The 55437-nt window shown below is 71.3% G+C and carries 58 protein-coding genes and 3 pseudogenes; 35 read left to right on the forward strand and 26 right to left on the reverse strand.

Annotated features, from left to right (window positions below):
- Nucleotides 1-270: pseudogene (locus OP18_RS59125) on the reverse strand (hypothetical protein); the annotation flags it as partial.
- On the opposite strand from OP18_RS59125, the pseudogene OP18_RS60710 reads away from it, so the two are divergent.
- Nucleotides 178-711 (forward strand): annotated as a pseudogene (locus OP18_RS60710) (IS6 family transposase); the annotation flags it as partial. The pseudogenes OP18_RS59125 and OP18_RS60710 overlap by 93 nt on opposite strands.
- A gap of 48 nt (nt 712-759) precedes the next feature.
- Here the strand turns inward: OP18_RS60710 and OP18_RS20785 are convergent.
- Nucleotides 760-1365: a helix-turn-helix domain-containing protein gene (locus tag OP18_RS20785; protein WP_033360656.1), complete on the reverse strand. Its 606-nt coding sequence runs from the start codon at nt 1363-1365 to the stop codon at nt 760-762.
- 77 nt (nt 1366-1442) lie between these two features.
- Between OP18_RS20785 and OP18_RS20790 the strand changes: the two genes are divergently transcribed.
- The 3 genes from OP18_RS20790 (at nt 1443) to OP18_RS20800 (ending at nt 3258) form a co-directional block, all read left to right on the forward strand.
- Entirely contained in the window at nt 1443-2381 is a 939-nt protein-coding gene (locus OP18_RS20790) for an NAD(P)/FAD-dependent oxidoreductase (RefSeq protein WP_033360657.1), read from the forward strand.
- Complete coding sequence (locus tag OP18_RS20795; protein ID WP_033360658.1) at nt 2378-2635, forward strand: putative antibiotic biosynthesis monooxygenase; 258 nt, start codon at nt 2378-2380, stop codon at nt 2633-2635. Before OP18_RS20790 ends, OP18_RS20795 begins: the two co-directional genes overlap by 4 nt.
- Nucleotides 2636-2823: 188 nt before the next feature.
- Entirely contained in the window at nt 2824-3258 is a 435-nt protein-coding gene (locus OP18_RS20800) for a LytR/AlgR family response regulator transcription factor (protein WP_052387047.1), read from the forward strand.
- 85 nt (nt 3259-3343) lie between these two features.
- On the opposite strand, the gene OP18_RS20805 is transcribed toward OP18_RS20800, so the two are convergent.
- Nucleotides 3344-4318 carry a glycoside hydrolase family 113 protein gene (locus OP18_RS20805; protein WP_052387048.1) on the reverse strand — a complete coding sequence of 325 codons (975 nt, stop codon included), beginning with the start codon at nt 4316-4318 and terminating at the stop codon, nt 3344-3346.
- A gap of 67 nt (nt 4319-4385) precedes the next feature.
- Here OP18_RS20805 and OP18_RS20810 point away from each other — a divergent pair, with 67 nt between their 5' ends.
- Nucleotides 4386-5027: a TetR/AcrR family transcriptional regulator gene (locus OP18_RS20810; RefSeq protein WP_033360660.1), complete on the forward strand. Its 642-nt coding sequence runs from the start codon at nt 4386-4388 to the stop codon at nt 5025-5027.
- Between the two features lie 35 nt (nt 5028-5062).
- Here the strand turns inward: OP18_RS20810 and OP18_RS20815 are convergent, their stop codons facing one another.
- From OP18_RS20815 to OP18_RS20830, 4 genes are all read right to left on the reverse strand, one after another.
- Nucleotides 5063-5662, reverse strand: coding sequence for a maleylpyruvate isomerase family mycothiol-dependent enzyme (locus OP18_RS20815; RefSeq protein WP_245635473.1), 600 nt, complete (start codon nt 5660-5662; stop codon nt 5063-5065).
- Between the two features lie 31 nt (nt 5663-5693).
- Complete coding sequence (locus tag OP18_RS20820; protein WP_052387049.1) at nt 5694-6182, reverse strand: MarR family winged helix-turn-helix transcriptional regulator; 489 nt, start codon at nt 6180-6182, stop codon at nt 5694-5696.
- A gap of 13 nt (nt 6183-6195) precedes the next feature.
- Nucleotides 6196-6561 carry a hypothetical protein gene (locus tag OP18_RS52785; RefSeq protein WP_052387050.1) on the reverse strand — a complete coding sequence of 122 codons (366 nt, stop codon included), beginning with the start codon at nt 6559-6561 and terminating at the stop codon, nt 6196-6198.
- Between the two features lie 398 nt (nt 6562-6959).
- Entirely contained in the window at nt 6960-7322 is a 363-nt protein-coding gene (locus OP18_RS20830) for a VOC family protein (RefSeq protein ID WP_211273616.1), read from the reverse strand.
- A gap of 220 nt (nt 7323-7542) precedes the next feature.
- On the opposite strand from OP18_RS20830, the gene OP18_RS20835 reads away from it, so the two are divergent.
- Nucleotides 7543-8151 carry a TetR/AcrR family transcriptional regulator gene (locus OP18_RS20835; protein ID WP_211273617.1) on the forward strand — a complete coding sequence of 203 codons (609 nt, stop codon included), beginning with the start codon at nt 7543-7545 and terminating at the stop codon, nt 8149-8151.
- 219 nt (nt 8152-8370) lie between these two features.
- Here OP18_RS20835 and OP18_RS20840 read toward each other — a convergent pair whose 3' ends face one another.
- Entirely contained in the window at nt 8371-8958 is a 588-nt protein-coding gene (locus OP18_RS20840) for a hypothetical protein (RefSeq protein WP_156089662.1), read from the reverse strand.
- 188 nt (nt 8959-9146) lie between these two features.
- Nucleotides 9147-9716, reverse strand: coding sequence for a hypothetical protein (locus tag OP18_RS57350; RefSeq protein WP_156089663.1), 570 nt, complete (start codon nt 9714-9716; stop codon nt 9147-9149).
- Between the two features lie 395 nt (nt 9717-10111).
- On the opposite strand from OP18_RS57350, the gene OP18_RS20845 reads away from it, so the two are divergent.
- The 5 genes from OP18_RS20845 (at nt 10112) to OP18_RS52795 (ending at nt 14297) form a co-directional block, all read left to right on the forward strand.
- Entirely contained in the window at nt 10112-10861 is a 750-nt protein-coding gene (locus tag OP18_RS20845) for a hypothetical protein (protein WP_156089664.1), read from the forward strand.
- A 270-nt stretch (nt 10862-11131) separates the two neighbouring features.
- Nucleotides 11132-11695 (forward strand): hypothetical protein, encoded by a 564-nt coding sequence (locus tag OP18_RS52790; protein WP_052387051.1) that lies wholly within the window; start codon nt 11132-11134, stop codon nt 11693-11695.
- A gap of 289 nt (nt 11696-11984) precedes the next feature.
- A complete protein-coding gene (locus tag OP18_RS57355; RefSeq protein WP_156089665.1) occupies nt 11985-12341 on the forward strand; it encodes a hypothetical protein in 357 nt (118 codons plus the stop codon).
- Between the two features lie 635 nt (nt 12342-12976).
- Entirely contained in the window at nt 12977-13309 is a 333-nt protein-coding gene (locus tag OP18_RS20855) for a hypothetical protein (protein ID WP_033360664.1), read from the forward strand.
- Between the two features lie 115 nt (nt 13310-13424).
- Nucleotides 13425-14297, forward strand: a complete 873-nt coding sequence (locus tag OP18_RS52795) for a hypothetical protein (RefSeq protein ID WP_156089666.1) — start codon at nt 13425-13427, stop codon at nt 14295-14297.
- 244 nt (nt 14298-14541) lie between these two features.
- Here OP18_RS52795 and OP18_RS20865 read toward each other — a convergent pair whose 3' ends face one another.
- Entirely contained in the window at nt 14542-15396 is an 855-nt protein-coding gene (locus OP18_RS20865; protein ID WP_033360665.1) for an SDR family oxidoreductase, read from the reverse strand.
- A gap of 127 nt (nt 15397-15523) precedes the next feature.
- Here OP18_RS20865 and OP18_RS20870 point away from each other — a divergent pair, with 127 nt between their 5' ends.
- Together OP18_RS20870 and OP18_RS20875 are read left to right on the forward strand one after the other, a co-directional pair.
- Nucleotides 15524-15925 carry a winged helix-turn-helix transcriptional regulator gene (locus OP18_RS20870; protein WP_052387066.1) on the forward strand — a complete coding sequence of 134 codons (402 nt, stop codon included), beginning with the start codon at nt 15524-15526 and terminating at the stop codon, nt 15923-15925.
- A gap of 485 nt (nt 15926-16410) precedes the next feature.
- Nucleotides 16411-17865 (forward strand): sensor histidine kinase, encoded by a 1455-nt coding sequence (locus tag OP18_RS20875; RefSeq protein WP_033360666.1) that lies wholly within the window; start codon nt 16411-16413, stop codon nt 17863-17865.
- Between the two features lie 499 nt (nt 17866-18364).
- Here the strand turns inward: OP18_RS20875 and OP18_RS20880 are convergent, their stop codons facing one another.
- The 4 genes from OP18_RS20880 to OP18_RS60715 all read right to left on the reverse strand — a co-directional run bounded on the left by OP18_RS20880 (nt 18365) and on the right by OP18_RS60715 (nt 21512).
- The gene (locus tag OP18_RS20880) at nt 18365-18949 is read right to left on the reverse strand and encodes an NIPSNAP family protein (RefSeq protein WP_033360667.1); all 585 of its coding nucleotides are present in this window, start codon (nt 18947-18949) and stop codon (nt 18365-18367) included.
- Nucleotides 18946-19353 carry an Rrf2 family transcriptional regulator gene (locus tag OP18_RS20885; RefSeq protein ID WP_245635474.1) on the reverse strand — a complete coding sequence of 136 codons (408 nt, stop codon included), beginning with the start codon at nt 19351-19353 and terminating at the stop codon, nt 18946-18948. Before OP18_RS20885 ends, OP18_RS20880 begins: the two co-directional genes overlap by 4 nt.
- 155 nt (nt 19354-19508) lie before the next feature.
- Nucleotides 19509-19814, reverse strand: a complete 306-nt coding sequence (locus tag OP18_RS20890) for a hypothetical protein (protein WP_033360669.1) — start codon at nt 19812-19814, stop codon at nt 19509-19511.
- 24 nt (nt 19815-19838) lie between these two features.
- Nucleotides 19839-21512: an SDR family NAD(P)-dependent oxidoreductase gene (locus OP18_RS60715; RefSeq protein ID WP_245635475.1), complete on the reverse strand. Its 1674-nt coding sequence runs from the start codon at nt 21510-21512 to the stop codon at nt 19839-19841.
- Between the two features lie 143 nt (nt 21513-21655).
- Here OP18_RS60715 and OP18_RS20905 point away from each other — a divergent pair, with 143 nt between their 5' ends.
- Nucleotides 21656-22480: a helix-turn-helix transcriptional regulator gene (locus tag OP18_RS20905; RefSeq protein ID WP_033360670.1), complete on the forward strand. Its 825-nt coding sequence runs from the start codon at nt 21656-21658 to the stop codon at nt 22478-22480.
- Between the two features lie 54 nt (nt 22481-22534).
- Here the strand turns inward: OP18_RS20905 and OP18_RS20910 are convergent, their stop codons facing one another.
- Entirely contained in the window at nt 22535-23452 is a 918-nt protein-coding gene (locus OP18_RS20910) for an AraC family transcriptional regulator (protein ID WP_033360671.1), read from the reverse strand.
- 83 nt (nt 23453-23535) lie between these two features.
- On the opposite strand from OP18_RS20910, the gene OP18_RS20915 reads away from it, so the two are divergent.
- The 4 genes from OP18_RS20915 to OP18_RS20930 all read left to right on the forward strand — a co-directional run bounded on the left by OP18_RS20915 (nt 23536) and on the right by OP18_RS20930 (nt 27367).
- Nucleotides 23536-24504: an SDR family NAD(P)-dependent oxidoreductase gene (locus OP18_RS20915; protein WP_033360672.1), complete on the forward strand. Its 969-nt coding sequence runs from the start codon at nt 23536-23538 to the stop codon at nt 24502-24504.
- Nucleotides 24505-24639: 135 nt separating this feature from the next.
- The gene (locus OP18_RS20920) at nt 24640-25128 is read left to right on the forward strand and encodes a nuclear transport factor 2 family protein (protein ID WP_033360673.1); all 489 of its coding nucleotides are present in this window, start codon (nt 24640-24642) and stop codon (nt 25126-25128) included.
- 97 nt (nt 25129-25225) lie between these two features.
- Nucleotides 25226-26170, forward strand: coding sequence for a GlxA family transcriptional regulator (locus OP18_RS20925; RefSeq protein WP_245635476.1), 945 nt, complete (start codon nt 25226-25228; stop codon nt 26168-26170).
- A gap of 165 nt (nt 26171-26335) precedes the next feature.
- Complete coding sequence (locus OP18_RS20930) at nt 26336-27367, forward strand: zinc-dependent alcohol dehydrogenase family protein (protein WP_211273618.1); 1032 nt, start codon at nt 26336-26338, stop codon at nt 27365-27367.
- Between the two features lie 167 nt (nt 27368-27534).
- Here OP18_RS20930 and OP18_RS20935 read toward each other — a convergent pair whose 3' ends face one another.
- On the reverse strand, nt 27535-27909 hold the full coding sequence (locus OP18_RS20935; RefSeq protein WP_279327185.1) for a TetR-like C-terminal domain-containing protein: 375 nt from the start codon (nt 27907-27909) through the stop codon (nt 27535-27537).
- On the opposite strand from OP18_RS20935, the gene OP18_RS58665 reads away from it, so the two are divergent.
- The 6 genes from OP18_RS58665 to OP18_RS20960 all read left to right on the forward strand — a co-directional run bounded on the left by OP18_RS58665 (nt 27869) and on the right by OP18_RS20960 (nt 32131).
- Complete coding sequence (locus OP18_RS58665) at nt 27869-28120, forward strand: hypothetical protein (RefSeq protein ID WP_162189814.1); 252 nt, start codon at nt 27869-27871, stop codon at nt 28118-28120. The genes OP18_RS20935 and OP18_RS58665 overlap by 41 nt on opposite strands.
- Nucleotides 28121-28250: 130 nt before the next feature.
- Nucleotides 28251-28418 carry a hypothetical protein gene (locus OP18_RS57360; protein WP_156089667.1) on the forward strand — a complete coding sequence of 56 codons (168 nt, stop codon included), beginning with the start codon at nt 28251-28253 and terminating at the stop codon, nt 28416-28418.
- A gap of 167 nt (nt 28419-28585) precedes the next feature.
- Nucleotides 28586-28939 carry a hypothetical protein gene (locus OP18_RS20945; RefSeq protein ID WP_033360675.1) on the forward strand — a complete coding sequence of 118 codons (354 nt, stop codon included), beginning with the start codon at nt 28586-28588 and terminating at the stop codon, nt 28937-28939.
- Nucleotides 28940-29279: 340 nt separating this feature from the next.
- A complete protein-coding gene (locus OP18_RS20950; RefSeq protein WP_033360676.1) occupies nt 29280-29825 on the forward strand; it encodes a hypothetical protein in 546 nt (181 codons plus the stop codon).
- 342 nt (nt 29826-30167) lie between these two features.
- A complete protein-coding gene (locus OP18_RS20955; protein WP_211273620.1) occupies nt 30168-30725 on the forward strand; it encodes an SMI1/KNR4 family protein in 558 nt (185 codons plus the stop codon).
- 338 nt (nt 30726-31063) lie between these two features.
- A complete protein-coding gene (locus OP18_RS20960) occupies nt 31064-32131 on the forward strand; it encodes a cellulose binding domain-containing protein (protein ID WP_033360677.1) in 1068 nt (355 codons plus the stop codon).
- Nucleotides 32132-32461: 330 nt separating this feature from the next.
- On the opposite strand, the gene OP18_RS20965 is transcribed toward OP18_RS20960, so the two are convergent.
- The gene (locus OP18_RS20965; protein ID WP_052387053.1) at nt 32462-32860 is read right to left on the reverse strand and encodes a nuclear transport factor 2 family protein; all 399 of its coding nucleotides are present in this window, start codon (nt 32858-32860) and stop codon (nt 32462-32464) included.
- An 89-nt stretch (nt 32861-32949) separates the two neighbouring features.
- Here OP18_RS20965 and OP18_RS20970 point away from each other — a divergent pair, with 89 nt between their 5' ends.
- Nucleotides 32950-33390: a MarR family winged helix-turn-helix transcriptional regulator gene (locus tag OP18_RS20970; protein WP_033360678.1), complete on the forward strand. Its 441-nt coding sequence runs from the start codon at nt 32950-32952 to the stop codon at nt 33388-33390.
- A gap of 105 nt (nt 33391-33495) precedes the next feature.
- Here OP18_RS20970 and OP18_RS20975 read toward each other — a convergent pair whose 3' ends face one another.
- The 4 genes from OP18_RS20975 to OP18_RS20990 form a co-directional block, all read right to left on the reverse strand.
- On the reverse strand, nt 33496-34851 hold the full coding sequence (locus OP18_RS20975) for a ferredoxin reductase family protein (protein ID WP_033360679.1): 1356 nt from the start codon (nt 34849-34851) through the stop codon (nt 33496-33498).
- Nucleotides 34852-35006: 155 nt separating this feature from the next.
- Complete coding sequence (locus OP18_RS52800) at nt 35007-36566, reverse strand: dienelactone hydrolase family protein (RefSeq protein WP_156089668.1); 1560 nt, start codon at nt 36564-36566, stop codon at nt 35007-35009.
- A 145-nt stretch (nt 36567-36711) separates the two neighbouring features.
- Nucleotides 36712-37023 carry a Dabb family protein gene (locus tag OP18_RS20985; RefSeq protein ID WP_033360680.1) on the reverse strand — a complete coding sequence of 104 codons (312 nt, stop codon included), beginning with the start codon at nt 37021-37023 and terminating at the stop codon, nt 36712-36714.
- Nucleotides 37024-37162: 139 nt separating this feature from the next.
- Entirely contained in the window at nt 37163-37465 is a 303-nt protein-coding gene (locus OP18_RS20990; RefSeq protein ID WP_156089669.1) for a hypothetical protein, read from the reverse strand.
- A gap of 47 nt (nt 37466-37512) precedes the next feature.
- Between OP18_RS20990 and OP18_RS20995 the strand changes: the two genes are divergently transcribed.
- From OP18_RS20995 to OP18_RS21030, 8 genes are all read left to right on the forward strand, one after another.
- Complete coding sequence (locus OP18_RS20995) at nt 37513-38271, forward strand: ABC transporter ATP-binding protein (RefSeq protein WP_052387055.1); 759 nt, start codon at nt 37513-37515, stop codon at nt 38269-38271.
- Nucleotides 38268-40760, forward strand: a complete 2493-nt coding sequence (locus OP18_RS21000) for an ABC transporter permease (RefSeq protein WP_033360682.1) — start codon at nt 38268-38270, stop codon at nt 40758-40760. Before OP18_RS20995 ends, OP18_RS21000 begins: the two co-directional genes overlap by 4 nt.
- 19 nt (nt 40761-40779) lie before the next feature.
- The gene (locus tag OP18_RS21005; RefSeq protein ID WP_245635477.1) at nt 40780-42036 is read left to right on the forward strand and encodes a sensor histidine kinase; all 1257 of its coding nucleotides are present in this window, start codon (nt 40780-40782) and stop codon (nt 42034-42036) included.
- On the forward strand, nt 42024-42668 hold the full coding sequence (locus tag OP18_RS21010) for a response regulator transcription factor (protein WP_033360684.1): 645 nt from the start codon (nt 42024-42026) through the stop codon (nt 42666-42668). The genes OP18_RS21005 and OP18_RS21010 overlap by 13 nt, the downstream gene beginning before the upstream one ends.
- Nucleotides 42669-43418: 750 nt before the next feature.
- Nucleotides 43419-43994, forward strand: coding sequence for a TetR/AcrR family transcriptional regulator (locus OP18_RS21015; protein WP_245635478.1), 576 nt, complete (start codon nt 43419-43421; stop codon nt 43992-43994).
- Between the two features lie 125 nt (nt 43995-44119).
- Nucleotides 44120-44770 (forward strand): FMN-dependent NADH-azoreductase, encoded by a 651-nt coding sequence (locus tag OP18_RS21020; protein WP_052387056.1) that lies wholly within the window; start codon nt 44120-44122, stop codon nt 44768-44770.
- On the forward strand, nt 44767-45087 hold the full coding sequence (locus tag OP18_RS21025; RefSeq protein WP_033360687.1) for a DMT family transporter: 321 nt from the start codon (nt 44767-44769) through the stop codon (nt 45085-45087). Before OP18_RS21020 ends, OP18_RS21025 begins: the two co-directional genes overlap by 4 nt.
- Nucleotides 45088-45163: 76 nt before the next feature.
- Complete coding sequence (locus OP18_RS21030) at nt 45164-45691, forward strand: DUF3995 domain-containing protein (RefSeq protein ID WP_052387057.1); 528 nt, start codon at nt 45164-45166, stop codon at nt 45689-45691.
- Here the strand turns inward: OP18_RS21030 and OP18_RS21035 are convergent.
- The 4 genes from OP18_RS21035 to OP18_RS21050 form a co-directional block, all read right to left on the reverse strand.
- Nucleotides 45679-46002: a DUF190 domain-containing protein gene (locus OP18_RS21035; protein ID WP_033360688.1), complete on the reverse strand. Its 324-nt coding sequence runs from the start codon at nt 46000-46002 to the stop codon at nt 45679-45681. The two genes, OP18_RS21030 and OP18_RS21035, sit on opposite strands and share 13 nt — an antisense overlap.
- On the reverse strand, nt 45999-48566 hold the full coding sequence (locus OP18_RS21040; RefSeq protein WP_245635479.1) for a DUF2309 domain-containing protein: 2568 nt from the start codon (nt 48564-48566) through the stop codon (nt 45999-46001). Before OP18_RS21040 ends, OP18_RS21035 begins: the two co-directional genes overlap by 4 nt.
- Complete coding sequence (locus OP18_RS21045; protein ID WP_052387059.1) at nt 48563-50125, reverse strand: proton-conducting transporter transmembrane domain-containing protein; 1563 nt, start codon at nt 50123-50125, stop codon at nt 48563-48565. The genes OP18_RS21040 and OP18_RS21045 overlap by 4 nt, the downstream gene beginning before the upstream one ends.
- A gap of 115 nt (nt 50126-50240) precedes the next feature.
- On the reverse strand, nt 50241-50735 hold the full coding sequence (locus OP18_RS21050) for a hypothetical protein (RefSeq protein WP_156089671.1): 495 nt from the start codon (nt 50733-50735) through the stop codon (nt 50241-50243).
- Nucleotides 50736-51840: 1105 nt separating this feature from the next.
- Between OP18_RS21050 and OP18_RS60720 the strand changes: the two genes are divergently transcribed.
- Complete coding sequence (locus OP18_RS60720; RefSeq protein WP_033360690.1) at nt 51841-52110, forward strand: hypothetical protein; 270 nt, start codon at nt 51841-51843, stop codon at nt 52108-52110.
- Nucleotides 52111-52355: 245 nt separating this feature from the next.
- Here OP18_RS60720 and OP18_RS62585 read toward each other — a convergent pair.
- Nucleotides 52356-52544 (reverse strand): annotated as a pseudogene (locus tag OP18_RS62585) (hypothetical protein); the annotation flags it as partial.
- Nucleotides 52545-52561: 17 nt separating this feature from the next.
- Here OP18_RS62585 and OP18_RS21060 point away from each other — a divergent pair.
- Nucleotides 52562-54925, forward strand: a complete 2364-nt coding sequence (locus OP18_RS21060; protein ID WP_156089672.1) for an Hsp70 family protein — start codon at nt 52562-52564, stop codon at nt 54923-54925.
- Nucleotides 54926-55437: the final 512 nt, after the last annotated feature.

Raw genomic sequence — 55437 nt, forward strand, 5'->3', positions numbered from 1 at the left:
GCCGGCGAGGTCGTCCGATGCCGCGAGGATCTGTTCCAGGATGCGGTGCACGGCGGTCAGCGGGTTGTCGGCCTGGACGGTGCCGAACGCTTCGGTCATGTACTGCAGTCTCCAAGCCGCCAGCTGATCTCGCCGCACCGGTCGGCGTTCGCCGGGTTCCGGTTCCCGCCGGATGTCATCGTGGTCGCGGTCCGGCTGTACCTGCGCTACAACCTGGCCTACCGCAGCGTCGAGGAACTCCTCGTCGAGCGGGGTGTCGAGGTCGACCACGTCACGGTCTTCCGATGGGCCCAGCGGTTCACGTCGCTGTTGGCCGACACGGCACGGTTCTGCCGGCGTGCGCCTGGCGACAGGTGGTTCACCGACGAGACCTTCGTCAAGGTCAACGGTATCTGGCGGTACATGTACAGCGCCGTCGACCAACACGGGGAGGTTATCGACGTGCTCGTCTCCGCCCACCACGACGCCGCGGCAGCGCGCCGGTGCTTCCGCCGGGCGATGGCGACGTTGAAGGTGCGACCCACCGAGGTCGTCACCGACGCGGCGCCGGTGTATCCGGCGATGCTCGACGAGGTGGTCCCGTCAGCGTGGCACCACGTCGAACGTCATGCCAACAACAGGGTTGAAGCCGACCACAGTCAGCTCAAGCACCGGCTCAGACCTATGCGCGGGCTGCGCACCGACCAAACTGCGCAGACGATCATCGCCGGACGCGTGGGCAACAGCGCCTCACGGCCGTGGTCTTGCCGGCCCGGCGGGTCAGTCGGCGTGTGGGTCACGGTGCGGCTCCGGTCGCTCCGCGTCGGCTCGCACCAGCATCCGCTCGCCGGGGCGGCCGAAGATGCTCAGCACCTCCGCCGGCCCGTCGCCGGTGCTGCCGAACCAGTGCGGCACCCGGGTGTCGAACTCGGCCGCCTCGCCGACATCGAGGATCAGGTCACGATCGCCCAGCACGAGGCGCATCCGGCCGGACAGCACGTAGAGCCATTCGAAGCCGTCGTGCGTGCGCGGGCTGGGCGTGGACTGCGCCGCCGGGATGAGGATCTTCCACGCCTGGACCCCGCCCGGCCGGGTCAGCGGTAGGACCGTGCGCCCGTTGACCTGCCGGGGCTTGATCCGGATGCGCGGGTCGCCGACCTCGGGCGCGCCGACCAGGTCGTCCAGCGGTACCCGGTACACCTGGGCCAGCGGCAGCAGCAGCTCCAGGCTCGGGCGGCGCTGCCCGTTCTCCAGGCGTGACAGGGTGCTCTTCGACATGCCGGCATGCTCGGCCGCCACGGTCAGCGTCAGGCCGCGCTGCTCGCGGATCCGGCGCAGCCGCACCCCGACGAGGTCGAGGGTCTCCGCGATCGAGGACGGCACCATGCCCTCATTCCAGCGCCGTTTCCCGGAAATGGCAACAAGCGTTGTAGGCAGGTCGCCGGGCGGGCGACAGTACCCACATGAACGGATTCGACGTGATCATCATCGGCGGTGGCGCCGCCGGCCTGTCCGCAGCCCTCGTCCTGGCCCGGGCGCGGCGACGGGTCGCCGTCGTCGACGCCGGCGCGCCGCGCAACGCCCCCGCGGCCCACATGCACGGCTTCCTGGGATCCGACGGCCGCCCGCCGGGCGAGCTGCTGGCCGCCGGCCGCCGGGAGGTCGAGGGGTACGGCGGCGAGCTGATCGCCGGGACGGTCACCGGACTGTCCGGCGACGTCCCGTCGTTCGACGTGCGCCTCGCCGACGGTCGGCGCCTGCGCGCCCGCCGCGTCCTGGTCACCACCGGCCTGCGCGACGAGATCCCCGACGTCGCCGGCGCCCGCGAGCGGTGGGGCCGCGACCTGCTGCACTGCCCGTACTGCCACGGCTACGAGGTCCGCGACCGCCGGCTCGGCGTCCTCGGCGGCAGTCCCGAGGCGGTCACGCACGCGCACCTCATCCGCCAGTGGTCGGCCCACCTCACGTTCTTCACCGGCGGTGCCGCGCTGGACCAGTTGGAGCGTGCGCGGTTCCGGGCCCGTGGCATCGCTGTCGTCGAACAACCGGTCACGCAGCTCGTCGTCGAGGAGGACCGGCTGACCGGCGTACGCCTGGCATCCGGCGACCTCGTGCCGTTGGACGCGGTGTTCGTCCGGCCCCGGTTCGTCGCCAACGACACCCTGCTCACCGCCGCGGGCTGCGCCGTCACCGCCGACGGGTGGGTCGCCGTGGACGCCGGCGGCCGGACCAGCGTCGCCGGCCTCTGGGCCGCCGGCAACGCCGTCAACCCGCGCGCCACCGTCATCACCGCGGCCGGTGAAGGCTCCGCCGCCGCCATCGCCATGAACAACGACCTGACCGCCGAGGACACCCGCCACGCGGTCGACCGCCTCCACGCACCCAAAGGAGTCCTGGCATGACCAACCTCCCACCGGCGAACCCGGCCCCCGCGGGGCCGCCGACCAAACACCAGCTGGCCCTCATGATCTGGGTCGCCGTCTTCCCGACCCTCACCGTCCTCAACCTCGCCCTCGGACCCTGGCTGAGCGACCTCGGTCCGGTCACCCGCACGTTCGTCCTGGCCACGATCGCGGTCCCGATCGTCATCTACGGCCTGATGCCCCGCCTGCACCGCATCCGCGCCCGCCTCCTCACCCGCCGCGCGGCGAGCTGACGCCCTGCCGCAGCCCGACGGCGGTCGCGATCAGCAGCGTCCGCCGACCTGCTGCGGGCCGGATTCGCCGCATGCTTCGGGACTTTCGCCGGAATTCCCGGGACTTTCGGCGCTGGAGCCGAGGTGTGACACCGGGCGACGGTAGAGATACCACTGATGCCGGCAATGAGCCTTTGGAGATGAGTCCAATGCGCGCCGCCAGGCAGACTTCGCCCGACGCACGTCCTGAGCATGCGGCGCTGCGGTGCCTGATCGTCGACGACAACGCCCCGTTCCTCAGCTCCGCTCGAGACCTGCTCCAGCACGAGGGCGTCGAGGTCCTGGGTGTGGCGTCGAACTCCGCCGACGCTCTGCGGCGAACCGAGCAGTTGCACCCTGCGTTCGTCCTGGTGGACCTGTTCCTCGGTGGGGAGTGCGGCTTCGATCTGGCTGAGCGGCTCAGCAACGTCAGCGATGCCCCGGCGGTCATCCTGATCTCCAGCCACAGCGGGGAGGACTTCGAGGAGCTCATCGCCGCCAGTCCCGCGGTCGGCTTCCTCGGCAAAGCGTCGCTGTCGTCCAGTGCTATCCAGGCCCTGATGCGCCACGGCCGTCAACGGACGCTCGTCGGCGCCGAGGTGTAAGCCAGCCGCCTTCCGCGGCCGTTGCGGCACCGCCGGGACGAGGAGCGCCCCGGCGGCGAGGTCCGATACGGGCGCCGTCGCAGGACTAGACGTTCGCTGAGGCGAGCATCGTGTATGCCTCCTTTGGCCGCCACCGGCCGTCGCGGTCAACGGCGACCACGCCGTATCCGGCGGTGTCCAGGTTGCGCTGGGCGACCTCGTCCCACGGGTAGCTGTAGTTCGCCCAGGTGAACACGAACGCGCCGGTGACCGGCTCCTCGCGGTACATGTCCAGCAGCTCACGCAGTTCGGTGGCCTGCGCCCGCTCGTCGCGGACGATCCCGTCGGCCAGGCGTGGCGGGCTGGTGTCGCGGTTCACGGCAGCCCAGCCCATGCCTCCGCGGTCGGCGGCGCCCCGGTAGGTGCAGCAGCCGAACTCGGTGATGACCAGCGGCTTGCCGTGTGCCGCGTAGGCGCGCAGCGTGTCGCGGTAGCGCGCGTGGTTCTTGCGGTCCCGGTAGAGGTTGACGCCGACGATGTCGAAGGGTGTCCAGTCGACCCGTTCCCAGGAGCCGCTGGCGTAGGTGACGAGACCGCCGAAGCGCTCGCGTGCCAGCGCCACCGCCGTGCCGAGGTATGCGTTGAGCCGCTGGTGCGGATCGCCGGTGCGCAGCATGCCGAGGATCATCCGCACCGGGCGGGAGGCGACGCGGATCCGATCGGCGGTCGTCTCGCCCGGCAGGAAGCCGTGCTGGAACAGCGTCGCCTCCAGCCCGATGACGAGGACGGTGTCGCCGCCGGCGCGCAGCTGCTCGGCCAGCTCCGCACCGCGGGCGACATGGTCGAGTGCCTGCGCCTGCCGCAGGTCGCCCCGCAACGGCGAAAGGTAGACGGTCAGGCCCAGCTCGTGGGCGATCCGGGTGGCCGTCCGCAGCCGGTCGTGGTCCTGCCCGCTGATCCGCACGGCGTCGCAGTGCAGCTCGCCGGCGATCGCGGCCAGTTCGCCGCGGACGGTCGCCTCGTCGAAGTCCGGCCGGGACATCCGGCCCGCCAGCATCTCGGCGCCGACGTCGTAGTTCATGCCCCGAACTCGCACGCTACCCCTCCCCGAAAACGATACGCTGTACCATTGCTATACACTGTATCGCATGAGTCTGGTGTGGGAGCGGCCGGTGCCCGACCGCCGCCGCAGCGTTTCGCTGGACCGCGAGCGGATCGTCGCGGCCGCCACAGCGCTCGCGGACGCCGAAGGGCTGGAAGCGGTCACCCTGCGCCGGGTCGCCGCCGGGCTCGACGTGCTGCCCATGCGGCTCTACACGTACCTGGAAACCAAGGACGACCTGCTCGACCTGATGGCCGACTGGGCGTACCAGCAGATCGAGCTACCCGGACCACGCACGGGCTGGCGGCCGGCGCTACGAGCGGTGGCACAAGGCCTGCGCACCGTCGCCGCCGAGCATCCCTGGCTCGTCACGCTGCTGGCCAACCGGCCGCCCTACGGGCCCAACGGCCTGCGGCTGGTCGAGCGCGTCTGGTCGGCCCTCTACGATCGGGCGGCCGACCCGGCGACGGCCGCCGCGGCCTGCACCGCCTTCATCGGCTACGTCACCGGCGCGCTGGCCCAGGAGGCCGGCCAGCCGCACCATCCCGGCGTCGAGCGGTACCTGGCCACCGCCGTCACCGACGGGCCGTTCCCCACCCTGGCCCGCGCCTTCGCCGAGCTCGCCCCGGCCGACACCGTCGCCGCCGGACTGGAGGTCGTCCTGGACGGTATCGCCGCCCGCCTGTGACATCTCCGGCGACTCGCCGCGTGACCGGTGGTGGCTCAGTGGATGCGGAGGCGGCTCTCGAGGGTGCGGAGTCCCGCTCCTCGCAGGTCGGCCACGGCGGCGGTCCGTCCGGCGGCGGCCATGGCGAGGGCTTCGACGGGACCGCGGATCTCCGGGCCGTGGCCGGCCGACCAGTCCGTGTCGGTGGCTGTGAGGGTGAGCCCGGCGAGCCGGCCGGCCGGGATGAGCGCGGGGGCGACCGCGGGGGAGGTGAAGTAGTCCAGCAGCGTGCGCCAGTCCTCGGCCGGCACGTCGGCGGTCAGTCCCAGTGGCCTGGCGACGTCCCGCAGGTGGACGCAGGTCTCCGCGAAGGGTCCCATCGGGCCGACCCTGAACGGGCTCACCTGGTCCGGGGCGTGCTGGCGCAGCAGGGTGAGCAGTTGCGGCGGAGGCGTGCGGGCCAGCCGGCGGGTGAGGTGGTCGACGGTGGCGTCGGTGTCGCCGCGGTGCCGCAGGGCGGTGAGGAAGAACCGCGCGAACGTGACGACCATGGGCTGGATGAGGTGCGCCGCCACGTGCCGCACGGTCCATCCGGTGCACAGCGTCGGCGCGTCCCATCGGGCGCCGTCCAGCGCTTGCAGGACATCGGCGATCATCAGCCGATTGCGGCTCGTCCGAGCGTAGATGTCACGGTCGCTGGTCATCGATGTCTCCTGCCTCGTCGTGCAGATGCCGTGCTCGTTGGCGTACGTCATGGTTCAGCGACCGCAGCACCTTCACGGCCGCGGCGACGTCCTGGTCGGTGCAGTCCTGAGCCATCTGGGACAGGTGCCGCCGCTCGTCCTCGGCGATGCGGCGGATCACGTCGGCCCCGCTGTTCGTGAGCGCGATCAGCACAGAACGGCGATGCCCCGGGTTGACGCGGCTCTCGACATACCCGCGGTCGAGCAGGTCGTTGACGTGCCGCTGCACGCCCTGCCGGGCGAGGTCCAGCCGTGCGCCGAGGGAAGGGACCGTGGTCGGGCCGTGATCGGCGAGCGTCTCGAGGACGGCGCGCATCCCTACCGTCAGGTTCAGCGGTTTCAGCGACGCCTCGACCGCCCGGGCGGAGTTGAGCACGAGCGGCCGGATCTGCGCAAGGACCTCGTACAGCCGGGCACCCCGATCCTGCAACATGACAACAATGATGTCATATGAACCTAGGGTGGAACGATCGCGATGTGGCCCGCCAGGTAGCCGGGGAGGTGACGGGCCGGCGCGCCCGGCTGAGCATGATCGCGCAGCTGCCGCACAGCACGACCTCGGACGCGTCGAGCATGCCGTCGATCAGCGCGGCCGAGGTCGTGGGATGACCCGCGGCGGCCAGGTCCACCACGGTGAGGAACCAGACGGTCGTGACGACTGCGGCGATCAGCGACAGCATGGGCACGACGGCGGTATGGGCCGGAAGGAACTGCGGCAGGAGCCCGACGATGAAGACCGCCGCCTCGGGATTGAGCGCGTTGCGCAGCGGACCGTCACGAAACGACCCCGCAGACCTGACCCTGCGGTGCACCCGGAGTCGATCGGATCGTGACCCGCGCGAGCGCCCTGCCGAACGCGGTGCGTTGACACCGAAGGCGTTGAGCAGGCGACCTCGCTCGCTTCCGGCCCCGGCGCCCGCTAGGCCCGGCCATGCGGTCGGACTGCGCGGCGCGGCACCGAGCAAGGGCACCCGCCGGCATGGCTGGTATGACTCTCCGTATGCGGTGCGCGGGCAGGGGCAACGACCGCTGCTCACTGATCTGCCGATTTCAGTGCATCCGAGCTGTGTTCACCAGTGGCCATCATGTTGGCGCGTTCGTGGTCATCGTGGTGGCGCTCCGGGTCGCCGAGACGATCGGCGCCTCCGACGCAGCCAGCCGCACGCTCCACCTGGACCCGTACGCTGCGGTCCGCGGCGGACTGCGGTAGTCAGCCGGCGATCAGGCAGAACGGATGACCGGCTGGGTCCAGTAGCACCCGCCACCGGTTGCCGCCCGGCTGATGGTCGGGCCTGACCGCCCCGAGTTCCAGCGCCAGCTTCTCCGCGGCGTCGAGGTCCTCCACTTGGAGGTCCAGGTGGAACTGTTGTGGCACCTCCTGATCTGGCCACTGCGGGGACCGGTATCCGTGGACTCTCTGGAAGCCCAGGTCGCGGCCTGAGCCAGCGGTCAGGGCGACGAACTCGTCGGCGTCGTAGCTGAGTTCCATGCCTGTCAGCTCTTGGTAGAACCGGGCCAGAGCCCGGGGATCGGCGCAGTCCATGGTCACGCCTCGCACCGTGGCGATCGGCATCCTCCACTCCTTCTCGTCCAGGTTCGCGGGCCACGAAGTGGCCGCAGGTAGTGATCCAACCGCGCTGTCGTGGCCCGGCTCCGCTCAACACCGGTCACACGGGCGGCCACAGGGGACCAATCGTGGTGACCATGGCCGATATGGGAGTCCCCTCGTGGTCAGCTAAGCTGAGGCTGCCTCGAAATATATCGAGGGTGCCTCGACTGAGCAAGGAGGTACGGTGAGCGCCGCGAACATGCCCCAACGCCGGATGCGTGCCGACGCCCGCCGCAACTACGAACGGGTGCTCGCGGAGGCGGAGGTCGCCTTCCGGGAACGGGGTACGGAGGCATCGCTGGAGGAGGTCGCGCGCCGAGCCGGAGTGTCGATCGGCACGCTGTACGGGCACTTTCCGACCCGGCAGGCGCTGCTCGAAGCGATGCTGCACGAGAGCATCGACCGGCTCGTTGCCACTGCCGAGGAGTTGCTCACGCACCCGTCGCCCGGCGAGGCCCTCGCCCGGTGGGCCGGCGCGACCGCGGCGCACATGTCCGCCTATCGAGGGCTGGCCAGCTCACTGCTGAGCTCCCTGAAGGACGAGAGTTCTCCGCTGCACCGGGCGTGCCAGCAGATGACCGCCGCCGGCGAGCGGCTGCTCGATCGAGCGCGCTCGGCGGGTCTCGTGCGGGCCGAGGCCAGCGCCGCGGACATGTTCGCGCTCGTCAACGCGGCTGCCTGGGTCCGCGAGCAGGTCCCTGCCGAGCAGGGCGACCGTCTGCTGGCGTTCATGATTGACGGACTGCGCCCGGTAACCGCCGAGACTCGCCGTCCCGCCGATCCTGGCCCCTGAGGTCACGGGGCCGGGGAGTGCCGAGGGCGGGTGCCGGCTCGCCCCCGCTTGAGCGCCGAGGTCTTCTGCGTTCACCGCCTCAAGTCTTGCAACACGTCAAGACGGATGCACGGATCTGCCGCGACTCGCTCTTGATCAGGCGCACACAGCAAATGAGCGGGTGCCGCCGCCGATCTGAACCGCTGGCCGGCGTCGCTTGCGCTGCGATCCTTGATGGCTTCACGCAAGCGACAGTGCAATCGCCAGAGCGGCGAGTTCGCTGAGAACGGCGGTGCCGATCAACGCCACGGCCAGATCGCCAGTGCTGACCGCTCTTGCCGAGGCTCGCTGTCTGCGCCGGCGTGCCGTCATGCGTTCGCCAACCACCATGGCCACGAAGACGCTACCCACGGTAACCAGCATGGCGCACAGGGCGGCAAATGCGCCGACGGCGAACGCGCGCATCTGTCGATCACCGTCGAGAAGTTGGTCGTACTGCCAGTCGCTGTCAGCCGGATAGAAGATCAACCCGAGGATGACAGCGACCGCAGTGCCACTCTGGATGACTCGCCGCGCAAGTCGGCCCGTCGGTGGCCGCGTCAGCAACAGCACGCACAGCGTGGGCAATGATCCCCAGGTCGCCCAACCGAACGCCGCCATGGAAGCCGGACGACACGAGAGTTCGCAGACGCTGGCGATGACCAATGATCGGAACAGCGGCCGAAGGACTGCGATGCCGATCACTGTGAAGGCGAACAGGAATCCCAGGACCGCGAACCAGCGCCAGGTCCATCTCCGACGCTGACGGCTTGATCGCACTCGCGTCATGACGGCTATTGTGCGCCCAGCGGTAACGGGACGGTGTCCGCTCATGGCCGTTGGTGCGCGGCGACCAGCCCGTGCGGGTCACAGCGGGTGACCCGCACGGCGAGGCGAAGGCTTCCTGTTCTACCGAAAAGAGTGTGTTCGAATTAGGCCGCCGGACATGCCGAGCCTACGCCTGAAATGCGCCCCAACTAATTCCAGTCTTCCCATCTATAGTACCAGTCCGAATCGATTCGATGATTTACTACTTCGCCTGGGATGTCCTCGGGAAGCACGTAACCAGGATTGTAGATGAGCGCATCTCGTCGGAACTGGTCGGCGGTGTTGATCGCCAGTTCGGCTGTGCGCAGGGCGCCATCGGGTCCGTACTCGATTTTAATCCAATGAACATCGTACGGGAGGCCTTTCAACTTGCTTCGCAGCTCGGCAAAACGCGTTTCCGATGCATTGTCGAACAGTTTGTAGCTGCCGCACCCGGCCGTCGATGTCGAGCACGCCTTCGCTAGTGTGCAGGTACTGGTGAGTTCAGTTGCCCTCTGCTCCTGGTTGTCCGAATATGCCCGGCACCAGTCCTGGATCCTCAGGAAGGTGACGTGCTCGTGAGTCAGCGCCTCCAGAACCGGCAGAGACTTTCCGGCATTTTCGTAGGGAATGGTTGAATCCTGCTGCGGCAGTGATCTGAACGCTATAGCCCCTACGGTAGCAATACCGATGTATACGAACAAAAGGACCCGCATCGCCGCTACCCGCCTCACTGGCATGCGACGATAATAGCGACAAGTGGTCAACGTTGCAGCCGACCGGCGCATAACCATCACGGAACTTTCCAACGCCCTGCGCATAGCCTTTACATCTACCGGCGCCGCTGACCGAACATGGATAAGACCTCCGGGCTTCGCCCTGCCGCGGGCCTGAATCGGGTAGGCTCGCGATGCACTGTTCTGCCGCCGACCGTGCGCGGCCGCGTAGCGGTGATCGTTACGCTCCGAAGGTCCGTCACGCCGCGTGCTGCGCGTCCGGCGCTCGTCTGTGCGCTGAACTGCTTGATATACCGAGAAGCGGATGACATGCGGCGGCCTTCGTAGACACGCCGGAAGGACTGGGACAATCCTATGAGATCTTGGTGTGGCCGGCGCCCGTGCGAGGAGGTTGGGGTGTGACCGACGTTGCTGTTGCAGGGTTCGGTCGCACGTATGCGGCGGTCGTCGCAACTGGCGCGGTTGCACTGGGGCTACTCGCGTTCGCTGCCGATTCTGTCGATGGCGTTGTGGGACAGGTCATGATCGCGCTTACCGGCAGTGGCTTCGCCTGGGGCTTGGCGGCTTTCCTGGCTGGCCGTTCAGCTGCTGGTGCCCGACGGGCCGCGGCGGGTGCCGCCGGGCTGTTGGTGTTGGCGACGCTGCTCTACTACGTGCTGGTGCTGGTGGTCAGCCGCCGATGGAGCGGGGCCATCCTGGAGGACGGCACGTCGGCCGACTTGCACGGCCTGCGTTCGATTGCTGTCATGACCGCGGTGTGGCTGGTCGGTTCTCTCGTTGCGGGACCGATGCTCGGGCTGCTCGGCCATGTCGTACGAGTCGGCGAAGTGCCGTGCGCAGCGCTGGCCGCTGGGGTCGCCTGTGGACTTCTGTCCGGTGAGAGTTGGCACGCCGTGGTGGCGGCACCACTCTGGCAATCGCTGCCGGTGCCGGACCCGGACCAGGCTGACTTCGTCCGAGGCGTTGTGGTCTCGGAACTGGTCAAGATCGTCCTTCCGCTCGCCGTTCTGGCCTGGCTGGCCCCAGCGCACCGTCTCTGGAACGCATGGCCCACGCTCCTTACCGCGGCCGTCTCGAGCGGCGCACTGAGCGCGCTGCTGTGGTACATGCTCACTGCCGCCGCAAACAGCATTGCTGCCGCCATTTGAGGCTGGCGCCGCAGACGACACGGAAGTCGTGAGCGCACTGATTTGCCGCGATGAGCTCGCTACCGAACGTCATGGAAATCTGGGCCACCCAGTTAGCGGACGTGCCAATAGGCGTGCACGTAACCTTGCTGCTCGAAGGGTCATATCTTTACGCGCTATGCCGGGGGATGGTGACGATCTAAATGCCACATGCGCTGTCCTGAACGGGACCGTTACGATGGCGCCCCGGTGGGCAGACCGGTCGACGGTCGCCGGAGGGAGGGTCAACTTGTGGGGCTCGATTACAGCTTCGATCTCTACGTCGCACGCGCCGCCCTACATCCCTTGCTCAAGACGGTGGCGGCTCAGGCGGAGCCGTACGGCGACGAGCACACAATTGTCGTGTTTGACGACGGCGACACGCTGACCATGCCGTTCACGAGCCCTTCCGACGCGACGTTGTTCACGTCCGGCCAGACGATCATGGCAAGCCCGCCCGGCCTCCAGCTCAACACGAGCATCCGGTTCCCGGCCGACGAGTACCTGTTGGCATACCAGCCCGCAGAGGCGGTGCACGGATCGCAAGTGTCGATCGGCATCATCTACCTGACCACGTGGGACCGCCCGAACCTGCTGCCGGGCTGCGTCAGCGTGAGCTTCACGGCTGCGACGACCTCCATGAGCCGGCTCTTCGTCGTATCACCGTCGGTGCGTGGCTTCTTCATCGACCTGGCCCGGCACGTCGGCGCCTACCTGTGCATCCTCGACGTCGAGGACGACGGGTTCATCACCCTGTACGCACCTCAGCCGAACCCGATTCTGGAGCAAGTGGGGCGGCTTCGTCCGACCGCCTGAGTATCCGCTTCTGCCGCTGCGAGCGCGCAACGCCTGCTGGCGGCCGTAAGTCGACGGTGGCGGCCCGAGAACGTTGGTAGGGTCTGCCGAGCGGCTGTCGTTATGGAAGGTGCTCCCACTGCGCTGGTGAGTCGGGGCACACGCGAGCGCCGTTGAGTCGGTGCCGTGTCGGCGATGGTCGGAATCGTGTCTGCACTGCGCCGTACCGGTGGTCCGACGCAGCCGTCCGTCTGTGCGTTTTGTCTTCGTGACGATCGACAGTTGGCGACGGCGGCACCAGACTCGCGCCATGACCGCATATGAGCACGTAATTGTGGTCGTTGATCCAACGACCTCGGAGAGTCGGTGGCCAGATGGCCAGTGGAAGCGGCAGACGCCCCCGGGCGGCAGCGCTGAGGTTCGGCAGATCTCCCCGGCCCGGATCATCACCGCAGAGGGGGAACGTTGGCTGCCGAGCATGACCGGTCCTCCCGGCGAATGGCGCAAGCCCTTGGCGGCAAACACCGACCCATTTCAGGCGATACACCTGACCCGTCTGCTGGACGAGTTCACCCGGTTGGGATGGCGGCTGGTGAGCCAGGCTGGTGGATGGCATGCATGGCTGCTGCAGCGCCCATTGACTGACAACGAACAGCCGTCCCCGTGAGTCGCCCAGACCCTCAACTGATCCGCCGAAGGTCACCGGCGCCTGTCCTTTGCACTTATAGGTGCGCGCTCATGCAGCTGGTCGCGCGGGGACGACCGTCACGCTTCGTAGGCCATGTCTGGCCGATGAGCGCCTATACACGCCACGCGTAGGTTGCGCGGCGTGGGCATCTGGACGCATTACTTCGCGGCGACTCGGCAGGAGGTGGCAGCGATGGATCTCGACGGCGGCCCGGGCGGCGGTGGCTGGCCTCACGTGGATTGCAAGGGCTGAATGCTGGAGGTGTGAGAGGTCCAGCGGCTGCTCGACCTCGCGGATCTGGCGCGGTCGGCCTCCGTCGAAGGGCGGCAGCTCTACGTCTGGTCGTCCCTGTAGTCCTCGACGTGCAGCGCCCACAACCGGTCACGTAGCTGTGGTGCCAGACCGTGGCCCAATTCCCGCCTGCAGACCAGCACGAAGCCGTGTGGATCGCGGTGCGTGTGGTTTCGCAGAACGTTGAGCGCCACCAGTGCCTTGTCCGGCCAGTTCCGGACCGATGCCGCCGCGACCGCGGAACCGCTCGTCAAACCTGGCGAATTCTCCGTCGGCTCCTGCCCTGATAGTGAGGCTCCTGCCCCTGAAAATGAGAAGGTGGGATGAAACTCTGGTACCGGTCCCCGGCCCTTTGCCCCTTCATCGGCATCTGCTTCCTGGTGTTGGGTGTGATGGGCACGCTCGTCCTGATGGCGTCGTTCGTCCTGGCATGGCAGACGCCGTATGACGGTGGCCGGACCGGGACTTTCACGCTCACCGAGTTCAAGGGGTGTGACCGGTTCAAGCCACCAGAGCAGCGGTGCCGTTGGTACGGCGATTTCGTCAGCGATGACGGTGCCGTCGTCCACAGCCGCCAGGAGTTGGTCGGGGGCTACCGAAGGGCGCGCAGGCCGGGGAGACGCTGCGCACCCGGGACATCGGACTTTCCCGGCTGATCTATCCGCTCGACCACGAGCCCGAGGGCTTCAGACAGGCGATCAATTTCGGCATCGTTGTTGCGGCGATGTTCGTTCTGGGCCTGGCCCTGAGCCGGCCATGGCGGTTCAGAGCATGGCTTCGATCGAGGTCCAGTCGATCTGCATGATCGTGACGAACTGGGTGACCGCCGCCGACCGCCACCACGCCCACCGACTACTGGACCTGCTCGGCATCACTCAACGACTCTGCCGGGCCCCTGCCGACCCCACGCCTTGGCAAACACTGATCAGATGCACGCTCATGGCACCGCCGTTGGTGTGCGGCGGCTGGCCCGTGCACGTCACAACGGGTGAGCAGCACGGCGAGGCCGTGCCTTCTTGTCCTGCCGATGACCGAGGATCTCTGGTGGTGCTGCGCCGTGCGGATACGCTGCGAGGCGTGTCGTCACGGGAGGATCTCGCCTTCGAGGCGGTGGTCCGACGGATCGCCGCCGGCCCGTATTTCGACGGTCTGGCAGCTGGCCCGCCGGCGCCGCTGCGACCGGCGCCGCCCGCCGCAGTCTCGGAGGCGGAGGAACTGATCGGACAGCCGCTGCCGTCGCTGCTACGCCGGCTCTACCTGGAGGTCGGCAACGGCGGTTTCGGCCCTGGTTACGGTCTCCTCAGCCTCCGCGACCTGCACCGTTCAGGCAGTACCGACGCGCGGGAGGGACGCAAGGGCAGGTTCCTCATCCTGTGCTACTGGGGCTGCGGCATCAGCAGCGAACTGGACCTCGCCGACGGCCAGGTATGGGGCCGCGACCCGAATCCGGACCCGGGCGGCATGCCATGCGCGTTCCCGCAGCACATGACAGTCGTTGATTGGTTCTTGAAGTGGGCGGAGGGCACCCTGCACCAGCCGTGGCTGGTCCAGGACCCGACGACCGGTGTGTGGCGCGGCGCGACCGACGCCGAGTACGCGGCGGTGCTCGAGGACATGTTCGGCCCCGGCAGTCCCGCGGACTGATTGCCGACCGTGGAAATCCACGGCGCGCCGACGTGCGAACGCCACAGCTCAACGACACGCACATCTGCCGCAGGTCTCGCGCGGCGCTGGCACCTTCGCCGTCACAGCGAGTGACGCGTCCCGGCGATGCCGACGCTTCGGGTGTTGCCGAGAAGAGCGCGTCACTGCGAGACGCGGCTGTCCGACCTTCCGGCCATGCGGGCGTCGTGACGGCCAGGGCACCGGACGGCGGCGGGTCTGCCGGTCAGCGCAGTGCGTCGGTGATCGCCTCGGCGGGGGTTGTGGTCGGGCGTCCGATCAGACGCCGCAGGTCGCCGGAGTCGGTGAACATCTCGTCACGGCTCATGGCCAGGTCGGCGCTGACGAGAACGTTCGCCAGTTCCGGGGGTACGCCGGCGTCGAGCAGCGCCCGGGTGAACGTGTCGGCCGGGAGGTCGGTGTACCGGATGCGCTGGCCGGTGACGACCGAGATGGCCGTGGCCAGCTCGGCCAGTGTGAAGGCGTGGTCCCCGCCCAGTTCGTACACCTCGCCGGTGTGGCCGTCGGTGGACAGCACGACCGCGGCGGCGTCGGCGTAGTCGGCGCGCGTCGCGGCGCTGATCCTTCCCCGGCCGGCGGCCCCGATCAGGGCTCCGCCCTGCATCACCCGGGGAAGCTGGGAAGTGTAGTTCTCCAGGTACCAGCCGTTGCGCAGCAATACGCTGGGCAGGCGGTCGCGTAGGTACTCCTCCGTGGCACTGTGGGTCGGGGCGAGGCTTGCCGTGGACGTGTCCGCGTGAAGCATGCTCGTGTACGCGACCAGGGAGATGCTCGCCGCGACGGCGGCGTCGATGGCGCGCCGGTGGTTGGCGACACGCTCGCTCGGAGTCGTGGTGGAGACCAGCAGAAGTTTCTCCGCGCCCTCGAAGGCCGCCGCGAGGCTGGCCGGCTCGGCGAAGTCGGCCCGGCGGACCGTGACACCGCGGTCGGCGAGGTCCTTGATCTTCGTGACGTCACGGCTGGTCGCGACGATCCGCGAAGCTGGGACACCGCGGTTCAGAAGCGCTTCGACGGTGTGCCGGCCCAGCTGTCCAGAGGCGGCGGTAACAACGATCGACATGGTGATGGCCCCTTCCGCCGCGGAGCATCCGCAGCGCTGCCACCACGATGACCTGCTCGCTCTCCTTTGGTAAGGACGCACTTGCGGGTAAGGTGATCACCTCGACGTAAGGATCGAGGTGGGGTCGGTGACGACGTACCGGGACGTGAACGAGCACACATCCTCGTGGGACCCCTACGTGCGTGGCTGTCCGTCGCGTGACGTGCTCGACCAGATCGGCAGCAAGTGGGCGGTGCTCGTGCTGGGGGAGCTCGGCCGGCATGGGGCGTGCCGTTTCACGCAGCTGCGGCAGCGGCTTTCAGGGATCAGCGAGAAGATGCTCGCCCAGACGCTGCGTACGCTGGAGCGCGACGGCCTGCTGCTCCGGACGGTGTACCCGGAGACGCCGATCCGCGTGGAGTACGAGCTGACACCGCTCGGCGAGACCCTGCGAGGCCCCCTGAAGGCGCTCACGGACTGGTCGGTGCAGCACATCAGGGAAGTTCTCGAAGCTCGTGAGGAGTACGACGAGCGCGCCGGGAAGCGATAGAGGGTCCGCTTCTCGCTGAGTGACTTTCGCGGGATCTGCAACGACACCGGCGAAGACGCCGAGATCGGTCGGTGCCGGAACGGGGCGCGGAGCCCTCTGTAGGTCATGCTTCCCCGATCGGCGCCGCGGGCAGGGGCCGGAGGATTTGCCAATCAGGAGCCGCGGTCTGTTCAGCAGCGCCCCGGTGCCGTTCGTCGGCGCGGCGCGATGCGCTGCCCTGCAGCGCCGCCGGCCATGGCGACCCAGCCCCTGCCAGAGCCCGTCGAACCAGTTGCTGCTGCTGCGGCCGAGGTCCGGCCCCGGGCGCCGCACGCCGGTCGGCTGGTCAGGCGGCGCCCAGGTGACCGGTACCGTGGCCCTGGGGTCCCAGCAGATCCCCTGTTGGTTCGCAGCCGGGCTCAAGGTTGCCGGTCGCACCATGTTGGATGCGTTTGGTATCGCTGGCAACGCCCGGGATCGGCCGCCGGGTCCCGCCGTGGCCGGGTATGGCCGACGTGCTCGGCCGGACGCCGCTGAGCGTCAAGCTCGTCGTGGCGGTGCTCGGGCTGGTCACCAGCGCCGTGACGGTCGTGGGCGCGGCCACCGTCACCGCGTTGCGCGAGGAGCTCACCGGCCGCATCGACCGCCAGCTCGCCGACCTCGGCGACCAGGCCCGCAAGCAGCTCGCCGCCGGGCACACCGAGCTGCGACTCCCGGTACCGGAGGACCAGGAAGAGAGCCTGAAGTTCCCCGACCTGTTCCTCGTCGAGTCGCTGGACACCGACCGCCGGCTGGTCAGCTCGTTGCCGCGCCGGCTGCCCGCGGACCCGCCCGACCTCAAGCGCGCCGACCTGTCCAGGACCGGGCCGTTCACGGTACGCGGCCTGCACGGCACGATGCGGTGGCGGGTCCTCTCCGTCAACGCGCCGGGCGACCAGCACATCGTCATCGGCGCCCAGCTGTCCGATGTGGACGGTACCGTCGGCCGGATGGTCTGGTTCGTGCTGCTGGTTGGGCTGAGCATCGTCGCGACGGTGGCCGTCCTGGCCGTCTGGCTGGTCCAGGCCAGCCTGCGGCCGCTCGCCCAGATCGAGCAGACCACGGCAGTGATCGCGGCTGGCGACCTGTCCCGGCGGGCGCCCGAACTCGACCCGCGCACCGAGGTCGGCCGGCTGGGCCGGGCGTTCAACCTGATGATCGAGCAGATCGAGGACGCCTTCGCGGCCCGATCGGCGTCCGAGGCGACCGCCCGCTCGTCGGAGGAGAAGATGCGCCGGTTCGTCGCCGACGCCTCGCACGAGCTGCGCACGCCGCTCACCATCATTCGTGGGTTCGCCGAACTGTACCGCCACGGCGTCGTCCAGGACCCGCAGGAGGCCGCCGGGCTGGTGGGGCGCATCGAGGACCAGGCCCGGCGGATGGCCGTGCTCGTCGAGGATCTGCTGCTGTTGGCCCGCCTCGACCAGCAGCGCCCGCTCGCCGTGGACCCGGTCGACCTGGTGGGGCTCGCCTCCGACGTCCTGGAGGGCTTCCACGCTGTGGCGCGCCACCGATCGCTCGCGCTGGACGTCGCCACGCCGGCGCCGCTGGTCGTCACCGGCGACGAGCAACGGCTGCGCCAGGTCATCGCCAACCTCGTCGCCAACGCCCTCACCCACACAGGCGTCGACGCCGACGTGACGGTGCGGCTGTCGCGCCGCCCTGGGCAGGCCGTGGTCGAGGTGACCGACACCGGGCCCGGGCTCGGTCCCGACGAGGCGCAGCACGTCTTCGAGCGGTTCTACCGCGCCGACCCGGCCCGCACCCGGACCAGCGGGAAGACCGGCACCGGACTGGGCTTGGCGATCGTCGCAGCGATTGTCACCGCGCACGCGGGAACCGTCGAGGTCGACAGCGACCCGGGCCAGGCCACCACGTTCCGCGTGCTGCTCCCGACCTCCGAGCAGCGATCAGGCCAGTAAGGCCGGCGGGCGGCGCAGCATCTATCCGATGCGCCAGCGGCCGCGGTCGGCGTCAGCGCATCCGCGGCCGGACGCTTCGCCGGATCGCCACCCTCGGCGTCGTTGCCGCAGAGGACGGTCTGGATGCTGGCGTCGGCGAGGACGTCGTCGATGAGGGCGGGGAACTTCCCGTCGCGGTCCCTGATCAGGTAGCGCGCCCGGCAGCCCGCGTTCTCGAGGTCCATCACGAGGTTCTTGATGGCCTGTGCCACCCGGCCCGCGGTCGGGTGCCCGGTGGTGCCGAGGATGCGGATACGGCGGTTGGCGTGCTCGATGACGGCGAGGATGTACTGGCGCTGCCCGGTCAGGGTGACGGTCTCGATGAAGTCGCAGGCGAGCAGCGTTTCGGCTTGGTAGCGCAAACCGCCTCACGATCCTCGCACGGGCCGCCGGTCGGCGGCTCGGCCACCTGTCGTGCTCGGCGACCGCGCGACGGCGTGACCCGTCGGTGATTCCAGGCTCAGTGGAGCGTGGAGCGGCGGGTCGGGCAGAGGCGGAGGTGTTCGGTCCTCACCACCTCCTTGGGGACGTCCACTCGCAACGGTGACCGGGTGAGCCACACGAGCGCGTGCTCCTGCTCGCGGATCGGCAGGCGGGGGAAGTTGTTCGCGGCGTACTCGGTCCGTAGCACCGCCAAAGTGTCCTTCGTGCTGTCGGTGGGGTCAGGGAAAGGCCCGGACCAGTACCAGATGGTCGCGTGCAGGACCGTTTCGGAGCCGGCGGCGCCGCGGTCGAAGACCGGCACCGCGACGATCTCGCGCAGCAGCAGGACGTCGTCCGAGTCGAGCATCGTCGCGTTCGCCGCCGGCCCGTGCTCGGTCCATACCGGGCCGGAGTAGAAGGCCGTCAGGCCGGCCCGGCGCGAGGGCATGTCGGTGAATCCGCGCAGCCACACGAACTGGTCGGGCCGGTCGAGATCGCGGAACTGGCCCAGCACGGCCATCCCGAGCTCCTCCTGGGTCTCGACGAACTCGCGGTCGAACAGATCGATCAGTTCGTCGCGGCGCCCCTCGCGCAGGGTGTACCGGCGCAGCTCGACGATCATGCCAGGGTCCTTTCCAGAACGTCGGTGACGGTCCAGTGCGCGAGCGCCGTCCGGAACGCGTCGGTCGCCTCGTCGTACAGGCCGGTCAGCACCGGACGGATGCCGCGCCCGACCGGGCACGCCAGGTTGGGCTCGCAGTGGTGCAAGGCGAGCAGCGGCTCCGGCGAGACGGCGAGCCACACGTCCAGCAGCGTGATCTCTGCTGCCGGCCGCCCGAGGCAGAAGCCCGCGCCCTTACCGCGGCGCGCCGTCACCAGGCCGGCCCGCCGCAGGTCACCGAGGCTGCGCCGGACGACGACCGCGTTCGTGTTGACGCTTGCCGCCACCTCCTCGGAGGTGAGCACCCCTCGCCCTTGCCGCCTGGCCAGTTCCAGCCACGCCAAGGCGTGAGCTGCGATCGTCACCCTGCTGTTCGCCGCCACCGCGACAGCCTCGCCGACGCACCTCGTGAAAGCAACCGTTTCTGTTACATCTACGGCCCGGGCGCGTACAGACGTCGTAGGGGCGGGCGCCCGCCCTCACTGACCGGGGCGGCCCGCGGCCGTGTGACCGACGGCCCTCATGAGGTGACGTGCTGCAGGACCGGGACGATCCGGAAGTCGACGGTGGTGTGGTCGATGGTCGCGTGGACCGGGGAGCCGGCCATCTCGGTCATGATCCCTGAGGCACTGCGCCGGCCGTGCGCGGCGGAGTCCCACGCGACGATGTCGGTGATCGTGCCGTCGCCGTCTTCGGTGATGCGACGCCAGCGGAAGCCGGGCTGGCGCCGCAGGTAGTCGTTGATGTCGTCGTTGGCTCTGACGAAGTCGGCGCCGGTCAGGCCGGGCACGAGCCGGAAGGTCGTCATCTCGAGCGCTTCGCTCATGCTCGTACTCCTTGTCGAAAGTGCTCAGCCCTGCGCGGTGGAGCGGATGATGAGCTCGTTGACGTCGACGGTGCCGGGCTGGGCGATCGCGTAGGCGATGGCGTCGGCGACCGCGGAGGCGGGCATTCCCAGCTCCTCGGCCGCCGCGTGAGCCGCCGCCCGCACCTCGGGGTCACCCCCGCGGTCGGTGAGTTCCGAGTGGGTGTACCCCGGGCTCACCAGGGTCACCCGGACGTCCCGGCTTTCCTGGCGCAGCCCTTCGGTGAGGGCCCGGACGGCGTACTTGGTGGCGCAGTACAGCGCGGCCGTCGGGTCGACGCGGTAGGCGGCGGACGATCCGATGTTGATGATGTGGCCCTGGCCGCGGGCTCGCATGAGCGGCAGGGCGGCGGCGATGCCGTACATCGTGCCGCGCAGGTTCACGTCGATCATCTGCTCCCATTCGTCGATTCGCAGCGCGTCGAGCGTGGACAGGGCCATCACGCCGGCGTTGTTGACCAGCACGTCGATGTGGCCGTGCCGGTCGTGGACGTCCTCGACGAAGGCGCGCACGCTGTCCCGGCCGGTCACGTCGAGTTCCCGGTAGTCGGCCGCGGCGCCGGCGGAGCGCAGTTGCTCGACGAGCACGGCGAGGCGGTCAACGCGTCGGGCGCCGAGGACGACGTGGTGGCCGTCGGCGGCCAGGCGGCGGGCGGTCGCCTCGCCGATGCCGCTGCTCGCGCCGGTAATGAGGACAATCTTGGAGGGTGCGCTGGTCATTGCTGCTCCCGGGGCTCGGTCGTGGCTGCGGCGAAGCGCCGCGGGTGCAACGATCCGGCCGGTCGGAGGGCCGGAGAAGGCCGCGGCTTCCGGGGTCCACGGCACCCAGGAACGGCACGCCCCCGCCGGGCGGGTCCGCCGCCCGAGGCCGGCGACCTCGACCGGCGCGGCGGCGCAGCGGCCCAGCAGCTCGCGGGCGTCGCGATGGCCCCGCTTGACGAGCGTGCGCAGTCCGCGCCCGATCAGGCGCGTGGTGTTCTCGTCCGGCGCACCGAGCCAGCGCAGCGCCGTTTCGAGGGCGATGTCCGGATGCTGGCGGCTCAAGTCGTTGAGGTGCTCGGCGACCGAGCGGCGGACGTATTCGCTGTCGTCGCGATAGAGGGCGTCAAGGACGTGGAGGGTAGCCCGGGGCCGGGCCAGGATGCCGGCGACCCGTTCCGCCCCGGGCAGCAGCGGCCGGGTGCCTTCCGCGGCGAGGCGGCGTACGTCCTCGTCGGGTGAGGCGGTCCAGGTGCGGATGATGCCGAGGGCGCGGTCGAGGTCGTGGCCGAGCAGCGTGCGGAGGGCGAACTCGGAGGTGAGACGGCCGGTCAGCTCGGCGAGCAGGGCCATGGCGTCGTCGAACGCGTCCGTCCCTCCGAAGGCCACGGCCCTGGTGGCGACCGCGCTGGTCACCGGCCGGATCAGCCATCCGCGCAACGGAGGATGCCTGGCCCGCGCGGCCCGCCGGATCGTGCCGGCGAGGCTGGTGTACCCGCCGGGGAGGTCCGCCAGGAGGGCGTCCCTGAGCAGGTCGCTGCGCTCCGGCAGCCGGCGGTTCGCGAGGTTGCCGGCGGCGACGCAGAGCGCGGTGAGCGGCGTCCCCGGCGCGGCGGCCGCGATCGCCCGGATCAGCATTCTGGCGGTGTGCTCACCGATGAGGTCGTCGGCGAAGGGCATGGGAGTCTCCGGGTCGTGTCGTCGGACCGGCGCGCCGCCGGTCAGCCAATGCTGCGGACGCCAGCGGGCGGACGGCAGGACGCGGCTACCGGGGAGCACGGCACCCTGGCAGGCCGACGAACAGGCGCTTTAGGCTGGTCGACATGGCCGCTGCCGACAACCGGCTCGGGGAGTTCCTCCGGGCCCACCGCGCCCGCGTCGACCCCCGGGAGGTCGGGCTGCGCGGGGGCGGCGACCGCCGGGTGGCCGGGCTGCGCCGCGAGGAGATCGCGGTGCTGGCCGGTGTGAGCGTTGACTACTACGCCCGCCTCGAGCAGGGCCGGGAGCGTCACCCCTCCCCGCAGGTTCTCGACGCGATCGGACGGACCCTGCGCCTCGACCCGGACGCGCGCGGCCACCTCTTCCGCCTCGCCGGACTGAACCCCAGCCTGGGCCCGGACAACTCCCGGGATGGTGTCCACCCGGCCCTGCTGCGACTGCTGGACGCCTTTCCCGCCTCCGCCGCCTATGTGCTCAGCCCTGCGTTCGACGTCCTGGCCACCAACAGCGTCGCGGCGGCGCTGCTCTCCCCGTTCGCGGGCGCGACCAACATGGTCCGGGTGCTGTTCCAGCATCCACGGGCGCGCTCCGTCTTCCCCGAGTGGCCGACCCTGACCGAGAACGTCGTGCACGCCCTGCGGCTCAACGCCGGCCTGTTCCCCGACGACCCGGAGATCCAGGCCCTCGTGGCCGGCCTGCGGCACGACTCGCCGGAGTTCCGCCGCCTCTGGGCGGAGCACACGGTGCGCGGCCTGATCCGCATGTTCAAGGTCGTGCAGCACCCGGACGCCGGGCGGATCGAGCTGACCTACCAGACCTTCGACGTCCGCGACGCGCCCGGCCAGCAACTGCTGGTCGGCACGCCCGAGCCGGGCAGCCGCAGCGCTGAGGCTCTCGGCTACCTGGCGGCCGTCCACGCACCGGCCTGAGCGCCCACCCGGACACGGGCCCTGCCGTGGCGCAGGGCGCTCGCGCGGGCAGGTTCATCCGGTCGTGGTGAGCCGGCTGCGGTAGGCGCGCGGCGAGCGGCCGGTGGTCCGTTTGAACGCGACGCTGAGCGCACTCTCCGAGCCGTAGCCGACCGCGCGGGCGATCGTGGCGACGGTGTCGTCGCTGCGCCGGAGCCGGTCGGCGGCGAGCTCGATGCGCCACTCGGTGAGGTACTCCAGGGGGCCCTTGCCGACCACGTCCTTGAACCGAGCCGCCAGCGCCGACCGCGAGACGGCGACGACCCGGGCCAGCTCCGCCACGGTCCATGCGTGGGCCGGCCGGGCATGCATCGCTCGCAGTGCGGCGGCAACCGTCGGATCGGTCAGGCCGGCCAGCCAGCCGGTGCGGCGACCGGGGTCGCGGGCGAGATGCAGGCGCAGCATCCGCACCAGCATGACGATGGCGAGTCGCTCGGCGACGAGCGTGGCCCCCAGCGGCCTGCCCCGCAGCTCGGCGTCGAGCTCGTCCAGGGCCCACCGCACCGTGCCGGCCTCCGCCGCCCCGCCCGGCACGTGGATCACCGGCGGAAGGCTGTGCAGCAGCAGGGCCTGGGCCCGTTCGGTGAAGGTGAACGCGGCGCCGATGAGGAAGACCTCGTCGCCCTCGCCGGCGTGGGCCGGCCCGTCGCCGGCCGCCGCGAAGATCGGGTATGCCGGCTCGGCCGGCCGGCCGGGGTCGCTGGCGAGGGTGAACCCCAGGGGCCGGGTCAGCAGGAAGCAGTCGCCCTCGTCGAGGTGGACCGGATCTCCCACGCCGTCCACCCGCAGCCAGCAGGAGCCGCGCCGGACGGCGTTGAACTTGGACCCCGCCGGCGGGGGAAACCGGACCGCCCAGTCGCCACCGGCAACCAGCCCCGCCGACACCTCGCTCGTCGCGTCGAGCAGGGCCAGCACATCCTCCAACGGGTCCACCGCGACCTCCTCTGGACGGACGCGAAAGAGCGGCAGACGCTGAACCATGTGGGTCCGGGCCGCACGTTCCTACGGTTGCCATCATGACAGCCACTACACGTCTGACCACGCCGTTCGGCGCTCGGGCAACGGCCGCCGAGATCCTCGCCGGCGTCGACATCACCGGGCGCCGGATGATCGTCACCGGGGGTTCCTCCGGCATCGGCAGGGAGACCGTCCGCGCGCTGGCCGGCGCCGGCGCCGAGGTCACCGTCGCCACCCGCGATCCGGGTCAGGCCGCGGACCTGGTGAAGGAGTTCGCCGGGCCGGGCCCGGGCAGCGTCCGGGCAGCCGCCATCGACCTGGCCGACCTGTCGTCGGTCGACGCCTTCGTCGCAGCCTGGGAGGGACCGCTGCACGCGCTGGTCGCCAACGCCGGCGTCATGGCCGTGCCGACCCGCCGGCTCACCGCGCAAGGGTGGGAGCTACAACTCGCCACCAACTACCTCGGTCACTTCGCGCTCGCCCGCGGCCTGCGTGACAACCTCCGCGCCGCCGGTTCGGCCCGGGTGGTGGTGCTCAGCTCCGGGGCGCAGCTGCGCCGGGCGTTCGACTTCGACGACCCGCACTTCGAGCGCCAGCCGTACGAGCCTTGGCCGGCGTACTTTCAATCCAAGACCGCCGATGTCCTGCTCGTCGTCGGCATCGCCCGGCGCTGGGCCGCGGACGGGATCACCGCCAACGCCGCCAACCCCGGCTACATCATGACCAAACTGCAGCGGTACCTGGAGCACGACACCCTGCGCGCGTTCGGGGTGACGATCGACGAGGCGGGCAACCACACGGTGCCGGACTATTACAAGAGCCCCGCTCAGGGGGCGGGCACCTCCGTGCTGCTGGCGGCGTCGCCGCTGCTGGAGGGCGTCACCGGCGGCTACTTCGAGGGCAACCAGGAAGCGGCGATCGTGCCGGGCGGCCCGGACGCTCTCGCCGGGGTGGCGCAGCACGCCGTCGACCCGGCCGCCGCCGACCGGCTCTGGTCGTACGCCGAGCGGGTGCTGGCCTCCCGCTGAGCCGCAGGCCGGGTCACGGCCTCAACCATGATTCACCCACCGATAGCCGCAGGCCGGGGCGCGGCCTGAACCATGGTTCACCCGCCGATAGCCGGCTACCCCCGCCGGTGCGACAACGAACAGGAAGCCGTTGTCATGAGCGACGAGCGCAAGGTTCAGGAAATCCTGGCCCGCCACGTCCGCGCCACGGACCGGCGCGACGGCAAGACGCAGGGTGCCCTGTTCACCGACGACGCGGTCGTGCAGAGCTTCTGCAAGACCGGCGCCGACGCCTACGAGCCGGTCGCCCCACCGCTGATCGGCGGGGCGGCCGTGGGCTACGCGGTCGACAACTACATGACTGCCCACCCGCAGGGCGGTTCCAGCCACCACGTGACCGCCGACCACATCATCGAGGTCGACGGCGAGCACGCCCACATGAACGCCCAGTTCGTCGTCCTGCGAATTCAGGCCACCGCGCGCCCGGCCGGCGGCTGGCCGGGCGGTGCCTTCGGTGCCCAGGGCAGCGTGCAGCCGATCGAGTCCGGGTACTACGACACCGACCTGCGCCGGATAGACGGTGAGGGGAGGATCGTGGGTCACCGCATCCTGCTGGACATGCCGTACGTCATCCCAGGAGTGTGACGACGGCGGCGTGTACCGCCGATGACGTCCCGGTGCATACTGGATCAGGCAATCTGCCGCTGGGGTGATCATGACGAGTCGGTCTCGTGGAACGCCGGTGCGCCGCATCGGCATCCTCGTCCACGACAACGTCACGATGCTCGACGTGGCCGGACCGGCGGATGTGTTCGGTCACGCCAACGCCTTCGGGGCGAACTATCGGACCGTGCTGATCTCGGTGGACGGCTGTGACGCGACGGCGTCGAACGGGCTCGGCCTGCGAGCCGGCGTGGCCTTCGCAGACGCGGGCCCGCTCGACACCGTGATCGTCCCCGGCGCCTACGGCATGGTGGACCGGCCACTGCCCGCGTCCCTGGTCGACGCCGTCGCGACGCTCACGGCGAGCGCGCGGCGTACGACCTCGGTCTGTACGGGCTCGTTCCTGCTGGCACAGGTCGGTCTGCTCGACGGCCGCAACGCCACCACGCACTGGGGCCAGACGCAGCGGTTCCGTGCCGCATACCCGCGGGTCAAGGTCCAGGACGACGTGCTGTTCGTGCGGGACGGCTCGATCATCACGGCCGCCGGCCTCGGATCCGGCATGGATCTCGCGCTCACCTTGGTGGAGGACGACCACGGACCGGCCATGGCCCGCGACGTCGCGCGCCAGATGCTGATCTTCATGCAGCGGCCGGGCGGACTGTCACAGTTCTCCGCCCGGTCCCGGGCGTCAGTGCCGGCAGACCGGACACTGCGCGTCCTGCTCGACACCATCGCCGCCGACCCCGCGGCCCGGTATTCGCTCGCCGAGATGGCCCGCGTCGCGAGCGTCAGCACCCGCCAGCTCGCCCGGCTGTTCCACGAAGAGCTCCGCACGACCCCCACGCGCTACGTCGAGAGCGTCCGCATCGAAGCCGCGCAGGCCTTCCTGCAGCACGGGCACACCGTCGCCATGGCGGCCAAGCTCAGCGGTTTCGGCAGCGCCGAGACGTTGCGGCGGGTCTTCGTGGCCCGGCTGGGCGTCAGCCCCTCCGGCTACGCCGGACGACTGCGGCGGACGTGACGGCCCGACACCGGTGACCCCGCTTGGGGGACACCGCAGCGGGCAGGATCCGTGGGCTCCACGGCAGGCGGCGCACTTACCGCAGCACCCGGGTCGGCACACGCTTGGGATGCGCTGCGCCAGCAGCGACCTGAGCGAGGAACGAGCGATCACCGAGGGGGATCCATGAATGTCGCACCCAGCCACCCGGGCGACCGCCCGATGATGCACGCGCTGGTCGTGGATGAGGTCGGTGCCGACTTCACCCTGCGCAGGATCGCCCGGCCCGCGCCGGCCGAAGGCGAGGTCGTCGTCCGGATCGTGGCCAGTGGCGTCAATCCGCTCGACATCAAGATCCGGGCCGGCACGGCGGCACACGCCCGCGTCACCTTCCCCGCCGTGCTCGGCATCGACCTGGCCGGCGTCGTCACCGAGATCGGCGCCGGCGTGACCGGCTTCGACATCGGCGACGAGGTCTACGGCATGGCCGGAGGGATCGGCGACCGGCAGGGCTCCCTGGCCGAGTACTCCGCCGTCGACGCCGACCTGCTCGCACCGAAGCCCGCCCGGCTGAGCATGGCCGAAGCTGCGGCCTTGCCGCTGGCGGTCATCACGGCCTGGGAGGGCCTCGTCGACCGTGCGAACGTCCACGACCGGCAACTGGTCCTGGTCCACGGCGGCGCGGGCGGCGTTGGGCACGTCGCCATCCAGATCGCCCTGGCCCGCGGCGCCACCGTCTTCGCCACCGGCACCGGTGCGAGCCTCGACGTCATCCGCCGCCTCGGCGCCGAACCGATCGACTACCGCGCCACGAGCGTGGCGGACTACGTCGCGGCGGCCACCGGCGGCCGGGGATTCGACGTCATCTTCGACACCGTCGGGGGGCGCACGCTCGACGATTCCTTCGCCGCCGTCCGGCACTACACCGGGCACGTGGTCAGCGTCCTCGGCTGGGGCTCGCACAGCCTGGCACCGCTGAGCTTCCGCGGCGCCACCTACTCCGGCGTCTTCACGCTGATACCGATCCTCACCGGCACCGGGCGGGCACACCACGGCGAGATCCTGGGCGAGGCGGCCCGCCTGGTCGACACCGGAAAGCTCACCCCCATCCTCGATCCCGGCACCTACGACATGAGCACCGTCGCCCTCGCCCACCAGGCGGTAGAGAGCGGAACGGCCCGGGGCAAAGTCGTCGTCGACATCGGCACCGCGCACTGACCAGTTCCGATGGAAGCCGTGGCGTGTGGATGCGGCTGCTGGATCAAGGGCATGCCGTGCAGTAGGTCGTCGGTCGTCGGGAATGAGCTGGGCGATGGCAGCCGATGATGTCCGGGCTGATCTCGCGACCTCTTCTGGCCGTAGCCGTCGGGTTCACTGGTCGCCGGTCAAGTGTGCCGGCGCTTGCCGGCGATCATGTCGACGAGGGTGTCGGTGAGGTCTTCGGCGGAGACGCCGCCCCACTTGGGGTCGGTGAGCTGGCCGCTGGCCGCCAGGCCGGCGATCCCGTTCGCGCTGCTGATGAGCAGGGCTGCGTATCGGCGGGCGTCCTGCTCGCCGACCAGGTCGGCGACGACGGTCAGGAACTCGGTTTGGCTGCGCTGGGCGGCACGGGCGAGTGCCGTGGGGTCGCCGGGTGGGTTGCTGAACATGAGCTGGTAAAGGTGTCGCTGCCGCGGACGCCGGGGACAGCTAACCCGGACGATCTCGGACAGGGGATGGGTGGGCCGACCGGATCCGGAGGGCGCCGCCGTCCTGAACAACCTGGTTGCGCGGCTGCGCCTGCGGAAGGCGTGGGCGGGTGACCCGTTCTACACGCTGATCACCAGGCGGGTCAGCGAGGTCAGTGACTGGCCCGGCACGTACAGCGTGAGCTTGTTCGCGGAGGACATCATCGGCATCCTGCACCAACTGGGCACCGGCGCGCAGGAAGGGGCCTGGCGTGCCGACGGTTTGCGGCACCAGGCACTCTGAGGGTCGTGGGCGACACCTACATCCGTTTGATCCCGACCGATCCGGGCCGGCAGCCTGAGCCTGCGACAGCGGTGTCCGTCGCGGCTCATGTGGCAAGCCTGCTGTCAGGGCGGGCGACGCTGTCGAGCGGGTGGAAGTCACGTTCTATGGCCGGGTAACCCTGATCGACGCCGGCATGCGGTTCGAGATCAGTGCGGCGAATCCCACTCGAGCTCAGGACGAACTCGACGCGGACGAACTCGCACACGTGGCTGATCTCCCCGGCCACCCACTCGCGCAGGTCATCGCGCACGACTGATGTACGCCGGTTCGCGATCGCATCCGTTGCACGCATGCACGGATCCGCCGCGGTGAGCGCGGTTGTTGCGGGCTGCGAGTGCTCCACTGGCGAGTTGCAGCGTGGGTCGAAGGCATCGCGAGCGACGTGGTACGGAGTCCGATCTGTATCAGGTAAAGTGCCCGGGCGTGAAGATCCGCACCGCGCTCATCGCCGGCAGCGCCGTCCTGGCCCTGCTCGTCCTGCCGGGCTGCGGCGGGCGCAACGTCGGGGTCATCCAAGGCTTCATCTTGCTCAGCAGCGAGTCCTCGCCGCTGAGTGGCGAGCGTGGCATCCCCGGCACGGTGACGGTCAGCCGCGACGGCAAGGATCTGGACCACAAGACGCTGGTGCTGCGGGGCCGCTACACGTTCAAGCTGTCGCCCGGCAAGTACCACCTGACGGCCAAGACTGCGCAGGCCGGCACCAGCTGTGTGGCCGAGGACATCAACCTCGACGGCGGCGAAACCCGCGAGGTCATCATGCATTGCTACACCAAGTAGGCCAACAGCGCTGCACGAGGTCGGGAGGGCCACCCACCCCGCCGGGCTACCGGAGGAAAGCGGGACGCCATCGGGCCAGAGACCCCCGACCGGCGGTCGGGTGGTCGTGGCTGTCCCTTCGGATGCCCGGATGCTCACCGCGACACTGTTCCTGAGTGGCGCAGCCGGGCCGTAGGATGCCGCGCTGTGCGCTTCTGCGCCACCGTCTTCCTGCCGCCGACGCCCCCGGCAGATGTCGAGGCTGCCGTCGCCGCGGCGCTCGCCCCGTACAACCGCGACGACTACACCCACGGCCCCTTCGACCCCTCGGCGACCTGGGACCATTGGCGGCCGGCCGGCGATGCGGCCGCGTTCCCCGCTGCTGCCGCGTGGCCTCGGCCGCCTGCGCCCCGGGCGGCGACGAGTCGCCTACGCGGCCCCCAAGGCGGCGATCGACTTCGCGGCGGTGCAGGACCGTGCCGTGCGGCACGCGGCCGGCGAGTTCGACGCGTGGGCCGCTCTGACCGCGGCCCACCCCGGCACCCGCCCCTTGTCGGACTTCGACGGCCAGGGCGACTGGCTGGCTCAGCCTGCGGTCCAGGCGGTCGCCACCGCGGCAGCGACCCAGCGCCACCCGTACTTCACGTTCCAGTTCCTGCTCGCCGATCCGGTCGTCACCCTCGCCGACGGCCGCGACGCCCATCTGGCCCAGGCTGCCGCCCACGCCCTGTCCACCTACGTCTGCATCACCCTGACCGGCGACTGGCTGAGCGAGGAGACCGGCGACCGCGGTGCCGACGAGCACGCTCTGGCGCTGAGCTCCTACCTCGAATCGGTCGCACCTGACACGCTCGTGGTCCGGGTGCGCTGTCACGCGCGAGCGGGGAAGACGCGCCCGGGCAAATGACCGGCACGTGCGCGCGAGGACCTCTGCGACAGACCCTCGGACGCGCCACCCTTGATCACCTGCGCGGACATACCGCTGATCTCGCGCCGTCGGGTCGTCGCAGCGAGCGACGCGCCCCACCGGCACCGTCGCTTGCTGCTTTGTGGATGAACGTGGCTGAAGTCCGAGATCTATTCTTTGGCGGTTCGAGCGGCTGCGAGTGGCTGCGAGTACTCACGGGGAGGGCCTGTGTCGGTGTGGGCGGGCGTACGGCAGCGGGTTGAGGCGTTACGGGCGCGTAGCGCGGACGGGCGGGTCTTCGGGGCATCCGCACACGGTTTCGTGCTGGAGCCGGCCCTGACCATGGATGAGCTTGCCGACCTGGAGGCGTACCTCGGCGTGGTGCTGCCGGAGGAGTACCGCTCGTTTCTCACCGAGGTCGGTGCGGGTGGTGCGGGTCCGACGTACGGTGTCTTCCCGGTCCGCCGCGAGCCGGCAGGCACCTGGCGCTGGCACGGCGACGGCGCGGACCTGACGAGGGTGCCGCTGCTCGCGACGCCGTTTCCGGTGCGGCGGATCAGTTCGGTCGTGCTCGCCGAGCTGCAGCAGAGCTGCCCCGATGAGGTGGACTTCGACGATGAGGTGGCGTTCGACGCCGCGATGCAGGCGTACGAGGAGCGCGTCGAGGCGCTGCTGTGGGACGACGCGTTGACGGCCGGCGCGATCTGTCTCGAGCATCTCGGTTGCGCTCAGCGCACGTGGCTCGTGGTGAGCGGGCCCGCTCGAGGGCAGATGTGGGATGACCCGCGGTCCGACGAGCTCGACCTGCGCCCGGTGCTCGGTCCGGGCGGGTCGACACCGGTGACGTTCGGGGCGTGGTACCTGCGGTGGCTCGATGCCGCCGAACGTGCCACAGGCTGACCGACACTCAATCGTCATGATCGAGTCGGGGGCGCCACGGCAGCCCGGGTCTCCCACGTTGTCCGATCCCGCGATCCGTGCGCTGGGGGAAGGGGCGGTTCAGCGGCGTGATGGCCCGGCGGCTGGCTGAACCGCGGTCGCGGAGCCGGGCCCACCGTCCGCTCTGGCCTGTGGAAGTTTCGTATCGATCGGCGCCTGTCCCTCGCAGGCATCGACACATGGCGATTGAGTGTTGACGCGGTGGCAGGGCCGTTCCTAGGGTTCGGGTCAGCCGGCCTGAGGTGCTGTCGACCTCGGCGGACGCCGGTTCTCAGTCCTGCGTCGGAAGGATGAGCGTCATGGCTGTCTCCGGGCGCTCCGCGGCCCTGGCCATCATCGGGGGTGCGGCGAGCACGGCCGCGCTCGCGCTGCTGATGACACCGGCGATGGCCGGTGGCGCGCCGCCGCAGTCCGCCGCCCCGGCGGCCGCTCTGACGGGCTCGTGCGGCGCCACCGCGCACATGGACTCGCAATGGTACGGCGGCGAGATCGTCACCGTCACGATCACCAACACGTCGGCGGCGGCCGCGACGAAGTGGGCCGCGACCTGGACGCTCGCGACCGGCCAGCAGGTCGTGTCGGCGTGGAACGCCACCGTCACCACGACCGGCGGCATCACCACCGCGGCCAACGCGTCCTACAACGGCGCGCTGGCGCCCGGCGCGTCGACGACCTTCGGCATGCAGCTGTCCGGCCCGGCCGTGGCTCCCACGCCCAGCTGCACCAACAACGCCCCCGGCACGTCCACCGACGCCGACGTCACGCTCACCGAGGCCGACACCGGCCGCACCCTCACGCTGCAGGTCGGGCAGACCGTCGCCGTGCACCTCGGATCGCAGTACCTGCCGCCCACGGCGGGCGGCACCAACCTCGTGCAGCTCTCGTCGGCCGGTGGCTACCCGAGCGGCCAGCCGGTCGCCGCCCTGTACCGCGCGGTGGTGCCAGGCCCGGTCGACATCACCACCCACACGGACGCCGCCTGCCTGCACGACCCGCTGCCGTGCGCCATCCCGATCGCGCTGTGGCAGGTGCACATCAACGTGGCCGACGTGCCGTCCACCGGCCAGACCGTCACCCTCACCCAGATCGACAACACCCGCCTTCTGAGCCTGCACGTCGGCGACCTGCTCGTGGTGCAACTGCCCAGCATGTACCGGCCGCTGGAGCTGTCCAACCACGGCCTGCTGCTCCTGCGCGACACCACTGGTGGCTACCCCACCGGCCAGCCGCTTACCGCCCGCTACACAGCCGCGATCCAGGGCCGGACCGACTTGGGAACGGTCACCGACAGCGCCTGCATGCACCAGCCCACCCCGTGCCCGACACCGGCGGTCGCGTGGACCGTCCACCTCACGGTCACCGCCTGAGCCTGCCGGGACATCTGGTCCAGCCGGTAGACCAGCGCGGTCACGGTGAGGTGGCGGCCTCGGCGAACCGAACCCTTCGTCGCTGCCGACCCGCACGAATCCGGTACGCTCCAGCACCCTCAGGAGCACGATGTTGTCGACGAGCGCGCTGCCGTGGATCGGCCGCACCTCCACCTCGTCGACCAGCGCGGCGAGGGTCACGGTGGTCACCCTGGCCCCCACCAGTCGCTGGGGCTCCAGTAGGTGACCTCGGTCTCGCCGCCGTGCGACGGGAACGCCGCCAACCTCGCCGGTTGCGCTACCACCCGGGGCGGGCGAGCCGGGTTGGGGTTATGGCGCGGACAGTTGCGCGACGATCGCGCCCGCGTCGAGCCAGACGTTCTCCCGGCTGATCGCGTCGCCGCGGAACTCGAACACGTGCAGCATGCGGAACATGACGGGTCGATCGCCGCCCGGTGCGCCCGCGAACCCGTGCGGGAAGCGTCCGCGGGCGTTGTGCTCGATGACGCAGAAGTCGTCGCCGTACAGCGTGCGTACCGTGGCCATCTCCTCGTTCACGAACGCCGCCATCAGCTGGTCGTAGAAGTTCTTCGCGGCCGCCTGGCCCGCGACCGGACCAGTGGGCCAGCCGACGACGTCGTGCTCGACATCGTCGGTGTACACCGCCACCGCTCCCGCCGGGTCGTTGGCCATCTCGGCGGTGAGGTGCTGCTCGATCAGGCGGTCCATGTCTGAACGTGACGCCATGAGGATCTCCAAGGTAGTACGGTATACAGTACTAAAAAAGTACTGTCGAACGTACTACACTGTCAAGCATCATGAGTCCTACCGAGAACGAGCCACAGGTCGGCGCGCTGCTTCGGATCGCGTGGGAGGCGCTGCAGGCCGAGCTCTACCACGAGCTGCGGGCCGCGGGCTTCGACGACCTTCGTGAGGTCCACCGCCCGATGCTGCGCTACCCGCCCATCGACGGCATGCGCCCGACCGACCTCGCCGCCCGCGTAAAGCTCAGCAAGCAGGCGACCAATGACCTGATCCGTGAGCTGGAGGGCATGGGCTACATCCGGTTGGAGCGCGATCAGGACGACGGCCGGGCGCGGATCATCCGCTACACCGAACGCGGCTGGCGGATGTACCGGGCCGGCAGCGATATCAGCCGCGCCATCGGTCAGCGGTGGGCCGCGAAGATCGGCAAGCGTCAGTACGAGCAGTTCCACGCGACGCTGCGCGCCATCGTCGACCTCACCGCCCAACCCTAGGCAGGTGGCGCGACCGCCGCGACCGATTGTGGTGCAGCGGTTCCGAAGTGTCGCACAACTCTGACAGACCGGGACCGCTACACCGAGATCGGCGGGAAACGGGGCTCAGCTCGCCAGCGCGAACCGCTCCGCGTGGATCTGCAGCGGCGGCACCTTGAGCTGGCGCAGGCTCTTCAGCACCGCGTCGGTCATCGCTGGCGGGCCACAGACGAACACGTCCCGCTCCAGGATGTCCGGAACGAGGCGTACCAGGTGCTCCGGGGCGAACGGGAGGTTCGGCGGATTGCCCGCGCCGGTGCGGCCCGAGAGCACGTGCACCTGCGCGCCCTTCATCCGCGCGAGCTGCTCCATCTCCGCGAGCAGCACCGCGTCGGCAGCGCTCTGCACGCGGTACAACACGGCAATCGGCCCGGAAAGCTCCTCCAGCAGCGACCGGATCGGTGTGACCCCGACCCCGCCGGCGATCAGCACCGTGCCTTCGCGGGTCTTGTGGATGCTGGTGAAGGCGCCGTACGGGCCCTCGGCGAAGACCCGCGTCCCGACCGGCACGTCGCGCAGCCCGGCACTGGTCTCGCCGACGGCCTTCGCGGTGAGGCGCAGCGCGTTGTGACCGGGCGCGGCAGACAGCGAGAACGGGTTGGCCTTCCACCAGCTGTTGTACCCGACGAACCGCCAGATGAAGAACTGCCCGGCGCGTGCACCGAGCTTGTCGAGATCCTTGCCGGTCACATGGATGGAGACGACGTTCTCCGCCTCGGGCACGACCGCGGCGACCCGCAGCCGCATCCTGGCATTGCGGCGCAGCGGGACGATGATCCGGCCGACGATCAGGGAGAGGCCGGCGAAGGCCCAGAGGCTCCACCAGTACACGGCGGACACGGTGGTGGCGGTGAACGTGGAGGCCTCGTACGTCTGGTGGATCAGCGCCAGCACGATCGCCACATAGAGCAGCACGTGCACGGCGTGCCAGGTCTCGTAGGAGAGCTTGCGGCGGGCGAGGCGCACGGAGACGCCGGCAGCGACCGCGATGATGCCGACGGCGATGAAGCCGATCATGGTCGGGCCCATGCCGATGAGGTTTGACGCCTGCTTCAGGAAGGTGCTGTCGTACGCCTGCGCGTAACCGAGCATCACGAACGTGGGGTGCAGCAGCACCAGCCAGAACAGCGAGAAGCCGGTCCACCGGTGCCAGGAGGTCAGCCGGTCCATGCCGAGCCGGCGGTCGAGCCACGGCAGCCGGGCGATGAGCACCAGCTGCAGCAGCATGGCGAGGGCCGCGTGCAGGCCGAGGAACTTCCCGGTCGCGTGCAGCGCGTTCTTCGCCGGGGCGGTGGCGAAGAAGAGCACCTCGATGATGATCAGATTGAGGATCACCGCCCCCCACAACGCCGCCATGGCCCGCACCCGCGGATGTGCGAGGGCGGAGCCGCCGCCGCTCCTGGTCGCGACCGGTCCTGTCACGCTCTGATCCGCAGCCGTCACGGCGTTCTCCCCTTGTGTCCACGATGCGCAGACGATGCCTTCGTACAGGTACGCATGCAGGGCGGGGTCGGTTCAATCAGGCGAACGGGGGGTCGGGCGGCGCAGGGCTCACGCCGGCTAGATTGCCCAGATCGCTAGCGGCCGAGCACCGGCAGTACCACCGCGACCGGCCAGGCAACGGTCAGGGCGCCGGCCGGGATCGTCTGCCACCATGGTCGGCCCGCCGCCGCGTACACCGCGAGGTGCAGGACGATCAGCACCATGATCAGCGGTGAGATCAGGGCCAGGAAGCCTGGTGCGGCCCCGATCAACGACGCCACCGGCATCGGCAGGCACAGGGCGAGCACCGCACCGGAGTCCCACGGCGTCGGCAGCAGCGCGTGCGCCCCGGCGAGCAGGGCCCCGACGGCCAGTGCGAGCACGGCGATGACCCACCAGTCCGGCCCGTGCGGCACGACGTCCGTCAGTCCGACGTGGACGGGAAGCACCACGACGGCGAGGGTGACAACCGCAAGGAGCGCCGCGCCGCCGACGGACGTGAGGGCCGGCCGAGCGGGGCGGGGCGGACGGCGGATGAGCAGCGCCGCAACGGCGAGCGCAGACCCGCACCCAGCCAGGTAGCCGGTCAGGTAGCCGGTCACCGTGTTCGGCAGCGCGTAGGTCAGGGCCACCCCCGCCAGCTCACCCAGGACCGGCGCCACCAGCACAGCCCCGAGACGCAGACCCAGCCGATCCCGGTCCAGCGGTGCCCGGGCGGTTGCGGTCCGCCGCAGCAGCAGCGTGCCGACGACGGTCAGCAGCCCGCCGAGCAGGGTCAGCCCGCCCGGGATCAGCCGGCCCTTGGCCGCGATGACGGACCGCTCGGGCGAATGGTTGAGGACGCGGTCCAGCCACCGGGCGGTCTCGTGGTGGGTGCGGTCGGCGAAGAGCACGCCGATGTGCTCGACCAGCGGCACCGCGACCACCCGGTCGGCGCCCGTGGCTCGCTCGGACACGCCGATCCCGGCGGGCTCGAACGCGCCGTAGATCCCAAGCAGGTGCCGCGGGCCGGGCCGTACAGCCGCCGACGCGTCGTCGCCGATGGAGATCGCCACAGTAGCCGCGATCGTCTGATCGGCGGCCCCGACGCGCACCACGGCGGCCGCGCCCATCGAGTGCCCGACCAGCGCGACCCGGGCCGGGTCGGCATCCGGGAGAGCGCGCACGAAGCGCACCACCGCGGCCAGTTCGCGGTCAAGGGCCTGCTCCGTAAGGCGCTCCGGGTTGGCGCCGTGGCCGGCGAGGTCGGGCAGCGCAACCAGGTAGCCCCGCCGGGCCAGTGTGTCGGCGAACGGCCGCATGAGGCGTCCCGAACCGGCGTACCCGTGCGCAACCACCACCACCGGCCGCGCAGCACCGTGCGCGTCATCCACCGGACGAAACAGTTGCAGCGGCACCGGCCCGACGCGCGCCGATTCGATACGCAGCCCGCGATCCGCCATCGCGAACCCGATCACGCCGGCCGCAACGAGTACGAGACCGAGCGCCAGTGTCAGGCGCGCCCTCAGCATGCGCTCGTTGTACCAGGTTCGGGCGCGTCGCGGTGTACGCCGACACCCGTGCGGCGCGCGGGCAGTTCGGCCGCCGAATGTGGCCAAGGCCGACGATGCCATCGGACCGCGACGCCGCGAACGGGGTCGACCGTGGCTGGTCACGGACCGTCAACGGCCCGCCGGGGCCGACGCTTCCTGCTCGTGGCGTCGGCCGGCGGCGGTGCGTCATGCAGCATGGACGCCGTGGGCCGAGGGAAGGCGCGCCGCGTTGCTCGTCGCTCCCGGAGGCGTACGGCGGCCGTGAGCGTCAGCTCAACGGGCCGGTGTCGAGGTCGAAGATGCGCACCGCTGACCACAGGGTGCCGCACTCGTCGCGGAATGCGTCGTGCACCGGATCGGTCTGGTAGGCGTCATGGGCGGCCTGGTCGGGAAATCTGAGCACCATGCCGTACGAGTAGGCGCGGTCGATGACGGCCCGGTCGGTGTCGGCGGGCGGGCCGAAGCTGCCGTCGGTGACCGACCGGATGGTCAGCAGGGAACGGACGCCGGCGAGGAACCTGTCGTGCTCGGCCGGCGTGAGGTCGGACCGGAGCGAGAAGTACACGGAGTGGATGAACACGTCGGCACGCTACAACACACACCGCCAGCCGCAGGCCGTGAACGCCGCTGAACCCGCCGGAGCCAGCGGTGCCGCAGGTCGAGTCGCCCCACGAGGCGGCGACCTCGGTCGACCGGCGGCACCGGGGCGCGGCGGGGTGTCAGCCGACCATGCCGGCGATGTTGCCGGCGAAGACCGCGACGACGCCGAGGATCGCCACCACGAGGCCGATGATGCCGAAGGCCCGGGCCGCCCCGGACTGTGGATGGGCGCCGCGGCTCAGGCCGCCGAGCCACGCCGCCGTCGCGCCGAAGACGGCCGGGGCGCCGGACCAGAAGAGCGGGACGCTGATCAGGGCGAGGGCGCCGAGGACGATCGCGGCGACGCGGGCCCGGCCGGGGTGGCGGGCGGTGGGCAGGGCAGCCGGCAGGCATGGTGGGGACAGCCCTACCATGAAGATCAAGGCCGGCCGTGTGCCCCGGTCGGCGGCGCTCGACCACGCTGAGATCCATGCGAAACACGGTGGCCGTCGAGCTGATCGACGTGACGAAGACGTACCCGGGCGCCGGGGTCCGGGCCCTCGACGGGGTGTCGGTGGCGTTCCGCGCCGGCACGTTCAACGCGGTGATGGGGCCGTCCGGCTCCGGCAAGTCCACGCTGCTGCAGTGCGCGGCGGGGCTCGACCGGGCCGACTCCGGGCGGGTGCTGCTCGCCGGTGCGGAGATCGGGCAGCTGCGGGAGCCGAAGCTCACCGAGGCCCGGCGGAAGCTGGTCGGGTTCGTCTTCCAGTCGTACAACCTGATCGACTCCCTGTCCGTCTGGCACAACGTGCTGCTGCCCCAGCGGCTCGCCGGGGCGCGACCGGACCGGGCGTGGGCGCGGGAGGTCGTGCGCCGGGTCGGCCTCGCCGGGCGGGAGGACGACCGCCCCGCCCAGCTCTCCGGCGGGCAGCGGCAGCGGGTGGCCCTCGCCCGGGCGCTCGCCGCCCGCCCCGAGGTGATCTTCGCCGACGAACCGACGGGCGCGCTGGACCTGACGACCGGTCGGGAGGTGCTCGACCTGCTGCGCGAGGCGGTCGACGGCCTGCGCACCACGATCGTCATGGTCACCCACGACCCGGCGGCGGCGGCTCGGGCCGACCGGGTGGTGTTCCTCGCCGACGGCCGGATCGTGACCGAACTGGCGAGCCCGTCGGCGGCACAGGTCGCCGCCCAGATGACCGCCGTCACCGACCGCACGGCCGCGACCATGACCGGGAGCGCCCGATGATGCGCCTCGCGATCGCCACCCTGCGCCGGCACCGCGGCGCATACGCCGGCACGTTCGTCGCCGCGCTCCTCGCCGTGGCGCTGCTGGCCGGCGGTGGGCTGCTGCTGTACTCCGTGCTCACCGCGAAGCCACCGGCGGACCGGTTCGCCGCGACCTCCGCGGTCGTGGCGGGGGAGCGGGAGATCAGCCTGGAGACGGTGACCACCAAGCACAAGAAGGAAGGCAAGACCAAGGTCAAGCGCAAGGTCAAGACCGAGCGGCTGACCGGCGCCGGCACCCTGCCCGCCGACCTCGCCGGCCGGCTCGCCGCCGTGCCGGGGGTCACCGGAGCCGTCGCCGACTACGCGTTCCCGGTGCAGGCGACGACCACGGACGGCCGGGCGCTGCGCGGCGCCGACGACGCGCCCGTCGTCGGGCACGGCTGGGCGTCGGCGACGCTCACCCCGTACACGCTGCGCGACGGCCAGCAGCCGGGCCCCGGCACCGCCGTGATCGACGCCGACCTCGCGGCGCGCGGCCACCTCACGATCGGTGCCGGGCTGCTGGTCACCACGCGGACCGGGACGCGCACGGTCCGGGTCGGCGGCATCGCGGCACCCGCCGGCCGGGACGGGCTGCCCGCCCAGGGCGCGCTGTTCCTCGCCGACGCCGACGTCGCCGCCGTGTCCGGGCTGCCGGGGCCGACCGCCGTCGGGATCTTCGGCGCCGCCGACCTGGCGCAGGTGCGCGCCGCCGCCGGTGCCGCCGACGTCCTCACCGGCGCCGACCGGGTCCGCGGCGATCTGCCCGGCGCGCTGCCGGACTACATCGGCCCGATCTCGATCTTCGGGTTCGTCATCGGCATCACCGCGTTCGCGGCCGTCTTCGTCCTCACCGGCACCGTCACGCTCAGCGTCCGGCAACGGCTGCGCGAACTGGCGCTGCTGCGGGCGATCGGCGCCACCCCGAGGCAGCTGCGCCGCATCCTCGGCCTGGAGAACGTCGTCCTCGCCGCCGTCGCCGGGCTGCTGGCCGCGCCGCTCGGCGTGCTCTTCGCCGAGGTCGTCGCCGCCCGGTTCCAGTCCCTCGGCGCGGTGCCGGCCCAGTTCGAGGTCCGCGCCAACGTGCCGGTGCTGCTGCTCGCGGCCGCCGCCGGGATCCTGGTGACGTTCGGCGCGGCGCGGATCGCCGGGCGGCGGGCGGTGCGGATCGCGCCGACCCAAGCCCTGGTGGAGACGGCGACCGCACCCACCGGCGGCCTCACCGTGCGTCTGCTCACCGCGCTGGTCACGACGGCGGGCGCGGTCGCGGTGCTCACCTTCGTCCCGCTGGACGGGCCGTTCGGCATGGGGATGAGCTTCATCTCCACCGCGCTGCTGCTGTGCGCGGTCGCCGCCGTCGGCCCGCTGCTCGTCCGGCTGCTGACCACGGTCGTCGCCCGGCCGTTCGGGCTGGCCGGGCTCGTCGCCCGCGCCGAGTACCGCCGGATCTCCGCCGTCGCCGTCCCGCTCGTGCTCATGTTCGCGATCAACACCGTCATGCTGCTCAACGGCGCACTGTCGACCCGGCTGGCCGGGCAGGAGCAGGTGGCCCGCCAGGCGCCCGCCACGGCCCAGGTCGTCGGTGCCGGCGGGCTGCCGCTGAGCACGGTGCGCCGCCTCACCGAGCTGCCCGGCGTCACCGGCGCGGCCGCGCAGCTGCCGACCCGGGTGATCGTCGCGCAGGGCGGCAAACCCGAGGACTACCAGGCCCAGGGCATCCTCGTCACCGGCACCGACGCCGCCCTCGACCTCGGGGTCATCGCCGGCGGGCTCACCACCGACGGGTTCGGGGCAAGTTCCGCCCTGGTTCGGCAGTACGGCTGGAGGATCGGCGACATCGTCCCGCTCTGGCTTGCCGACGGCCAGCAGCAGCGGTTGCGCCTGTCCATGGTGTACGGGCGGGCACGTGGCTTCGGTGACCTGGTGATCCCCGCCGACCTCGTCGCGGCCCACGACCCGCGAGGGCTGGTGCGCACGGTCGGCCTGCGGTACACGCAAGGCACCGACGAACGCATCCGCGCCGAGTTCCCCGGGCTGCGGCTCACCCCGACGCTCGACGCCGCGCCGCCCGGCGACGCGTCGAACCAGCAGGGCGCCTGGGAGCTCATGGTCGTCATCTCCCTCGGGTTCACCGCGATCGGCGTCGTCAACACGTTCGCGATCGCCGCCACCGCCCGCCGGCGCGAATACGCCGACCTGCGGCTCATCGGGGCGACCACCCCGCAGCTGCACCGGCTCGCCGGCGCCGAGGCGGTCGTCACCGTCCTCGTCGGGCTGCTGCTCGGCGCGGCCGTGACCGGCGTCGTGGTCGGGGCGTTCAGCGTCGCCCAGGACGGCGTCCTGCGGGTGTTCGTCGAGCCGGTCACGTACGCGGCGATGGCCGGCGGTGTCGCCGCCCTCGGGCTGATCGCCGGGTTCCTGCCGACGCGGCTCATGCTGCGGCGGCGGGCGCTGGCGAGCCGGGTCTGACCCCGTACCATCTGCAACGATGCGCAAGATCATGGGTTCGGTGCGGCCGCTGGCGTACCTGGCGACCGCGCCGATCGCCGGGGTGGTCGGGTTCGTCTGGAGCCTCGCCGCCACGGTGGTCGTCACGGTGCTCGCCGTCACGCAGCTCGGCGGGCCCGCGTTCCTCGGCGCGGCCTGGGTCACCCGGGCGCTGGCGTCCGTGGAGCGGCGCCGGGCCGGGTGGGTGCTCGGCGCACCGATCGCGGCGCCGTACGTGCCGGCGACCGGTGCCGCCGGGGTTGACGGGTGGCCCGCCACGTGGCGCTCGCGGGTCGCCGGTGTCGCGGCCCAGCCGGCCACCTGGCGGGATCTGGCCTGGCTGGTCGTGCTGTTCCCGCTCGGCCTGGCCGGTGGCGTCGCCGGCCTGGTCGTGGCGATCGTCGACCTCGCCTCGATCGTCGCGCCGCTGTGGGCGTGGGCGGTGCCGAACCCGCACGCACCGTGGCCGATGAAGCCGCTCATGACCACCGTCCCGGGGCGGTTCGGGCTCACCGTGCTCGGCCTGGCGCTGCTTCCCGTCGCCGCCTGGTTCGTCCGTACCGCCGCGACCGCCCTCGCCCGGCTGGCCAGGGCCCTGCTCGCACCGGGCGAACACCGCCGGCTCGTCGAGCAGGCGTCCCGCCTCGCCGAGACCCGCCGTCGGGTCGTCGACGCCCAGGCCGCCGAGCTGCGCCGCATCGAACGCGACCTGCACGACGGCGCGCAGGCCCGCATCGTCGCCGCCGGCATCACACTCGCCCTGGCCGCCCGCAAGCTGCGCACCGACGGCGACGCCGCACCCGACGTCGCCCTGGCCCGCCGCCAGCTCGACGACGCCCTCGCCGAGCTGCGCCGCCTCGTGCGCGGCATCCACCCGCCGATCCTCACCGACCGCGGCCTGCACGCCGCGGTCGCCGCCCTCGCCGGCGACAGCCCGTTCCCGGTCACGCTGGATGGTGTTTCGAGCGGCGAGCGGTACCCGGCCGCCGTCGAGTCCGCCGCCTACTTCGTCGTCGCCGAAGGCCTCACCAACGCCGCCAAACACGCATCGGCGTCGACCGGGGCCGTCGACGTCCGCCGTACCGGCGACACCGTGCACGTCACCGTCACCGACGACGGCCGCGGCGGCGCCGACCCCAACGGCACCGGCATCGACGGCCTGCGCCGCCGCGTCGAGGCCCTCGACGGCACCCTCACCCTGTCCAGCCCGCCCGGCGGGCCCACCGTCCTGCACGCGGAGCTGCCATGCGCATCGTGATCGCCGAAGACCTGCTCCTGCTCCGCGACGGCATGATCCGCCTGCTGACCGACACCGGCCACACGGTCGTCGCCGCCGTGGACACCGCCGACGCCCTCGTCGCCGCCGTCGCAGCGCACCAGCCGGACCTGTCGATCGTCGACGTCCGCCTGCCACCAGGCTTCCGCGACGAAGGCCTCCGCGCCGCCCTGCGGCTGCGCGCCGCCGACCCGTCCACGAAGGTCCTCATCGTGTCGCAGTACGTCGAACGCGCCTACGCCGCCGACCTGCTCGCCGACGGCCGCGGCGGCGTCGGGTACCTGCTCAAGGACCGCGTCACCGACCTGGACGAGTTCCTCGACGCGGTCGACCGCGTCGCCGCCGGCGGCACCGCCCTGGACCCCGAGGTCGTCCGGCAGCTCTTCACCCGCAACGCCCGCAACCACGGCGTGGAAGGCCTCACCCCCCGCGAGCGCGAGGTCCTGCACCTCATGGCCCAGGGCCTGTCGAACACCGCCATCTGCACGACGTTGGTCCTGGCCCCCGCCTCGGTCGAGAAGCACATCACGAACATCTTCGCCAAACTCGACCTCCCCCCGGACGACGACGCCCACCGCCGCGTCCGCGCCGTCCTCACCTACCTCAACAGCTGACCGTTGTCGGCTCAGCTGCCGAACGCGCCGCCCGCGCTTGTCTGGCGCGGCTGGACGGCCGGATCGCGCTGCTGGAGCTCGGCCGGGGACCGCCGAGGTGATGCTCGCTGGCCGCTACCTGCGAGCTCTATGGGCTGACCGACCGTGCCGAGGAGACCTCCGCATCGGTGCGGCCGCTGCTGGACGCGCTGGAATGGTTCGTCGAGGCGGACACCGCGGCGGTCGAGGCGGAGGGGCCCGTCCGGTGGGCCGGGTGAGGTCGCCTGCCGGCTTCGCGCCGGCGGGTACCGCCTCCTCGGCCGCGACGGATCGCCGAGACCGTCGAGGTGCACACCGCCAACCCGCGACTGCGCGACGTCGACATCCTGACCCGATGAACCGCGATCGACAGCAGGCGAAGGGACATCGCGGTGACCACAGCGGCGGAACGGGCGGACGCCGACGCTCGGGGCGAGGAAGTCACGCGCTCGTCAGATTCGGCCCCACCCTGCTGGGCTTCAGGCTCATGTCGGGCCGTCCGAGCGCCGCTGCCGGTCAAGTCCAGCGCGATGATCGGGTGTATGTCGGTGGGGGACAGTGTCGGCGAGTAGGACGGGTTGGAGGATCAGCATCGGTCGGAAGCGATCGTTGCGTTCCTGGGAGCGGGTCTGCCGTCGCCGCCGTCGTCTGCCGTCACCTTTCGCCGCCGTGGCCCACGGCGCGGTGGCGGCGCGGCTCGGAAATTCAATGGACGTCGGTACGGTGGTACACGTGGCTGCTGGTGGAACCGGGGAACGCGCGGACGCCGCCCGTAACCGTGCGCTTGTGCTGAGCGCGGCGGAACACCTGTTCGCGACGCGCGACCCGGACAAGGTGACGATGGAGGACATCGCCCGGGCGGCGGGGGTGGGGCGGGCGACCCTGTACCGGCGGTATCCCGACAGGGCTGCGATCGCGGTCGCACTGTTGGATCAGCACGAGCGTGTCCTGCAGGAGGAGCTGCTGCGTGGTGCGCCCCCGTTGGGTCCGGGTGCGACGCCCGCCGAGCGGTTGGCCGCGTTCTACGACGCGATGACGGTGCTGCTCGAGCGGCACGGCCACCTGGCGCTGGGGGCGGAGATCGGGCAGGTGCGGTACACGACCGGCGCGTACGGTTTCTGGCGGGCGCATGTGCACACGCTGCTGGTGGCCGCGGGGACGTCCGATCCGGAGATTCTGGCCGATGTGCTGCTCGCGCCGCTCGCGCCGGATCTTTACCGGTTCCAGCGAGTCCAGCGCGGCCTGTCCCGCGAGCGGATCAGCGCGTCGCTGACGTCGTTGGCGCATCGGCTGCTGTCGTCGACCTGAGTCCGCCGGCCGGCGAGACCGGGTAACTGACGTCACCACGTCGCACGCCCACGCCCGTGGACGGCGCGACGTGGCAGCGTTAGGCTCTTTAAGTGGACACGGCGTCCACTTAAGGAGTTTCGATCATGCACCTGCTGCACCTGGACTCATCCGCCCGGCGCGAGGGCTTCTCCCGGCGGTTGAGCGCCCGCTACGCCGAGGCCTGGCGGGCCGCGCACCCAGACGGCCGCTACACGTACCGGGACCTGGTCGCGGAGCCGGTGCCGTGCATCGACGAGGCGTGGACGCAGATCTGCGACATCGTCCTCGCTGAGGGCATCACCGACCCGCAGCGGCTGGCCGACGTGCCGCGCACCTACGCGCAACGCCGGGCGTGGAAGGTCGTCGAACCGCTGCTCACCGAGCTGGTCGACGCCGACGAGCTGCTCCTGGGCGTGCCGATGTACAACTACTCCGTGCCGGCGAGCCTCAAGGCATGGATCGACCAGGTCACCTTCCCCCGCGCCCGGCTCGACGCGCGCGTCGTGGTCGCCGGTGCCCGCGGCGGCTCGTACGGTCCCGGCACGCCACGCGAACCCTTCGACCATCATGAGCGCTACCTGCGGGACTTCCTCGCCGGTCACTTCGGCATCCACACGGTCAGGTTCCTCACGGTCGAGATGGTCAACGCGCTCATCGACCCGACGCTCGCCGGCTTCCGTGAGCTCCACGAAGCCTCCCTCGCCGCCGCGTGGGAGGCCGCCGCGTGGGAGGCCGCCGGGGGAGACGTCCAATGAACTGGCTCGTGCTCGTGCTCGCCGGGCTGGTGGAGATCGTCTGGTCGCAGAGCATCAGACCGACACAGAACTTCACCCGGCCGTGGCCCACCGCACTGTGCTTCGTCCTGGGCGTCGCCGCCGTCTATCTGCTGTCCCGGGCGATGCAGACCCTGCCCGTCGGCACCGCCTACGCCGTCTTCACCGGCATCGGCGCGGTAGGCGCGATCACCCTCGGCGTGGTCGTCCACGACGACCCGGTGTCCCCGTTGCGCCTGCTCGCCCTGGCGCTGATCGTCGCCGGGATCATCGCCGCCCGGCTCGCCACCGGGGAATGACCCGAAGCGCTTGCCTGGTTGCTCCCAGCGGCTGTCGCTCGCCGGCAGCACCCGACGGTTCGGCAGTTGGAGACCCATGACAGCGAAACCACGACCGCACGTCGGCGATCGCCGTGGACGGACCGCCGCGTACGCGGCGGCGGCGTGCGCCGCGCTGTTCGCCGCCGTCAACAGCTTCTGGGCGGCCGGTGGCACCGCCGGGTTGCACACGCTCGGAGGCCGCATCGAGGAGATGGCCCGCAGCGGCGACCGAACGGTACTGCTGGCCAACGTGGTCGCCATCGTGGCGAAACTGGCCGTGGCGCTGCTGGCGCTCGCGCTGGTTCGACCCTGGGGCCGGCGGATCCCCCGCCGGCCGCTTCGGGTGCTGGCCCTGTCGGCCGCCGCCCTGCTCATCGCGTACGGGGGACTCCAAACCGGTGCTGTGCTGCTGGTCGCCACCGGTCTGGTCACCCCGGACGTGCCGTGGACCTCGACCGTCCTGTGGTGGCGGCTCCTGCTGTGGGAGCCGTGGTTCCTCGTCTGGGGAGTGCTGCTGCTGATCGCCGCTCGGGCGGCTCGCGCTGACCGGCACCCCGACGCGGTGGGCGCTCAGCGGAAGTAGTCCGGCCGGCTGACGTAGGTGTCGGAGACGAACATGACGCCGGAGGTGTGGTCCAGCAGCTCCCGCAGGCCGGTGATCAGCGCATCGGCTTGTTCCTCGGGGATCACCGTGATGAGCAGGTGCAGCGTTGCCTGCTGGTTGAACAGCAGCCTCCCTTGATGGGGCCCGTGGTGGCCCAGGCCGGACACGCCGCTCAGGGCGGTGTATCCGGTTGCTCCGGCCGCCTGGATGAGGGCCTTCACGTTGGCGACCTCCTCACCGGCTACGACGACGTCGATTTTGATCATGCGGGTGAGGCCGGTCCGGTTCATCGGGTCTCCTGATCCAGCGGGTTCGTTCGGGTCCACGGTTGCCAGCCGTGCGGGGTGTGGCGCTGCCATGGCCGGCCGGGATGCTCCCGGGCGACGAGGGTGATCCATTGGTGGGTGGTCAGGCGGTGCAGGGCCGGATTGCGTTGAATGATCATCTCGACGCGGTCGAGCGGCGCCTGGATGACGGCGAGCAGCCGCATCGGTTCGTGGACGAGCCGTTCGCCGTGCGCGACGGACTGCCATGGCAGGCCGAGGCGGAGGTCGCCCTCGTGTCCGGAGAGGACACCCGCGCCGCCGACGGCGTTGTGGACGGTCTTCGTCCCGGCGCCGAAGATCTCGGGCTCGACGGTGGAGGCGAAGTACTGGGCGTTGATCCACTGCGCGACGATGAGCGGCGCGGTGAGGATCGTCTCCAGGGCGGTGCCGTCGGTGTCGGCGTCCGCGTCGTAGGAGTGCAGGAAGACCCGGCGCTGCAGGTCGAGTCCGCGGGTCATCGAGCGCGGACCGGCGATGAATGCCGCGTTGCCCGCGAGCCCCCACTCCGGGTACACCTGGGCCCAGTCATCCGCGCGGGTCCTGACCTGGCGCAGCACCCGGCGACCGGAACGGCTGCCGCGGTGCGCGAGCTCGGGCAGCGCGGCACCGCGCTCGACGGCGAGGGCGTCGCCCGCCCGGGCGAGATCCCGCGACACCGCCGCCACGGCGTCGCGGTGGCTGCCGGGAACGGTGTGGGGGTCCAGGACCGTGACGCGATCGGTGGTGGTGTCGTGCTCGGCCGCCACGAACCAGCTGTCGGACGGGATCACCAAGCCGCGTGCCGCCAGACCGTCGCGGACCTCTGGGTCGTTCACCACGGCGGCCGCGGTGCGCGCGTTGGGGCCACCCCGGTGCCCGCCACATGCGCCGCAGTCCAGGGCCGCCTGGTACGGGTTGTTCTCGGTGGTGCTGCCGTGCGCGCAGAGCACCACCACCCGGGCGAGGCGGCCTGACAGCCCGACGGTGCCGAGCAGTGCCTGGGCGTACAACAGTCGCTGCTCGAGCGGCACGGTCTCGTTGACGTCGAGCAGGGTGGGCGCGGACGGGGCGATGACGCGCAGCATGCGCCGGCGCAGGCGCGCGGTGGTGGCAGGCAGCGCGGTCCGGGCGGCGGCGAGCGGACCCGCCGCCCAGCCGGCGAACTCAGCCATGGCGAAGGGGCTCACCGGGGCGTCCTTGGCGGCGTGGAACGCGTCCGAGGCCGCGGCCATGCTCCGGCGGCCCCGCCGGTGCCGCCGGGCCGCCGCCGTGATCGCCGGCCGTTCGACGACGTGGTGGGCCGGCGAGACCAGCGCCGGGCACAGCGCCGGTTGGACGGCCCCGTCAAGGTCGCCGAAGCTGATCGACATGGCGAAGAACCCGGCGAACCCGTAGGTCTCGTAGTCCCCCTGCGCCTCCAGGTGCCGGCGCAGGCCCTCGGCCCGCACGTCGATGCAGCACACGACCTGGGCGGCCGGCCGGTGCGGCGACGGCGGCGACCCCGCCCCGGACAGTCGGCGCAGCAGCCGGTCGCGATAGTGGTGCTCGTAGGCCTCCAGCCACAGCAGGCCCGCCGGGGGAGCGGGATAGTTCGCGACGGCGGCGGCCGCCACGGCAAGCTGTTCGTCGGTGGCCCGGGCGCCGAGCTGGGCGGCGAGCGCCGCGACGCGCTGCCGCGGTGCCGGCGGCGGCTGCGGCACCTGCGGCGCCGGGGTCGCGTCGGTCGAGGACGGCGCGTCGGTCGAGGACAGCAGGAGCGACTCGTAGGTGAGTCGCATCGCCAGGTACTCGACCAGGTCGATCCGTCCCTCGTGCTCGCCGTGCCAGCGCACGTGCGCGGCCCAGCCGGGCATGCGGGTCAGGTCCGCGCGCAGGTATGCCAGCCGCTCGTGCGAGGCGACGCCGAGCCGTTCCAGCGCCGCGGCGAGGGCATCCTCCGCGCGCTCGGGCAGCCCACGCAGGGCGGCGCGCACGGCCCTGGGCAGCGTCGTGTCCCGGAACGCCAGGTCGCGCCACGCCGCGTAGAAGCGGCCCGTGGCACCGGGCATCGGCCAGGCGGCACCGTCGCTGAGGAAGGCGGCGCACCAGCGGGTGGTGTACGTGTCGACGGTCCGGGCCACTGCCGGTGCGCCGTGTTCGCTGCGGGTGTGGTGACCTCGACGAGGGCGCCCGGCCGGCGCCGCGGTCAGCAGCTCCAGGCGCAGCAGGTCCGACACAGCCACCCACGTGTGGTCGATGCGCACCGGTGGGACCGACGCCAGGTCGGGGTAGCGGTGCACCAACGCCGCGGTCACGTCGGCGTCGGTGATGCGCCCCGCCCGGTATGCGGTCCGGAACACCTCGTCGGACGGGATGCCGCGCGCGCCGTACCATTCGCCGCTGCGTGCGACGGCATCGGCGAACGGGAGCGTCTCCAGGCCGTGCAACGGGTTGACGGCGATGAACGAGTGCAGCGGATGGTGCACCGGCAGGATCCGCGCAGCCAATGCGACGGTGCTGCGGAGCGTGGTGTGGGCCGCCGGTGCACCGGCCCGCGTCGACATCGTCATGACAGGGTCCCTACGGTGATCGGGTCGGTGATGGTGCGCGACCGCGCCACGGCGTCGCCGTGCCGGGCCGGCGCCGGCCGCAGCCGCCGGCCGCGGTCGGCCGTGAGCAGGTTCGTGTAGATGGTCTTGTGCCAGGAGGCCAGGGCGCCGCTGCCGCGGTGGCGAAGGACGCCGACGGCGGCCGCGGCGGCCGCGACGGCCGCGGTCACGATGCCGGCGCCCGGCAGCTCGCGGTCCGGTAGGGCGAGCAGCACGGTGGCCGCGTGTGCGATCGCCACGTACGCGAAGGCGGCCATGGCCACGGTGGCGGTGATGCCGAGCGCCCCGGCCGGTGTGGCGCGGCGGCGCAGCCAGCCCCAGCACACGGTCGTCGCGCTGGCCCAGACGAAGACCGCCAGCGCCGGACCGCCGGGGTAGGGCCGCCAGGCCTCGGCACCGGCGACGGCGATCGCCGTCATCAGTGCGGCGGCCAGGCGGAGGGCACGCACCCGCCCCGGCCGTGCCGCCTCGTACGGGATCTGCCGCGCGTGCCGTTCCACCGCGGAGCCCGACCCGAGAAACAGGGCCGCCTTGTACAGACCATGCCCGACGATGTGCAACACCGTGATGGCGTGCCACCCCAACCCGGCGGTCATGATCATGAAACCCATCTGGCCGATCGTCGAGTACGCCAGGCTTCCCTTCACGTCGGGCCGGACCAGCATCATGGCCGTGCCGTAGACCAGGCTCGCCGCGCCGGACGCGACGGCGAGGAACAGGATCGCCGGGGCGCCGTCGGTGATCGCGGCGCTGCGCAGAAGCAGGACGCCGCCGCCGTTCACCACTCCCGCGTGCAGGAGCGCGGACACCGGGGTGGGCGCGGCCAGGCTCGCCGGCAGCCACCGGTGCCATGGCACCTGCGCGCAGCGGGTGAGGGCTGCCACGACGAGCAGTGCGGTGATCACCGCCGCCCACCCGCCCTCGCCGGACGCTGCCGGCGGCGTGTCGTGGCGCAGATCGACCGGTCCCCACCGCAGTGTGGCGGCGGCGACCCCGGTCCACAGGGCGGCGTCGCCGACGAGGAATGTCCGCAGGGCGCGCCGGGCGCCGTCGCGCGCCGACGGCAGCTGCGGGTAGGTGCGCAGGAGCAGCACCAGGCCGACGCCGGTGGCGGTCCAGCCGGCCGCGACGCTCACCAGGGTCGCCCCGGTGACCAGCGTGCCCGAGCCGCAGGTCAGCAGCCCGGTCGCGGCAACGAACCAGCCGCGGCCGCGGTCGCCGCTGAGGTACCGGCCGGCGAACGCCTGAGCCATCGCGCTGACGCCCGCCACGAGCATCAGCAACAGTGCGGCCGACCGGTCGGCGTACCAACCGAACCACGCGGTGCCCGGGTCCCGACCGACCACCGCCTGGACCGGGCCGTGCGTGACAACCGCGGCGGTGAGCACCATCGTGCAGGCGAACAACGCCGCCGCGACGCCGGCGCCCACGGCGCCGATCGGTCGTGCCGCCCGGCCGCGGGCGACCACCACCGCGAGGCTGACCACGCCCGGCAGCAGCACTACGGCGATCAACAGCATTGACAACATGCGACCTCATCCCTGCATCGATGGGGTGTAGTACGTGGGCGGCGGCCAGGCACACCGGGCGCGCCGCGCAGGCGCCGGCCGGTTGGGTGAGCTGTCGACGTCTCGGTCAGCTCGGGCAGCTGGCCGGATCCAGTTCCGAGCGCCGGCGTTCGTCGTCGGCGCCGGTCGAGGCGACGATGGTCACCGACTGCGGGTCCGGCCCCGGTCGGTGCTCGAGCCCGGCGATGGTCAGCGCTGCCTTGACGGCCACCGTGGCGTCGGTGCTGTAGTGCACGGTGAGATCCGCCTGGAGACTGCCGTCGGCGGCAAAGGCGGCCCGGTCCGCGGTGGCGGTCCAGAACAGATAGGACACCAGCTCGCCGGGGTACCGCTGATGCGCCGCCTGCTCGATCTGCTGCCGTGCCGCGGCGACGGAGTCGCCGTGGGCGGGCACGGTCCTCACCCCGTACCGGCGCAGGGTGCCCAGCGCGAGCTCCATGCGCTGGCGGGCGCTTGCCGTACGCAGCCAGCACGGCGGCGGGGATCCGGAGCCGGGGGCCGGCTGGTACTCGCACTGCCGCAGCGGTGGGGCCGGCCTCTCGGCGTACGCCATCTCGTCCACGGTCGCCTCCTCCATGTCCCGGCGACTCGGCAGTCGCCCGGGCTGGCATCACGATCGCACGAAACGCATAACATGTGAACGAATACGCGAAACAAAATTCGTGATACGTAAGTCACATGTAGGGCTGCGTCATGCCGTGGTGGCGGTGTGCGGCCGGCAGCGGCCGGGTGGACGGCGACCGGATGGGTGGCGGGCGGGTGCCACGCCGGCGGCTGAGCTGCGCAGGTCGCCGCGCTGTGCGGGCCGCTTGCCGTGGAGCCGCTGGTCACCGCCTGCCGGGCCCGGACGGATCCCGGTGGTGGTGCCGGGCCTCAACGTTGGACTCCATGGAGAGCCCATGCATCGGTGTCCTGGGCTACTCCAGCCGTCCTGCTGGTCATCGCCGCCAGCTGCGGCCTCTTCGGCTGGTACTTCGGCACCGAGGGGAACGACTCGACATCGCCGGCGTCACGTTCGGCGCCGGCAACGTAGTCGCGTCGCACGGCTACGGCGACGGTAAGGCTGCGCAACGGTGCCGGTCCGTGATCACCGCGTGCTGGTGCATCGGCGTCAGCATCGCCGACGTTGCCGGCGCGCCCTCGGAGGTTCCGACGCTCTCGGAACCCTCCGACGCGCCGACGGGCGATCATCGGTGATGGCGCTCCGCGCGGGGCCCACCTCGACGGCGGCCGGCGCGGCGAGTTCACCGCGCTGGCCGCCAGTCTGTACCCCAGTGTGGCGACGCTGTCGATGACCAGCTGCTCGTCGCTCCCGGCTGGATGCTGCCGGCGCCGATGCCCCTGGTCGACGTTACGCTGCACCGGCGCACGCCACCACCCGCGTCAGGTCGTGCCGGAGCGGAGGCGTTCGTCATCCGGGCCCGGCCGTGCACGGCGATTGGACGATCGCGGCCAGCGCCCCGGCGGCGGCAGGGAACCGTGACCTCCAGGTGCTCGGCGTCGCGGAACGGTCGCTTTGATCGTGGTCGCGACCCGTTGGAACTGGGTGGGCAGCACCGGCGTCGGCCTGGTCGAAGACGGCGACGCTGGAAACGCCGCGCTACGACGACGTTCCCGCGCTGCCGACCGCGATGGCCGCCCTCACCATCAGGGCGCATGGTCGTCCGGTGGTCGTCGAACTGCGCGGCGAGCGTCCACCGCCCGATCCGATGGCGCTGCTGCTCGCCGGCCAGCGCAGCGCCATCCGCATCTGCATCCGCGACCCGCGATGGACCTGGATCGTCACCGAAGCGCTCGTCAGCACCGCCGACGAGGTGGCGACCGGGCAACGAACACTGCTCAGTGCGACGGACGCCGTCCCGCCCGGCTCGGCCGTCATCGCCGATCTCGGCAGCACCGTGCTGTCGGTGCCCACCGAGCCCGCCCCCGCCGGCTGAGCACCACGACTCGAGCACTTTCGGCGCTGGCCTCGGCAGCCCAGGTCGATCGGGGCACGACACAGCCAAGGCCCACCTGGCCGGCGCGCACGATCGGGTAACCCCAAGCTCAGCCGCCGAGCTTGCGGTGCCACCGGCGTCGGGGCGGGGACGGGCGGCGCGGGGGATACGACGAGCACTTCGGGGCGTTGGGTGCGGGCCGCCAGCCATGCGGCCGGCATCCCGGATGCCACCCGGCCCGCGGCGTCGCGCCGTGCGAGCAGCGTGAGCGCTTCATGCCGCCGACGACGCAGATAATCGTTGAGGACGCCACGTACTCGGAAGGCCAGTTCGTGGCGGTCAATGCCGATAGGTTCGGCACGGACGACACCGGCCAGCCGGGCGCAGTTGGTGGAGATGCGCTGGAACCCCGCGGTGGTGCGGTCGTCGTCCACGAGGACCAACGGCGCAGGTGCAGGTGTTGGTAGGCGCCGAGGGCGGCATCGACGTGTCGCAACAAGTCGTCGGGATCCGGGTGCCGACCGGGACGGCTGTCCCGACTGCGTTCACGGGTCACCGCTCGACGACTGGCGTGCATCGGGAAGGCACTGGTCGGTGCGGGCAGCAAGGTGTCAGCGGCGCCGTCGAGCAGTCGCGCCTGCCCGCGGTCGAGGATCAGGACAAGGTGCCGGGGTTCGGAGGTTGTCTGTCTCGCGGCCGTGCAGCTCAGCGCGGGAGTTGTAATGCGCCGCTCCTCTTGCGTGGCGTGATAGCCGGGTCACACGGCGCAAGTTCGATAGGTAAAGATACGTCTATGTCTTTGCGTGTCGGTGTGGTGGTTGCTGTGGACATCGGGGCCGCCCGGATGAAGGTGGCCTACGCCGATGCCGACGGTGTGGTGCAGCTGGTGCGGTTCGAGCGCGAGTTGTGGTTGCCGTCCGGTGTGCAGGTAGAACCGGACGGCAGCCTGCTGACCGGGGCTGCCGCGATGCGCCGGGCTCGGCAGCGTCCGGAGGGGTACATCGCCGACCCGATGGGGCGGTTGACCGCGGACACCGTCGAGGCAGGTGGCGTCGTGGTGCAGACGGCGGATCTGGTTGCGGCGCTGCTGCGGGTGGCGTTGGCCGGGGCGGTGCACGCTGCTGGTTCGCCGGTGGGGGTGGTGCGGGTCGTGACAGCGGGGGCGTGGGGTCCGCGTCGGCGGGGTGCGTTGCGCACCGCGTTGCAGCGGGCCGGTGCCGCTGACGCGGAGCTGGTTGCGGCGCCGGTCGCGGTTGGCTGGCATCTGCTGGCTGGTGGGGCCGACCTGCCTGAGCAGGCGATCGTCACGGTCTGCGATCTCGGTGCCGGGTTCACCGCGTCGGTGCTCGCGCGCACCGGTGACGGTTTCGAGGCCCTGGCTGGTGTCGAGGCGTCGGACGGTGGCGGTGATGCGATGGACGCCGCGGTGGCGGCGTGGCTTTCGCCGCCGACGTCGCCGGACGGTGTGGTGTCGGCGGCGGCTGCTGCGGAGGCGGTGGTGTCGGCACGGCTGGCGAAGGAGGCGTTGTCGGCGGCGCCGACCGTGCTCGTGCCCGGCGCGTCGGGGCAGGTGGTGTTCGGTGTGCCGCAGCTGCGGCAGGCGGGCGCCGCGGTGCTGGACCGGGCGGTTGCCGCAGTCGTGCAGGCGATCGAGGCGGCCGATGTCGGCCGTGAGCATCTCGGGCTGCTGGTGTGTGTCGGTGGGGGAGCGCGGTCCCCGGTGGTCGCTGACGCGTTCGCTGACGCGGTCGGGGTGCGGCCGGTGACGGTGCCGCAGCCGGATGCGGCGGCGGTGCTCGGCGCGGTGCAGCAGCCGGTCCCGATCGAGGACGGTGTGCCGGTGCCGAGCGGGCGGGACGCCGCCGGTGCGGTCCTGGCGGCGGCGGGTTCGGTGGCGTTGTTCGGGCAGTTCATGTCCGGCACGCAACGGTACGGGCCGCTGCGCTCCATCCAGGAGGGCTGGCTGCTGGCCAACTGGAGTGGGTTGTGTCTGGCCGCGGTGCTCGCTGTCGTTGCTACGGCGGCGGGTGCGTCGTGGCTGCACATGGCCCGGTACGCGATGCTGCCGGAGACGCCGCCGGACGAGCGGCTCGGCCGGCGACTGTATGGGGTGGCGTTGGCGGCGTCGGCGGTGGTGGGGCTCGGAGTCTGTGTTGGTTACGCCGTCATCGCGGTCGGCTCGTTCGAGGTGCCGGCGGGACCGCTACTGCGCTGGTCGGTGCTGGCCGCGACGCCGGTCGCCGCGGCCGTGGTAGTGGCTGGGCTGCTGGTCATTGCCAGGCCGTTGCTGGTGCAGCGATCGTGGCAGGCGTGGTTCCGGTTCCCGGTCACCGTCGTCGTATTGGCCGGGGTCGGCGGGTACCTGATCGGCTATGACGTGACGGACTCCCCGCACGTGTTGCGGCTGTTCGACTGGTGGTTGCAGCAGTACATCACGGAGCCGCGGCAGCCGATCGGCCCCGTCGGTCGGCTCGGCGCAGCGTGCCTGGGTGTGGCGGTGGCGTTGCTGATTGCCCGCCGGGGGTGGATTCGAGTGCTGACGGCGGTGCCGCTGGCGTTGCTGACCGCGACGGTGTTGGCGTGGCGGTCGACCGGTCTGATCACTGCGGTGTTCGGTGCGGTGGTCGCCGGGTGGTGGCTGTGGCGAATCCTCGCTGCGGTCGGTGGTGCCGCGCTGCAGGTGCCCGCCCCATCCGCCGCCGACCGTCCACCGGCCGCTGCAGCAGGTGCGGCAGCCGGCTTCGGCGCGGCGTGGGCGCCACCGCCGCCGGCCAAGCCGCAGTCTGGGGCCGGGACTGCGGAGCGTGGGTGGTGAGCGGTCTCGGTTGGGTGGTGCGGCAGCTGGTGCGCGCGACGCTCGGGGCGGCGGTGCTGGTCCTGGTCGTGGCTGGGATGCCGTGGCTGCTGTTGGTGGTGACTCGGCGGGTCCTTGCTGATCCGCCGGACGTGGCGACGTTGGTGGACGAGCCACTGTCCGGAGCGCTGCTCGTGCTGCTGGCGGTGGCTGCGGCGTGGGCGGTGTGGGGGTGGCTGCTCGTCGGTGGAGTCCTCGAGGCCGTGGACCGGGTGCGGCAACCGACCCGCCGGCGGCTGCGCACACCCGCCCCGTTGTATGCGTCGGTCAGTGCTGTGCTCGGCACAGTCGCGCTGCTGTTGGACGGGTTCGTTGTCCGCGCCGCCGCCGCGCCGGCGACCAGCGGCCCAGTCGCTGGCCCAGTCGCTGGCCCGGTCGCAACGTCGTCGCCCGCCGACGGTGGCCGCGGCGCGGACAGCGCAGCGTCGGTGGCCGGTGGCGGGTTCGACGTCGGCGACAGCGGGTGGCTGCCG

Origin of the sequence: Dactylosporangium aurantiacum (genome assembly GCF_000716715.1) — a bacterium.
GTDB lineage: Bacteria > Actinomycetota > Actinomycetes > Mycobacteriales > Micromonosporaceae > Dactylosporangium > Dactylosporangium aurantiacum.

Excerpts from the sequence above, each read along its gene's own strand:
- OP18_RS20950 (WP_033360676.1), top strand. The coding sequence starts at position 29,280 with ATGCGGCCGCGTTCCCCGCTGCTGCCGCGTGGCCTCGGCCGCCTGCGC.
- OP18_RS20995 (WP_052387055.1), top strand. The coding sequence starts at position 37,513 with ATGCGAAACACGGTGGCCGTCGAGCTGATCGACGTGACGAAGACGTAC.
- OP18_RS20960 (WP_033360677.1), top strand. The coding sequence starts at position 31,064 with ATGGCTGTCTCCGGGCGCTCCGCGGCCCTGGCCATCATCGGGGGTGCG.
- OP18_RS57350 (WP_156089663.1), bottom strand. The coding sequence starts at position 9,716 with ATGCCAGTGAGGCGGGTAGCGGCGATGCGGGTCCTTTTGTTCGTATAC.
- OP18_RS21045 (WP_052387059.1), bottom strand. The coding sequence starts at position 50,125 with ATGCTGTTGATCGCCGTAGTGCTGCTGCCGGGCGTGGTCAGCCTCGCG.
- OP18_RS52795 (WP_156089666.1), top strand. The coding sequence starts at position 13,425 with ATGGCTTCGATCGAGGTCCAGTCGATCTGCATGATCGTGACGAACTGG.
- OP18_RS20820 (WP_052387049.1), bottom strand. The coding sequence starts at position 6,182 with ATGTTGCAGGATCGGGGTGCCCGGCTGTACGAGGTCCTTGCGCAGATC.
- OP18_RS20785 (WP_033360656.1), bottom strand. The coding sequence starts at position 1,365 with ATGGTGCCGTCCTCGATCGCGGAGACCCTCGACCTCGTCGGGGTGCGG.
- OP18_RS20815 (WP_245635473.1), bottom strand. The coding sequence starts at position 5,662 with ATGATCGCCGATGTCCTGCAAGCGCTGGACGGCGCCCGATGGGACGCG.
- OP18_RS21020 (WP_052387056.1), top strand. The coding sequence starts at position 44,120 with ATGCACCTGCTGCACCTGGACTCATCCGCCCGGCGCGAGGGCTTCTCC.
- OP18_RS21005 (WP_245635477.1), top strand. The coding sequence starts at position 40,780 with ATGCGCAAGATCATGGGTTCGGTGCGGCCGCTGGCGTACCTGGCGACC.
- OP18_RS20795 (WP_033360658.1), top strand. The coding sequence starts at position 2,378 with ATGACCAACCTCCCACCGGCGAACCCGGCCCCCGCGGGGCCGCCGACC.
- OP18_RS21010 (WP_033360684.1), top strand. The coding sequence starts at position 42,024 with ATGCGCATCGTGATCGCCGAAGACCTGCTCCTGCTCCGCGACGGCATG.
- OP18_RS20890 (WP_033360669.1), bottom strand. The coding sequence starts at position 19,814 with ATGAGCGAAGCGCTCGAGATGACGACCTTCCGGCTCGTGCCCGGCCTG.
- OP18_RS20805 (WP_052387048.1), bottom strand. The coding sequence starts at position 4,318 with ATGAACTACGACGTCGGCGCCGAGATGCTGGCGGGCCGGATGTCCCGG.
- OP18_RS20930 (WP_211273618.1), top strand. The coding sequence starts at position 26,336 with ATGAATGTCGCACCCAGCCACCCGGGCGACCGCCCGATGATGCACGCG.
- OP18_RS20800 (WP_052387047.1), top strand. The coding sequence starts at position 2,824 with ATGCGCGCCGCCAGGCAGACTTCGCCCGACGCACGTCCTGAGCATGCG.
- OP18_RS20905 (WP_033360670.1), top strand. The coding sequence starts at position 21,656 with ATGGCCGCTGCCGACAACCGGCTCGGGGAGTTCCTCCGGGCCCACCGC.
- OP18_RS21035 (WP_033360688.1), bottom strand. The coding sequence starts at position 46,002 with ATGAACCGGACCGGCCTCACCCGCATGATCAAAATCGACGTCGTCGTA.
- OP18_RS20810 (WP_033360660.1), top strand. The coding sequence starts at position 4,386 with ATGAGTCTGGTGTGGGAGCGGCCGGTGCCCGACCGCCGCCGCAGCGTT.
- OP18_RS21000 (WP_033360682.1), top strand. The coding sequence starts at position 38,268 with ATGATGCGCCTCGCGATCGCCACCCTGCGCCGGCACCGCGGCGCATAC.
- OP18_RS20855 (WP_033360664.1), top strand. The coding sequence starts at position 12,977 with ATGAAACTCTGGTACCGGTCCCCGGCCCTTTGCCCCTTCATCGGCATC.
- OP18_RS20965 (WP_052387053.1), bottom strand. The coding sequence starts at position 32,860 with ATGGACCGCCTGATCGAGCAGCACCTCACCGCCGAGATGGCCAACGAC.
- OP18_RS20880 (WP_033360667.1), bottom strand. The coding sequence starts at position 18,949 with ATGATCGTCGAGCTGCGCCGGTACACCCTGCGCGAGGGGCGCCGCGAC.
- OP18_RS60715 (WP_245635475.1), bottom strand. The coding sequence starts at position 21,512 with ATGCCCTTCGCCGACGACCTCATCGGTGAGCACACCGCCAGAATGCTG.
- OP18_RS20970 (WP_033360678.1), top strand. The coding sequence starts at position 32,950 with ATGAGTCCTACCGAGAACGAGCCACAGGTCGGCGCGCTGCTTCGGATC.
- OP18_RS21040 (WP_245635479.1), bottom strand. The coding sequence starts at position 48,566 with ATGACGATGTCGACGCGGGCCGGTGCACCGGCGGCCCACACCACGCTC.
- OP18_RS20865 (WP_033360665.1), bottom strand. The coding sequence starts at position 15,396 with ATGTCGATCGTTGTTACCGCCGCCTCTGGACAGCTGGGCCGGCACACC.
- OP18_RS21030 (WP_052387057.1), top strand. The coding sequence starts at position 45,164 with ATGACAGCGAAACCACGACCGCACGTCGGCGATCGCCGTGGACGGACC.
- OP18_RS20920 (WP_033360673.1), top strand. The coding sequence starts at position 24,640 with ATGAGCGACGAGCGCAAGGTTCAGGAAATCCTGGCCCGCCACGTCCGC.
- OP18_RS20875 (WP_033360666.1), top strand. The coding sequence starts at position 16,411 with ATGGCCGACGTGCTCGGCCGGACGCCGCTGAGCGTCAAGCTCGTCGTG.
- OP18_RS57355 (WP_156089665.1), top strand. The coding sequence starts at position 11,985 with ATGACCGCATATGAGCACGTAATTGTGGTCGTTGATCCAACGACCTCG.
- OP18_RS20840 (WP_156089662.1), bottom strand. The coding sequence starts at position 8,958 with ATGACGCGAGTGCGATCAAGCCGTCAGCGTCGGAGATGGACCTGGCGC.
- OP18_RS20790 (WP_033360657.1), top strand. The coding sequence starts at position 1,443 with ATGAACGGATTCGACGTGATCATCATCGGCGGTGGCGCCGCCGGCCTG.
- OP18_RS20830 (WP_211273616.1), bottom strand. The coding sequence starts at position 7,322 with ATGCCGATCGCCACGGTGCGAGGCGTGACCATGGACTGCGCCGATCCC.
- OP18_RS20915 (WP_033360672.1), top strand. The coding sequence starts at position 23,536 with ATGACAGCCACTACACGTCTGACCACGCCGTTCGGCGCTCGGGCAACG.
- OP18_RS20955 (WP_211273620.1), top strand. The coding sequence starts at position 30,168 with ATGGATGAGCTTGCCGACCTGGAGGCGTACCTCGGCGTGGTGCTGCCG.
- OP18_RS21025 (WP_033360687.1), top strand. The coding sequence starts at position 44,767 with ATGAACTGGCTCGTGCTCGTGCTCGCCGGGCTGGTGGAGATCGTCTGG.